The following is a 56,703-nucleotide window of genomic DNA, read 5'->3' as shown; positions in this document are numbered from 1 at the left end:
GATTGCCGCTATCCACGGCGCCTGCCTTGGCGGCGGTCTGGAGCTGGCGCTGGCCTGTCATGGCCGTATCTGTAGCGATGACGAAAAAACCCGACTCGGCTTGCCGGAGGTACAGCTTGGCCTGCTGCCGGGTTCCGGCGGGACGCAGCGTTTACCGCGGCTGATCGGGGTCAGCACCGCGCTGGATATGATGCTCACCGGCAAGCAGCTGCGGCCGCGGCAGGCGCTGAAGGCCGGTCTGGTGGACGAGGTGGTGCCGCAGGCGATTTTACTGCAGGCGGCGGTGGAGTTGGCGCTGAAGGGACGACCGACCAGCCGGGAGGTGCCTGTTCGTGAACGCGTACTGGCAGGGCCCCTGGGGCGCCATCTGTTATTCCAGTTTGTCGGTAAACAAACGCAGCGCAAAACGCAGGGAAATTACCCGGCGGTGAAGCGAATCTTGCAGGTCGTCGAGAATGGTCTGGCCCATGGCTGCAGCAGCGGATACGCTGAAGAGGCGCGCGCATTTGGCGAACTGGCGATGAGCCCGCAGTCGCAGGCGCTGCGATCGATCTTCTTTGCCAGTACCGATCTGAAAAAAGACCCTGGCGCCGAGGCGGGCCCCGGTCCGCTGAGAAGCGTTGCAGTACTGGGCGGTGGCTTGATGGGCGGGGGGATCGCCTATGTGACCGCCTGTAAGGGTGGGCTGCCGGTGCGGATTAAAGATATCCAGCCGCGTGGCATCAACCACGCCTTAAAGTACAGCTGGGATCTGCTGAATAAACAGGTTCGTCAGCGTCGACTGCGCCCAGTGGAGCGCGATCGTCAGATGGCGCTGATCTCCGGCACTACCGACTATCAGGGCTTTGCTCATCGCGATGTGGTGATCGAGGCGGTATTTGAAGACCTGGCTCTCAAACAGCGGATGGTCAGCGAAGTGGAACAATACGGCGGGCCGCAGACCATCTTTGCGTCGAATACCTCATCGTTGCCAATCGGCGATATTGCCGCTCACGCCAGCCGCCCGGGGCAGGTAATCGGCCTGCATTTTTTCAGTCCGGTGGAAAAAATGCCGCTGGTTGAGGTGATCCCGCACAAGGGAACCGACCCGCAGACTATCGCCACCGTGGTGCAGCTGGCTAAACGGCAGGGGAAAACGCCGATTGTTGTCGCAGATAAAGCGGGGTTCTATGTGAACCGTATCCTCGCGCCGTATATCAATGAAGCGATGCGCCTGCTGGTGGAAGGCGAACCGATTGAAGTCATTGATAACGCGTTGGTTAAATTCGGTTTCCCGGTGGGGCCAATTCAACTGCTGGATGAGGTGGGTATCGATACCGGCACCAAAATTATCCCCGTGCTGGAGGGCGCGTTTGGAGAACGTTTTAGCCCGCCTGCAAACATCATTGACGCGATTTTGAAGGACGATCGCAAAGGCAGAAAAAATAATCGTGGTTTCTATCTTTATGAGACAAAAGGGCGTAAAAGCAAAAAACGGCCCGACCCGGCAGTCTATCCGCTGCTCGGCATCGGCCGCCCGCAGTCGCGGCTTTCCGCGCAGCAGGTGGCGGAGCGCTGTGTGATGATGATGCTTAACGAAGCGGCGCGCTGCTTTGATGAGCAGATTATCCGGAGCGCGCGCGATGGCGATATCGGCGCCGTCTTTGGTATAGGGTTTCCGCCATTTCTTGGCGGCCCGTTCCGGTATATGGATACTATCGGCGCGGGTGAAGTTGCCGCGATCCTGCAGCGCCTGGCCGCCCAGTTCGGCCCACGTTTTACACCCTGTGACACTTTATTACGCATGGCTGAACAGGGGACCACCTTTTGGCCAGCGGATGAACGGCTGACCTAAGTTGTGGTCAAAGAAGGTAAATCCGGCTGCGGACGACGCTGTTGATTGGCTGTTTTGTAAACAATGATTGACTATACTTACGCCATTGAGGTAAAAAACAGCGTTTCATTCGTGGAATGGATCAGGCACAATGCCCGGCCACCGGGTCACCTGCGTATTGTCTTCGCAGGCCAAACTACGGTGCTTCTGGTTAACAAAAGCGGTGCAATATGCAAGTTTTTATTATGCGTCACGGCGACGCTGCCCTCGATGCAGCCAGTGACTCGGTTCGTCCATTAACCGTATGCGGTTGTGATGAGTCTCGTCAGATGGCAACCTGGCTGAAAGGTCAAAAAGTGGATATTGAGCGCGTTCTTGTCAGTCCCTATCTGCGTGCGGAACAGACGCTGGATATTGTTGGGGAGTGCATGAACCTGCCGAAACATGTCGACGTGATGCCGGAGCTCACGCCGTGCGGTGATGTGGGAATGGTGAGCGCCTATCTGCAGGCGCTGGCGAATGAAGGCGTGGCGACGGCGCTGGTTGTCTCCCACCTGCCGCTGGTGGGGTATCTGGTCTCAGAGCTGTGTCCGGGGGAAACGCCCCCGATGTTCACCACCTCGGCTATCGCCTGCGTGACGCTGGATGCCGACGGCAAAGGTGAGTTCCTCTGGCAAAAAAGCCCCTGCAACCTCAAGATGGCCAACGCCATCTGACGGCCCCCCGGAGCCCGCCGTTACGGCAGCTCCGGCGGTTGCCACTCCTCGACCTCAATCAATATCAGCAGTGCGGCGTCACCGCCGTACTCTTTTGGTGCCTGGTGAAACGCCATAATATGCGGATGTTGCGCCAGCCACAGCGGGGTTTGCTGTTTGAGGATGTGTTTCCCGTGCCCGTGCATCACGCAGGCGCAAAACACATGCTCGCGGCGGCAGGCGGCAATTAGCGCGCCCAGTTCCTGTTTGGCCTGCTGCTGGGTAAGCCCATGCAGATCGAGGAACAGCTCCGGCGAATAATCTCCACGGCGCAGCTTTTTCAGCTCGAAATGGCTGACGTCGGGGCGGACATATTTCGTCGAGCCTTCGGTATTCAGTAGCGGTTGAAACTCATCGGAAAAATAGTGGCTGTTATCGACCTGTTCCTGCAGCAAACGCTTAGGAGCAACCTCGGTAATTTTCTTGCGCTGCGGGCGGTGAACAATAGTGTCCTGTTTGATCTTCCGCGTGCCGGTCATCAGCTGACGGAACAGCGCCTGATCCTCCTCGCTAAGCGATGTCTTCTTTTTCATTGTCCGCTCTCATTCATACTTTGCGCTAGTTTACCCGACTCAATATCCCTTCGGGCAAGGAAAACCTGTTTTTTCCCCCGCCCCTTATCGCAAGAATGCTGATTTATCGCCGTCTTCATGGCACACTAGCCGCCGAATTTATAGCAGAGTGTGCCCTGGAGGATGTCGTGGATAAAATTTTTGTTGATGAGGCAGTCAATGAGCTGCATACCATTCAGGACATGCTGCGCTGGGCGGTAAGCCGTTTCAGCGCTGCTAATATCTGGTACGGTCACGGGACTGATAACCCGTGGGACGAGGCGGTACAGCTGGTGCTGCCTTCACTGTATCTGCCGCTGGATATCCCGGAAGACATGCGCACTGCGCGCCTGACCTCCAGCGAGAAACACCGCATTGTAGAGCGGGTGATTCGCCGCGTGAACGAGCGTATTCCCGTCGCCTATCTGACCAACAAAGCGTGGTTCTGCGGGCATGAGTTTTACGTTGATGAGCGGGTGCTGGTGCCGCGCTCCCCGATTGGCGAACTGATCAATAACCAGTTTGCCGGACTGATTAACCATAAGCCGCAGCACATTCTTGATATGTGCACCGGTAGCGGCTGCATCGCCATCGCCTGCGCCTATGCCTTCCCGGAGGCGGAAGTCGATGCGGTAGATATCTCCCCGGACGCGCTGGCCGTCGCCGAGCACAACGTTGAGTCCCATGGCCTGATCCATCACGTTACGCCGATCCGTTCCGACCTGTTCCGCGATCTGCCGAAGCTGCAGTACGATCTGATCGTCACCAATCCGCCGTATGTCGATGAAGAGGACATGGCCGATCTGCCGGAAGAGTATGAGCATGAGCCGGTGCTGGGGCTGGCCTCCGGAAGCGACGGCCTGAAGCTAACGCGCCGTATCCTTGGCAACGCGCCGGATTATCTCAGCGACGACGGGATTCTGATTTGTGAAGTCGGTAACAGCATGGTACATCTGATGGAGCAGTATCCGGATGTGCCGTTTACCTGGCTTGAGTTTGATAACGGCGGCGACGGGGTCTTTATGCTGACCAAACAGCAGCTGATTGACGCCCGTGCGCACTTCGGTATTTATAAAGACTAAAAAAACAACACGCCAACATAACGAAAAAGATTGGAGCCGTGATGTCAGGAAATACAATTGGACAACTCTTTCGCGTCACTACCTTCGGCGAATCGCACGGTCTGGCGCTGGGCTGCATCGTTGACGGCGTGCCGCCGGGCATCCCGCTGACCGAAGCCGACCTGCAGCACGACCTCGATCGTCGTCGCCCGGGTACCTCGCGTTACACCACGCAGCGTCGCGAGCCGGATCAGGTCAAAATCCTCTCCGGCGTCTTCGAAGGCGTTACCACCGGGACCAGTATCGGTCTGCTGATTGAGAACACCGATCAGCGTTCGCAGGATTACGGCGCGATCAAAGATCTGTTCCGTCCGGGACACGCCGATTACACCTACGAGCAAAAGTATGGTCTGCGCGACTATCGCGGCGGCGGTCGTTCTTCTGCGCGCGAAACCGCGATGCGCGTAGCGGCCGGGGCGATTGCCAAAAAATACCTTGCCGCGAAGTTCGGCATCGTCATTCGCGGCTGCCTGACGCAGATGGGCGATATTCCGCTGGCCATCAAAGATTGGGATCAGGTTGAGCAGAACCCCTTCTTCTGTCCGGACCCGGATAAAATCGACGCCCTGGATGAACTGATGCGCGGCCTGAAAAAAGAGGGCGACTCCATTGGCGCGAAAGTGACGGTGGTGGCTGACGGCGTACCGCCAGGCCTCGGCGAGCCGGTCTTCGACCGCCTGGATGCCGATATCGCCCACGCGCTGATGAGCATCAACGCCGTGAAAGGGGTGGAAATTGGCGACGGCTTCGAGGTGGTGAAGCTGCGCGGCAGCGAAAACCGCGATGAGATCACTAAAGCCGGGTTCCAGAGCAACCACGCCGGCGGCATTCTTGGCGGCATCAGCAGCGGCCAGCAGATCGTTGCCAACATCGCGCTGAAGCCTACCTCCAGTATTACCGTTCCCGGTCATACGATTAACCGCTTTGGCGAAGAAGTGGAGATGATCACCAAAGGGCGTCACGATCCGTGCGTCGGCATCCGCGCCGTACCGATCGCTGAGGCGATGCTGGCGATCGTTCTGATGGATCACTTTATGCGTCAGCGCGCGCAGAATGGCGACGTGACGACGACAATTCCACGCTGGTAACCATGAAAAACACCGTTATCGCACTGCTTGCGCTGTTGGCCAGCGCCGGTAGCCTGGCCGCCACGCCATGGCAGAAAATAACCCAACCGATCGGCGGCAGCGCCCAGTCAATCGGCGCGTTTTCCAATGGCTGTATCGTTGGCGCCGAGGCGCTCCCCCTGAGTGCCCCCGGCTATCAGGTGATGCGTACCGATCAGCGTCGCTACTTCGGTCATCCGGATCTGGTTCAGTTTATTCAGCGCCTGAGTAATCAGGTGCACAATAAAGGTATGGGAACCGTGCTGATTGGCGACATGGGGATGCCGGCGGGCGGGCGCTTTAACGGCGGGCACGCCAGCCACCAGACGGGCCTCGATGTCGATATCTTCCTTCAGCTGCCGCAAACGCGCTGGACATCGTCCCAGCTGTTGAAGCCGCAGGCGCTGGACCTGGTCGCCAGCGATGGCAAGCATGTGGTGCCGTCGCTATGGAGCCCGCAAATCAGCCAGCTTATCAAGCTGGCGGCGGAAGATAGCGAAGTTACCCGCATCTTCGTCAACCCGGCGATTAAACAGCAGCTGTGCCTGGACGCGGGCAGCGACCGCCAGTGGCTGCGTAAAGTCCGTCCCTGGTTCCAGCATCGCGCTCATATGCACGTCCGACTGCGTTGCCCGGCGGGAAGTCTGGAGTGCGAGGATCAGGCGCCGCCGCCGCCCGGCGATGGCTGCGGAGCGGAGCTGCAGAGCTGGTTCGAACCACCTAAACCCGGGTCTACCCCCCCTGTGAAGAAGACGCCGCCGCCGCTGCCGCCTTCCTGCCAGGCGCTACTGGATGAGCATGTGCTGTAATGGATAGTTTTATCGAGTTGTTTGCCGTATCGCCGCTGGTGCTGGTGGTACTCTTCTTTGTCGCCATCCTGGCCGGTTTTATTGACTCACTGGCGGGAGGTGGGGGCTTATTGACTGTCCCTGCGCTGATGGCGGCCGGCATGCCGCCAGCCCAGGCGCTGGCGACCAATAAGCTGCAGGCCTGCGGCGGGTCGCTATCGGCGACCCTCTATTTTGTCCGCCGCAAGGTGGTTAATCTGGCCGATCAGAAGCTGAATATTCTGATGACCTTTATCGGCTCAACCGCCGGAGCGCTGCTGGTGCAGCACGTACAATCCGATATTCTGAAGCAGATCCTGCCGTTGCTGGTGATTGGCATCGGCCTTTATTTCCTGCTGATGCCGAAACTGGGCGAAGCCGACCGGCAGCGTCGGCTTTACGGTCTGCCGTTTGCGCTGGTCGCCGGCGGTAGCGTAGGGTTTTACGATGGCTTTTTCGGCCCCGGCGCCGGTTCGTTTTACGCCCTGGCTTTTGTCACTCTGGCCGGGTTTAACCTTGCCAAGTCGACGGCCCATGCCAAGCTGCTGAACGCCACCTCAAACGTCGGCGGCCTGCTGCTGTTTATCATCGGTGGAAAGGTTATCTGGGCCACCGGCTTTGTGATGATGGCCGGCCAGTTTATTGGCGCCCGCGCCGGGTCCCGGCTGGTGCTGAGTAAAGGGCAGTCGCTGATCCGGCCGATGATCGTTATCGTCTCGGCGGTGATGAGCGCGAAACTTCTTTATGACAGCCACGGGGCTGAGATTTTGCAGTGGTTGGGAATTCATTAATGCAACAGCAACACCATTATCAGCAGCTGATAGACCTTTTCGACAGCTGCTTTGCCGAAGAATTTAATACCCGCCTGATTAAAGGCGACGATGAGCCGATCTACCTTCCGGCTGACGATGAAACGCCCTATCACCGTATCGTGTTTGCGCACGGATTTTTTGCCAGCGCCCTGCACGAGATCTCTCACTGGTGTGTCGCCGGCAAGGCGCGTCGCGAACAAGTAGATTTTGGCTACTGGTACTGCCCGGACGGCCGCGATGCGATGACCCAAAGCCAGTTTGAGGATGTCGAGGTGAAACCGCAGGCCTTTGAGTGGCTGTTCTGCGTGGCGGCGGGATTTCCGTTTAACGTCAGCTGTGACAATCTGGAAGGGGACGTTGAGCCCGATCGCATCGCCTTCCAGCGCCGGGTGCATGCTCGGGTGATGACTTTACTTGAACAAGGGATCCCCGAACGTCCGGCGCGCTTTATTCGCGCGTTACAACACTATTATCAAACGCCGCCATTGACGGCGGAACACTTTCCGTGGCCGGAAGACCTGCACTAAGGCCGCACATTACATGACAAGAGGTAAGATGATGATCGCGGAGTTTGAATCACGCATTCTGGCGCTGATTGACAACATGGTAGACCACGCCAGTGATGATGAACTGTTTGCCGGCGGTTATCTGCGCGGCCACCTGACGCTGGCGGTGGCTGAGCTGGAAGGTGAGGGCGAGCATTCTGCTGACGCGGTACACAGCAGAGTTAGCCAGAGCCTGGAGAAAGCCATCAGCGCTGGCGAACTGTCGCCGCCGGACCAAATTCTGGTGCAGGGGATGTGGCATAACCTGTATCAACAGGCGAAAAATCAGGCCTGAGCCATGTTGTAGCCCGGGTCAGGCGTCAGCCGTACCCGGGAAATTGCCTGCCCTCATGGTTTTATTTCACCGCTTTTCCCTTCAGCAGTTTTCTCACCCACAGCCGATTCGGATTCAGCGCCGCCAGGGTGTCGCTATCCAGCGGCAGCGGTTCCGCGCTCATTTGCGCCGCCAGCAGCTCAGCGCTTAACGGCGCGGTGCAAAGTCCGCGCGACCCGAGCGCGCCAAGCATAAACAGGTTACGACAGACCGGCGCGCTATCGGCGATATCCGGTTGTTCGTGGAGGCTGGCGTATTGCGTCAATGTTGCCGCGTAGTCCGGCACGTTGCCGACCATCGGTAGATGATCGCGGGTGGCGCAGCGCACGCCGCAGCGAGCGTCGTTGGCGCTGATATCCACGTCCTGCGGCCACTCCGCGCCCGGGAAGCAGTCGATCAGCCGTTGCCGGTTGTGCTGCTGATCTTCTTCGCTGAAGTTGGTGTCGGTTTTCCCGCGGTGGTAGCTGGCGCCAATGCAGTGCTGCTGATTTTGCGGATTCTGTGGCGTCAGGTAGCCGTCGTAGCACAGCACCTGGCGCAGGGCGGCAAGCCGCGGGGTGGTGGGAATATGGCTGACCTGGCCGCCAACCGGGTAGACCGGCAGTTGGGCTGTTTGCGCAAAATCAGTGATGCGGTGGCCGTTCGCCAGAACCACCGCCTGATGATAGCGCTGCTGATTGAGCAGCCAGCCATCGCCCTCCGCGCTGAGTGTTTCGACGGGATAACCATAGTGCACGTGCAGTCCGCGCGTGGCCGCCAGCGCCAGCAGCTCGGCGGTGAGCTGCTGCGGGCACAGCCAGCCGCCGGCCGGATAGGTGATGCCGCCGCAGCCGGTATCGACGCCGGTCAGCCCGGCAACCTGTTCCGCCGTCACCGCGCAGGCGATGTCCGGGGGTAAATTCAGCGCCAGCATCTGGGCGATTTTATGCGTGCTTTTCTCATCCCAGCCGAGCTGGGTAACACCGCACCATTGGTGATCGAACATCACCGGCAGCGCGTCATACATTCGGCGGGCGAAGGTAAAGGCGGCCGGAAAAAAGCGCGCCAGCGCCGGATCGTGCTGACTTAACAGCGGATACAGCGCGCCCTGGCGATTGCCGGAGGCGCCCTGCGCTGGAGCCTCATCGGCGCAGTAAAGGGTCACCTGCCAACCGCGGCGCAGCAGCGCCAGGGAGAGCAGGGCGCTGGCGATCCCGCCGCCGATGATGGCCGCCTCGCGGGCATCGCTGCTACTGCGAGCGAACCAGGGGGCGCGCGCAGGAAAGCTCAGCGTTTGCGCCATCTCGCCGGTCAGCATCTCCCGCTTGCGGCCGAAGCCTTTGCTTTTAAGCATGGTAAAGCCGGCCTCCTGCAGGCCACGGCGGACAAAACCGGCGGAGGTAAAGGTGGCCAGCGTCCCGCCGGGCCGCGCCAGGCGCGCCATGGCGCTGAACAGCTCCTGAGTCCACATGTCGGGATTTTTCGCCGGGGCAAAGCCGTCAAGAAACCAGGCGTCCACCTGCTGGTTCAGCGAATCATCCAGCTCCCTGGTCAGCTCATTGATATCGCCAAACCACAGATCGAGCGTCACCCGCCCGCCGTCGAGCAGCAGACGATGGCACCCGCCGAAGGCCGACGGCCATTGCGCCTGCAGCTGCTGCGCCCACGGAGACAGCTCTGGCCAGCGCTGGTGCGCCAGGCGGAGATCCTCAGCCTTCAGCGGATATTTTTCAAAACTGATGAAATGTAACCTTTGCAAGGTAACGTCCGGGTTATCACGAACAAAAACGTCAAACGCCTGCCAGAGGGTGAGGAAATTGAGCCCGGTGCCGAAGCCGCTCTCCGCGACGATCATCAGCGGGCGAGGGTGGCTGGGGAAGCGCTCCGGCAGGCGATTTCCGCCGAGAAAAACGTAGCGAGTCTCTTCCAGACCGTTGTCATTGGAAAAGTAAACATCGTCGAAATCTCGGGAAACAGGTGTACCCTCAGCGTTGAATTCCAGGTTGGCGGGTTGTATGGCGTTTTGTTTCACGTAAGTTACTCGAATCACAAGGCGTAGCACGATCTTAACGATGTGTGCCTGAGGGCGCAAATTTATACACAAAATGTCTGATCGGACTTGTTCGGCGTACAAGTGTACGCTATTGTGCGACACGAAACTTAAAATAGTGCGACTTACAGAGGTATTTAATGAAACGTGCAGTGATTACTGGCTTGGGCATCGTTTCCAGCATCGGTAATAACCAGCAGGAAGTCCTGGCATCTCTGCGTGAAGGACGTTCAGGGATCACTTTCTCTCAGGAGCTTAAAGATTCAGGGATGCGCAGCCACGTATGGGGCAACGTCAAACTGGATACCACTGGCCTCATTGACCGCAAAGTAGTGCGCTTTATGAGCGACGCCTCCATCTATGCTTACCTGTCCATGGAACAGGCTGTTGCCGACGCAGGTCTGGCGCCTGAAGCATATCAGAATAACCCGCGTGTCGGCCTGATCGCAGGCTCCGGCGGCGGTTCCCCGAAATTCCAGGTCTTCGGCGCCGATGCCATGCGTAGCCCGCGTGGTCTGAAAGCCGTGGGCCCGTATGTGGTCACCAAAGCGATGGCTTCCGGCGTTTCCGCCTGCCTCGCTACGCCGTTCAAAATTCACGGCGTTAACTACTCCATCAGCTCGGCCTGCGCCACTTCCGCCCACTGTATTGGTAACGCGGTAGAGCAGATCCAGCTGGGCAAACAGGACATCGTCTTTGCCGGCGGCGGCGAAGAGCTGTGCTGGGAAATGGCCTGCGAATTCGACGCCATGGGCGCGCTGTCCACTAAATACAACGACACCCCGGAAAAAGCGTCCCGTACCTATGATGCTAACCGTGACGGCTTCGTTATCGCCGGCGGCGGCGGTATGGTCGTGGTGGAAGAGCTGGAACACGCCCTGGCGCGTGGCGCGCACATCTATGCCGAAATCGTCGGCTATGGCGCGACCTCCGATGGCGCGGACATGGTCGCCCCGTCTGGTGAAGGCGCAGTGCGCTGCATGCAGATGGCGATGCATGGCGTTGATACGCCGATCGACTATCTGAACTCCCACGGTACCTCCACTCCGGTCGGCGACGTGAAAGAGCTGGGCGCCATCCGCGAAGTATTCGGCGACAACAGCCCGGCTATTTCGGCAACTAAAGCGATGACCGGCCACTCGCTGGGCGCGGCGGGCGTACAGGAAGCCATCTACTCCCTGCTGATGCTGGAGCACGGCTTTATCGCGCCGAGCATCAACGTTGAAGAGCTCGACGAGCAGGCTGCCGGCCTGAACATCGTCACCAAACCGACGGACGCTAAGCTGACCACCGTAATGTCCAACAGCTTCGGCTTCGGCGGCACCAACGCCACGCTGGTGATGCGTAAATACAACGCCTAATCAGCATGTGATGCGCAAAGGGGAGCCACCGGCTCCCCTTTTTTGTCATCTTGACAGGGTAAGAGCCCGCAGGCACACTGCTCGCGGATCCATTAGTCTCTCCACTAATGCGTAAGCGTTTAACGTCAACCAACGCGCCTTAACCCTGATAATCAGGTGGAGGGGGCGTGTCGCTTTGCTCGCCTTACTCTGCGAATCTGGAGTAATGCATGTCCGCAGTTACTGAAACAACATCCAATTCTTCGGCGAATTTTTCGCTTTTCCGTATTACGTTTGCCGTCTTTTTGACCTATATGACCGTTGGTTTGCCGCTGCCGGTGATCCCGCTCTTTGTCCATCAGGAGCTGGGATTTGGCAACACCGTGGTTGGCGTGGCGGTAGGGATCCAGTTCCTCGCCACCGTTCTGACCCGGGGGTACGCCGGACGTCTGGCAGACCAGTACGGCGCTAAACGTTCCGTCCTGCAGGGGATGCTGGCCTGCGCCCTGGCGGGCGCGGCATGGCTGGCCGCTGCGCTGCTGCCGCTGCCGGTGCTCGCCAGGCTCGGCCTGCTGCTGCTGGGCCGCTTGATCCTCGGGTTTGGCGAAAGCCAGCTGCTGACCGGAAACCTGAGCTGGGGGATGGGCCTGGTGGGACCGGCCCGTTCCGGCAAAGTGATGTCATGGAACGGCATGGCGATGTACGGCTCGCTGGCGGTGGGCGCCCCGCTGGGATTATTGATCTATAGCCATTTTGGCGTGGCGGTGCTGGCCTGTGTCACCATGGGACTACCGCTCGTCGCCTGGCTTATTAACGGTACCGTGCGCAAAGTGGCGGCCCACGGAGGCGAGCGGCCTTCACTCTGGAGCGTCATCGGCATGATCTGGCGGCCGGGCATTGGCCTGGGCCTGCAGGGTGTCGGCTTTGCGGTGATCGGCACCTTCGTCTCCCTCTATTTCGCCAGCCATAGCTGGCCAATGGCCGGCTTTACCCTGACGGCGTTTGGTGGCGCCTTTGTGCTGATGCGAGTGCTGTTCGGCTGGATGCCGGATCGGTTTGGCGGCGTTAAGGTGGCGATGGTCTCGCTGCTGATAGAGGCGGTTGGTCTGACGCTGCTGGGACTGGCGCCGAATGCCTGGCTGGCGCTGGCCGGTGCGGCGCTGACCGGGTGCGGCTGTTCGCTTATTTTCCCCTCACTTGGCGTGGAAGTAGTGAAGCGCGTCCCGGCGCAGGTGCGCGGCACCGCGCTCGGCGGCTATGCGGCCTTTCAGGACATCTCCTATGGCCTGACCGGGCCGCTGACCGGCCTGCTGGCGACCTCGCTGGGCTACTCGTCGGTGTTCCTTGCCGGCGCCCTCTGCGCGGCGCTGGGGATCCTCGTCACCCTTATCTCATTTCGCCGCTAGGTTATTGTCCGGCCTGAAAACGCTGTAGGAAACACCGCGGCGTTTGGCATGAAGGGGAGCCGTAAACGCCGCCGGTGGCTGCTGGGCTACAGCAGGAGCCACAGCACAAGGAGCAGGACAACCGCGCCCAGCGCCAGCTGCCACGGCTTAGCGCTCCACGTCCGCCTGGTGACAGGCTCCTCCTGCGGGATGGCCAGCGTCTCCTGGGCGCGGGCCACCCGCAGCACAAACACCTTGTTCAGCAGCGCCAGGATCTGCGCCGGGCTCAGCGTGGTCCGCGGCGTGACCTGCCAGCTGCGACGGGCAAAGTCGACAATTGTCTGCCACTCCGCGGCCTCCAGCGGCTGCTTGAGCGCTCCCTGCAGCGAGGTGAGCGTCGGCGCGCTTTGCGCACTCAGCGTTTGCCGCGCCTGCAGCCAGTACGAAAGCGGCAGGAAGTGCGTCGCCGGGATCAGCTCCCCGGACTTGACGCCGCAAAGCTCCAGCATGGATTGCCAAATCAGCTTGCTTGGTTCGCCGGTGGCGGCCGCCAGCTTAGTCACCAGCTGATTGAGCGTATTATGCTCGGCTGGCAACAGCGGGCGCAGGGTCGGCGGGCGCTGCTGCGGCTGCGGGATCGACAGCTGGCCATGCTGCAGCAGATGCAGAATGGTCTCCAGCTGCGTCTGGCTAAGGGCATGCAGCGCCGTTTGCCCATAATGCTGACGAATATAATCGCTCACCGCCTGGCGGTTATTGCCCTGACCGAGCAGATCGCTGAGCTGCGCTAAGGTCTGGCGATGATGATGATTATCCTGAGCGGCGGCTAAGCGCTGGTTGAGACTGGCCTCCGCGGCGTTGAAATGGCAGGCCAGCAGGGGCGAGTCGCCTTTCAGTCCGAGGTCATGTTTGACGCAGGCCCACACTTCCGCGTTCTGCTGCGAGGTCAGCGCCACCAGGCGCGTGATCAGTCGCTCCAGAACGGTGCGTTGCTGCATGGAAAGCGAAGGTTCGCCGGTGGCGGCAGTGCCTGATGGGCCTCGCCCTGGAGGACGGTCTGGCATATCAGCAAGGGGGTGCGTCATGATTCATCCTTTCGATATCGCGGTGCTGGAACCAGGTGATGAGTATGCCTGGCGGCCAGATTATGGCACACTTCCCCAGTTAACTCTCGTTCTCAGACAGGTACTGAACTGTGAAAATCCTCGTTGATGAAAATATGCCCTATGCCCGTGAGCTTTTTAGCCGTTTAGGCGACGTGCAGGCGATCCCAGGCCGTCCGGTCCCGGCCGATGCCCTGACCGATGCGGATGCCCTAATGGTGCGCTCGGTCACCCGGGTCAATGAAGCATTGCTCGCCGGCAAGGCCATTAAGTTCGTCGGCACCGCTACCGCCGGCACCGATCACGTCGATCAGGAGTGGCTGCAGCAGGCGGGGATTGGTTTCTCTGCGGCGCCCGGCTGTAACGCCATTGCGGTGGTAGAGTACGTCTTTTCATCGCTGCTGATGCTGGCTGAACGCGACGGCTTTGCGCTGCGCGATCGCACCGTCGGGATCGTCGGCGTCGGTAACGTTGGCGGGCGACTGCAAAAGCGCCTGGAAGCGTTGGGGATCAAAACTCTGCTCTGCGACCCACCGCGCGCCCATCGCGGCGACGAAGGTGACTTCCGCTCCCTCGAGGCGCTGGTCCAGGAAGCCGATGTCATCACCTTCCATACGCCGCTGTATAAAGAAGGGCAATATAAAACCCTGCATCTGGCGGATGAGGCGCTGATAAGCCGCCTGAAGCCTGGAACGATTTTGATCAACGCCTGCCGCGGGCCGGTGGTCGATAACGCCGCACTGCTAAAGCGGCTGGAAGCTGGTCAGCCGCTGAGTGTGGTATTGGACGTCTGGGAGCCGGAGCCGGATCTAAACGTTGAGCTTCTCAAGCTAGTGGATATCGGTACCGCGCATATCGCCGGCTACACCCTCGAAGGGAAAGCGCGCGGGACGACGCAGGTTTTTGAAGCCTACAGCGCCTTTATCGGCCATCCGCAGCAGGTAGCGCTGGACACTCTGCTGCCGGCGCCGGAATTTGGCCGCATTACCCTGCATGGACCGCTCGATCAGCCGACGCTGAAAAGACTGGTCCACTTGGTGTATGATGTGCGCCGCGATGATGCGCCGCTGCGGAAGGTGGCCGGCGTCGCCGGTGAATTCGACAAGCTGCGTAAAAATTATCAGGAACGTCGCGAATGGTCTTCGCTGTATGTGCAGTGCAGCGATGAGCAGGCGGCGACGCTGTTGCGCCAGCTCGGTTTTAACGCCGTGCATCATCCTGTTCGTTAATGTCTTCTTAATGCCCCTGCCGGATACTCCGGCGGGGCCGCTTTATTTCTGGAGTTAACCACCATGTCTGAAGGCTGGAATATTGCCGTACTGGGCGCAACGGGCGCCGTAGGCGAAGCCCTGCTCGAAACTCTTGCTGAACGCCAGTTCCCGGTAGGAGAGATTTTTGCTCTGGCGCGCAACGACAGCGCGGGCGAACATCTGCGTTTTGGTGGCAAGTCGGTGATCGTCAAAGACGCCGCCGAATTTGACTGGACCCAGGCCCAGCTGGCTTTCTTCGCCGCCGGCGTCGAAGCCAGTGCAGCGTATGTCGAAGAAGCGACCAACGCCGGGTGTCTGGTTATCGATCTCAGCGGCCTGTTTGCGCTGGAGCCGGACGTACCGCTGGTGGTGCCGGACGTGAACCCGTTCGTATTAGGCGATTACCGCAACCGCAACCTGATTGCGGTGCCTAATAGCCTGACCAGTCAGCTGTTGACGGCGCTCAAACCGCTGATCGATCAGGGCGGGTTGTCGCGCATTAGCGTCACGAACCTGCTCTCCGCCTCGGGGCAGGGGAAAAAAGCGGTGGATGCGCTGGCGGGGCAGAGCGCTAAGCTGCTGAACGGCATCCCTATCGATGAAGACGATTTCTTTGGTCGCCAGCTGGCGTTCAACATGCTGCCGCTGCTGCCGGATCGTGAAGGTAGCGTGCGCGAAGAGCGCCGGATCGTCGATGAAGCGCGCAAAATTCTTCAGGATGACGGGCTGATGATCTCCGCCAGCGTCGTTCAGTCGCCGGTCTTCTACGGCCATGCGCAGATGGTGAGCTTCGAAGCGATGCGCCCGCTGGCGGCGGAGGAGGCGCGCGACGCTTTTACCCGCGGCGAGGATATCGAACTTTCTGAAGAGGGCGAATTCCCGACTCAGGTTGGCGATGCCTCAGGCAATGCCCGCCTCTCCATCGGCTGCGTGCATAACGATTACGGTATGCCGGAGCAGATACAGTTCTGGTCGGTAGCGGATAATGTGCGCTTCGGCGGCGCGCTGATGGCGGTGAAGATCGCCGAGAAGCTGATTGAGGAGTACCTGTACTGATGTCTGAGATGGAGCAACAGCCGATCTGTAAAATCGCGCTGGGCATCGAGTACGACGGCAGCAAATATTACGGCTGGCAGCGGCAAAACGAAGTGCGCAGCGTGCAGGAGAAGCTGGAAAAGGCGCTCTCGCAGGTGGCGAACGAACCGATTACCGTCTTTTGCGCCGGCCGCACCGACGCCGGCGTCCATGGCACCGGCCAGGTGGTGCATTTCGAAACCCGGGCGCAGCGGAAAGATGCCGCCTGGACGCTGGGGGTAAATGCGAATTTACCTGGTGACATCGCGGTGCGTTGGGTCAAACATGTACCGGCGGATTTTCACGCCCGGTTCAGCGCCACGGCGCGCCGCTATCGCTACGTCATCTATAATCATCGCCTGCGTCCGGCGGTGTTAAGTCATGGCGTGACGCATTTTCACCAGCCGCTCGACGCCGAGCGTATGCAGCGCGCCGCGCAGTGTCTGCTGGGAGAGAATGACTTTACCTCGTTTCGCGCGGTACAGTGCCAGTCGCGTACCCCGTGGCGCAACGTGATGCATATTAACGTTACCCGCTACGGCGCGTATGTGGTGGTGGATATCAAAGCGAATGCCTTTGTACATCATATGGTCAGGAATATTGTAGGCAGCCTGATGGAGGTCGGGGCCGGAAACCAGCCGGAGAGCTGGATGGCAGAACTGCTGGCAGCAAAAGACAGGACGCTCGCTGCGGCAACGGCAAAAGCGGAAGGGTTGTATCTGGTGTCGGTGGATTACCCGGCCCACTATGATTTACCGGTGCTGCCAATGGGCCCGCTGTTTCTGGCGGACTAATAGGGTCATTAAGGGTAAAGACAAACATGGACTTGATTCACTTTTTAATTGATTTCATCCTGCATATTGATGTGCACCTTGCCGAACTGGTTGCCCAGTATGGCGTCTGGGTTTATGCCATTCTGTTTTTGATTCTGTTCTGCGAAACCGGGCTGGTGGTGACGCCATTCCTGCCGGGCGATTCCCTGCTGTTCGTCGCGGGCGCGCTCTCGGCCTTGCCAACCAACGATCTCAATGTCCACCTGATGGTACTGCTGATGGTCATCGCGGCCATCGTCGGCGATGCGGTCAACTACACCATTGGCCGGCTGTTCGGCGAAAAGCTGTTCAGCAATCCGAACTCAAAGATATTCCGTCGCAGCTATCTGGATAAAACCCACAGCTTTTACGAACGTCACGGCGGGAAAACCATTATCCTGGCGCGCTTTGTGCCGATAGTCCGAACCTTCGCGCCGTTTGTGGCGGGAATGGGGCATATGTCCTATCGTCATTTTGCAGCCTATAACGTGGTTGGGGCGCTGCTGTGGGTGCTGCTGTTCACCTATGCCGGCTATCTGTTTGGCGATTTGCCGGTGGTGCAGGAGAACCTGAAGCTGCTGATCGTGGCGATCATCGTGCTTTCCGTCCTGCCGGGCGTGATTGAGATTATTCGCCACAAGCGGGCGGCGGCGAAGCAGGCGAAGTAGTTTAGCCTGTGTTGCGCGTGGCGGTGCAGAGCGTCACGCGCAGCGGTTTGACCACTTTTTTATCCCATGTTCCGGGATGATATGATTTAATGTGCAACATTCATGGTCTGTAAGAGGCAAAAATGGCATTATGCGCCCCTTACGACAAAACTGGCATCGACCAGGTTCAGGCAGAAAGGTTATCAATGAGCTGGATTGAACGAATTAAAAGCAACATCACTCCCACCCGCAAGGCGAGCATTCCTGAGGGTGTATGGACCAAGTGCGACAGCTGCGGTCAGGTACTCTACCGCGCCGAGCTGGAGCGCAACCTGGAGGTTTGTCCTAAGTGCGATCACCATATGCGCATGTCGGCGCGTAATCGCCTGCATAGCCTGTTGGATGAAGGTTCTCTGGTAGAACTGGGTAGCGAACTTGAGCCAAAAGATGTGCTGAAGTTCCGCGATTCAAAAAAATACAAAGACCGCCTGGCGTCCGCTCAGAAAGAGACGGGCGAGAAAGACGCGCTGGTGGTGATGAAAGGTACGCTCTACGCGATGCCGGTGGTTGCCGCCGCCTTTGAATTCTCCTTTATGGGGGGATCGATGGGTTCCGTCGTCGGCGCACGCTTTGTACGCGCGGTGGAGCAGGCGCTGGAAGATAACTGCCCGCTGATCTGCTTCTCCGCCTCCGGTGGCGCCCGTATGCAGGAAGCGCTGATGTCGCTGATGCAGATGGCGAAAACCTCCGCGGCGCTGGCGAAAATGCAGGAGCGCGGACTGCCGTACATCTCCGTGCTGACCGACCCGACCATGGGCGGCGTATCGGCGAGCTTTGCGATGCTGGGCGATCTGAACATTGCCGAGCCGAAAGCGCTGATCGGCTTTGCCGGTCCTCGCGTTATCGAGCAGACCGTACGCGAGAAGCTGCCGCCGGGATTCCAGCGCAGTGAGTTCCTGATTGAAAAAGGGGCGATCGATATGATCGTTCGCCGTCCGGAAATGCGTCTCAAGCTGGCCAGCATTCTGGCGAAGCTGATGAACCTGCCGGCGCCGGTTGCCGTTTCGGAAGCGCCTCATGAAGGCGTGGTGGTGCCGCCGGCACCGGATCAGGAACCTGAGGCCTGATAAAGCAGAGGGCAGGGCCTGGCGGCGCTGCCCTTTTTTATTCATACGCGTTAACCGTCAATTCTTACGGGCATCATGGAAAAAGATCCTATTCCTCAGGCCACGTCGCCCCTGGCTACGTGGCTTTCTTATCTGGAACATCTGCACAGTAAAACCATCGACCTTGGGCTGGCGCGCGTCAGCGAGGTCGCCGGGCAGATGGATATCGTTAAACCGGCGCCGTTCGTTTTTACCGTCGCGGGCACCAATGGCAAAGGCACCACCTGCCGCACGCTGGAAACCATCCTGATGGCGGCCGGTTATAAAGTGGGGGTCTACAGCTCTCCGCATCTGGTGCGCTACACCGAACGCGTGCGCATTCAGGGGGCTGAACTGCCGGAGGCGGCGCATACGGCTTCGTTTGCTGAAATCGAAGCGGCGCGGGGTGACATCTCGCTGACCTATTTTGAATACGGCACGCTCTCGGCGCTGTGGCTGTTTAAGCAGGCGCAGCTGGATGTGGTGATCCTTGAGGTCGGGCTCGGCGGGCGTCTCGACGCCACCAACATCGTTGATGCCGACGTCGCGGTGGTCACCAGCATCGCCCTCGATCATACCGACTGGCTGGGCCCGGATCGCGAAAGTATCGGCCGGGAAAAAGCGGGCATCTTTCGCGCCGGTAAACCGGCGGTGGTGGGGGAGCCGGATATGCCGCTCACCATCGCGGAAGTGGCTAGCGAGAAGGGCGCGCTGCTCCAGCGCCGCGGCGTCGACTGGCGCTATGAGGTGGAGGGCGAAACGTGGTCCTTCCGCGATACGGCAGGGGCGTTAAGCCACCTGCCTCTGCCTCAGGTGCCGTTGCCGAATGCGGCGACGGCCGTGGCGGCGCTGCGCGCCAGCGGGCTTGCCGTGGATGACGCTATCCTGCGCGCAGGGATCCGCGATGCGATGCTCCCGGGACGCTTTCAGATAATCAGCGACGCCCCGCGAGTGATCCTCGATGTGGCGCACAACCCGCACGCGGCGGCCTATCTCGCCGGGCGTCTCAAAACGTTAGCGAAAACGGGACGCGTGCTGGCGGTTATTGGTATGCTGCATGATAAGGACATCGCCGGCACGTTGGCCAATCTGGCTCCGGAAGTCGATGCCTGGTACTGCGCGCCGCTGGAAGGCCCGCGCGGCGCGACGGCAGAGCAGCTGGTGGAACATCTGCGCTGCGGTACAGTCTATAGCAGCGTGGCGCAGGCGTGGCGTGCGGCCATGGCTGACGCTAAAGTGGAAGATACCGTGCTGGTGTGTGGTTCGTTTCACACCGTAGCGCAGGTTATGGAAGAGATAGACGCGGGGAGAATCGGTGGCGAGTAAGTTTCAGAACCGTTTAGTCGGGACAATCGTGCTGGTGGCGCTGGGGGTGATTATCCTGCCAGGGCTGCTGGACGGGCAGAAAAAGCATTACCAGGATGAGTTTGCCGCGATCCCGCTGGTACCGAAACCAGGCGATCGCGATGAACCGGATATGTTGCCGGCGGCAACCCAGGCGTTGCCTTCGCAACCGCCGGAAGGGGCGGCGGAAGAGGTGCGGGCGGGCGATGCCGCCGCGCCATCGTTAGATCCATCGCGTATTCCGGTGAACAGCAACAGCTTCGATGACGTTCAGGAGCCGGTGGTGGCCGCGAAACCGCAGCCCAAGCCGCAGCCGAAACCGCAGCCGCAACAGCAGGCCGCGACGCCAACGCCGCCGCCGGCTAAGCCACAGCAGCAACAGCCACCGCAGCAGCAGGCGGCCCTGCCGGCGCCGACCGGCAAAGCCTATGTGGTTCAGCTGGGCGCGTTGAAGAACGCCGATAAGGTGAATGAGATTGTCGGTAAACTGCGGGCCTCGGGTTTCAAAGTCTATACGTCGCCTTCGACGCCGGTACAGGGTAAAATTACCCGCATCCTCGTCGGCCCGGATGCGTCAAAAGACAAGCTGAAAGGCCAGCTGGGCGATCTGCAGCAGATCTCCGGGCTTAGCGGGGTGGTGATGGGCTTCACCCCGAACTGATTGTTTTTTCCGCCATGCGGAGAGAACGTGGCGGGGAGAAACGCCCCGCAAACCCTGTCTCAGCCGCCCTGAAGAGGCGAAAGGCAGTCTGGCGTTGAATGTTTTTTCAGCGCCATTTTTATTTCTGTAGGGCATGGAAATCCCTACGCAAACGTTTTCTTTTTCTGTTAGAATGCGCCCCGAACTGGACGACAGGGCGTAAATCGTGGGACGTATATGGTCTGGATTGATTACGCCATTATGGCGGTGCTGGGTCTTTCTTGCCTGGTCAGCCTGATCCGCGGCTTTGTTCGCGAAGCTTTATCGTTAGTCACGTGGGGTTGCGCGTTTTATGTCGCCAGCCATTACTACGCTGACCTGTCTGTCTGGTTTACGGGCTTTGAGGATGAACGGGTTCGAAATGGGATTGCTATTGCGGCGCTGTTTATCGTGACGCTCATCGTTGGCGCTATCGTGAACTATGTGATAGGCCAGCTGGTGGAGAAGACCGGTTTGTCAGGAACCGACAGGGTATTGGGGATCTGCTTCGGCGCGCTACGTGGGGTGCTGATCATCGCCGCTATCCTGTTCTTCCTGGACACCTTTACCGGGATGGCGAAGAGCGATGACTGGCATCAGTCGCAGTTTATTCCCTATTTTACCCCCGTCATCAGATGGTTTTTTGAATACCTGCAAAGCTCGTCAAGTTTCTTGCCTAAAGTATAGACTTTAGGTCGTTGCTGAACGAGGAAAAGACGTATGTGCGGTATTGTCGGTATCGCCGGTGTTATGCCGGTTAACCAGTCGATTTATGATGCGCTAACGGTGCTCCAGCACCGTGGACAGGATGCCGCTGGCATCATCACCATTGATGCCAACAACTGCTTCCGGTTGCGTAAGGCTAACGGGCTGGTAAGCGACGTATTCGAGGCCCGCCACATGCAGCGTATGCAGGGCAATATGGGTATTGGCCACGTGCGTTATCCTACGGCGGGCAGCTCCAGCGCCTCCGAGGCGCAGCCGTTTTACGTTAACTCGCCGTATGGCATCACATTGGCGCATAACGGCAACCTGACCAATGCGCACGAGCTGCGTAAAAAGCTGTTTGAAGAAAAACGCCGCCATATCAATACCACCTCTGATTCCGAAATCCTCCTCAATATTTTCGCCAGTGAGCTGGATAACTTCCGTCACTACCCGCTGGAAGCGGACAACATCTTCGCGGCGATTGCGGCGACCAACCGCCTGATCCGCGGCGCGTACGCGTGCGTGGCGATGATCATCGGGCATGGCATGGTGGCCTTCCGCGACCCTAACGGCATTCGTCCGCTGGTGCTGGGTAAACGTGACGTTGGCGACGGTCGCACCGAGTATATGGTGGCCTCGGAGAGCGTGGCCCTTGATACGCTTGGTTTTGAATTCCTGCGCGATGTGGCGCCGGGCGAAGCGGTCTATATTACCGAGAAGGGCCAGCTCTATACCCGTCAGTGTGCCGATAATCCGGTCAGCAACCCGTGCCTGTTCGAGTACGTCTATTTTGCCCGTCCGGACTCGTTTATTGACAAAATTTCCGTCTACAGCGCCCGCGTCAACATGGGGACTAAGCTGGGCGAAAAGATTGCCCGCGAGTGGGAAGATCTGGATATTGACGTTGTTATTCCGATCCCGGAGACCTCCTGCGACATCGCGCTGGAAATCGCCCGCATTCTCGACAAACCTTATCGTCAGGGCTTCGTGAAGAACCGCTACGTCGGCCGGACGTTTATCATGCCCGGTCAGCAGCTGCGTCGTAAATCTGTTCGCCGTAAGCTCAACGCCAACCGTGCGGAATTCCGCGATAAGAACGTGCTGCTGGTCGATGATTCCATTGTACGCGGCACCACCTCGGAGCAGATCATTGAGATGGCGCGTGAAGCAGGGGCGAAAAAAGTGTATCTCGCCTCCGCTGCGCCGGAAATTCGTTTCCCGAACGTGTACGGTATCGATATGCCGACCGCCAACGAACTGATCGCCCATGGCCGCGAAGTGGATGAGATCCGCCAGATCATTGGCGCCGACGGCCTGATTTTCCAGGATCTCAACGATCTGATCGACGCGGTGCGCGCGGAGAACCCGGATATTCAGCAGTTTGAATGCTCGGTGTTCAACGGCGTATATGTGACCCGGGATGTCGACCAGCAGTACCTCGACTATCTTGACTCCCTGCGTAACGATGATGCCAAAGCGGTCCAGCTGCAGAACGAAGTCGAAAACCTCGAGATGCACAACGAGGGTTAAGCCGTTCACGCGTCGCGGGCCTGCCGTACCGAAAGGACGGCGGGCTTTTTTTCTCCCCTCAACTGTGCGTCAATAGTTGCGCCAGAGGCTATAATCCGGCAAAGTCTGCGGCACACGCGCAAGGGGTAACAGAACGTGAAACGACTGATTATTGGCATTTCCGGCGCCAGCGGCGCCATTTACGGCGTGCGGATGCTGCAGGTGCTAAGAGATGTGCCGGATATTGAAACTCATCTCATCCTCAGCCAGGCGGCGCGCCAGACGTTGGCCATGGAGACCGACTACTCCGTACGTGAGGTGCAGGCGCTAGCCGATGTGGTGCATGACGCCCGCGATATCGCCGCCAGTATCTCTTCCGGTTCGTTTAAAACCGCCGGGATGGTGATTTTACCCTGCTCAATGAAGACGCTCTCGGGCATTGTCCATAGCTATACGGATGGCCTGCTGACCCGGGCGGCGGATGTCGTGCTGAAAGAGCGTCGTCCGCTGGTGCTCTGCGTGCGGGAAACGCCGTTCCATTTGGGCCATCTGCGTCTGCTGGTTCAGGCCGCAGAGCTGGGGGCGGTGATAATGCCGCCTGTACCAGCTTTTTACCACCGGCCACAAAGCCTGGACGATGTCATCAACCAGACCGTCAATCGGGTACTCGATCAATTTGATATTAGTCTGGAGCACGACTTGTTTACCCGCTGGCAGGGGGCCTAGTGTCGCACTATAGTGGTGCATGAAATGTACGCTTGCGCTGCGGTGGTGCAAATTTGTTGCCGCGATCAAATCCTCGACATTTATTTCGTCTTTTTGCGCTCAGGCGCTGCGGTTTCGCCAGTAATGCTGGTATCTTCCCTTTTAAGACAATCCTGCAACTTTATTTTAACAAATTTAACCCTGTTCCCGGCACGCACCGGGAAGATGGCACAAAAACTGCAGGATTGATCGGCAATCACCATAACAAGCAACGCACCACATCACGACACTTAAGGGTACTGTATGAAGAAGACGATTCTGGCTCTCTCTTTACTCGTGGGAATGAGCAGCACGGCCAGCGTGTTTGCTGCTCTGCCGCAGAGCATTCGCATTGGCACCGACGCGACCTATGCGCCATTTTCGTCGAAAGACGCGAAAGGGGACTTTGTTGGTTTTGATATCGATTTAGGCAATGAGTTGTGCTCCCGAATTAAGGTGAAATGTACCTGGGTCGGCAGTGATTTTGACTCCCTGATCCCCTCCCTCAAAGCGAAGAAAATCGACGCCATCATCTCTTCCCTCTCTATTACCGAGAAGCGCCAGCAAGAGATCGCCTTCTCTGACAAGCTATATGCCGCTGACTCGCGTCTGATCGCCGCCAAAGGGTCGCCGATCCAGCCGACGCTGGAGGCGCTGAAAGGCAAGCACGTCGGCGTGCTGCAGGGTTCTACTCAGGAAGCCTATGCTAACGACCGCTGGCGCAGCCAGGGCGTTGACGTGGTGGCTTACCAGAACCAGGATCTGATCTATTCAGACCTCGCAGCTGGCCGTCTGGATGCGGCGCTGCAGGATGAAGTCGCCGCCAGCGAAGGCTTCCTGAAACAGCCTGCCGGGAAAGATTTCGCCTTCGCCGGCCCGTCCGTTAAAGACAAAAAGTACTTTGGCGACGGCACCGGTATCGGCCTGCGTAAGGACGACGCCGAGCTGAAAGCCGCGTTTGATAAAGCGCTGGGCGAGATGCGTAAAGACGGCACCTACGACAAAATGGCGAAGAAATACTTCGATTTTAACGTGTACGGCGACTAAGACTGCTGCAGGCCCGCACAATGGGGTGGGCCTGCCGCCAGGTTCGTATCCATGTCCCAAAAGGGTGCATCTAAACGCGCTGTGGATCATTTCAGTGCAAAAGCAGCCAGTTTTTTGGCTAAAAAATGCATAGTTAAGCGTTTCTGATGCAAAAAATCGGCCTTTCTGGTGCATAAATCTTTGCCCTTAAGGGGCGAATAATGGCACGATAACTGGCGTAAATAGTTCTAATAAACCCGTTAGAATGACAGTCTGTCGAGGATAGTTATGAAAAAACTGGCGTTGTCTCTCTCTTTAGCGCTGGCCCTTTCCAGCGTTTCCACGGTCTTTGCCGCCATCCCGCAAAAAATTCGTATCGGTACCGATCCGACTTATGCTCCCTTCGAATCGAAGAATGCGCAGGGAGAATTGGTCGGTTTTGATATCGATCTGGCAAAAGAGCTGTGTAAGCGTATTAATACGCAATGTACCTTTGTTGAAAACCCGCTGGATGCGCTGATCCCCTCCTTAAAAGCGAAGAAAATCGACGCGATTATGTCTTCGCTGTCGATTACTGAAAAGCGCCAGCAGGAAATTGCCTTCACTGACAAGCTGTATGCGGCAGATTCGCGTCTGGTGGTGAAAAAGGGCAGCCCGGTAACGCCGGATCTCGCCACCCTCAAGGGTAAGCGCGTGGGCGTGCTGCAGGGGACGACTCAGGAAACCTATGGCAATGAGCACTGGGCGCCGAAAGGTATCGAAATTGTCTCCTATCAGGGGCAGGACAATATCTATTCCGACCTGACCGCCGGCCGGATCGACGCCGCGTTCCAGGATGAGGTCGCGGCCAGCGAAGGGTTCCTGAAACAGCCTATTGGTAAAGATTACCAGTTTGGTGGCCCGTCAATCAAAGACGAGAAACTGTTTGGTGTTGGCACCGGTATGGGGCTGCGTAAGGAAGACAACGAACTGCGTGAAGCGCTGAACAAGGCGTTTGCAGAGATGCGTAAGGACGGCACCTACGACAAGCTGGCGAAAAAATATTTCGATTTTAACGTATACGGCGAATAATTCTCACGCCTCGCCATTGCGCGCGTTTCGCGCGCAATGGTGAATGACAGACAGGGTAGGCAGCATGCTGTATGGGTTTTCACAGGTTATTTTGCAGGGTGCGCTCGTCACCCTGGAGCTTGCGCTCAGCTCGGTCGTTCTCGCCGTCCTGATAGGGCTGGCGGGCGCTGGCGCAAAGTTATCGAGCAATCGTCCACTGGCGCTGGTGTTTGAAGGCTATACCACTCTGATCCGCGGCGTGCCCGATCTGGTGCTGATGCTGCTGATTTTCTACGGCCTGCAGATTGCGCTAAACAGCGTTACCGACGCGCTGGGCATGGCCCAGTTTGATATCGATCCGATGATCGCCGGGATTATTACCCTTGGCTTTATCTATGGCGCCTATTTTACGGAAACCTTCCGCGGCGCCTACCTGGCGGTGCCGAAGGGGCATATCGAAGCGGCTACCGCCTTTGGCTTTAGCGGCGGGCAGACGTTCCGGCGTATTCTCTTCCCGGCGATGATGCGCTACGCGCTGCCGGGGATAGGCAACAACTGGCAGGTTATCCTCAAGGCGACGGCGCTGGTCTCGTTGCTGGGGCTGGAGGATGTGGTCAAAGCCACGCAGCTGGCCGGGAAAAGCACCTGGCAGCCGTTCTACTTCGCCATCGTCTGCGGCCTGATTTATCTGGTGTTTACCACCGTTTCTAATGGCGTACTGCTGCTGCTCGAACGCCGCTATACCGTTGGCGTGAAGAGGGCTGACCTGTGATTGAAATTATTCAGGAGTACTGGAAATCACTACTGTGGACCGACGGCTATCGCTTTACCGGCGTGGCGATTACCTTATGGTTGCTGATCTCTTCAGTGGTAATGGGGGGCATCCTGGCGGTGTTTCTGGCCATCGGCCGCGTCTCGAGCAATAAGTTTATCCAGTTCCCCATCTGGCTGTTCACTTACATATTTCGCGGCACGCCGCTGTATGTGCAACTGCTGGTTTTTTACTCCGGCATGTATACCCTGGAAATCGTCAAAGGCACGGAGCTGTTGAACGCTTTTTTCCGCAGCGGGCTAAACTGCACGGTACTGGCGTTAACCCTGAATACCTGCGCCTATACCACTGAAATTTTCGCCGGCGCGATCCGCTCAGTACCCGCCGGAGAAATTGAAGCGGCGCGGGCCTACGGCTTCTCTTCGGTCAAACTGTATCGCTGCATTATTCTGCCTTCCGCGCTGCGGATTGCACTGCCGGCCTACAGTAACGAAGTGATCCTCATGCTGCACTCTACCGCGCTGGCGTTTACCGCTACGGTACCGGATCTGCTGAAAATCGCCCGCGATATCAACTCGGCCACCTATCAGCCGTTCACCGCGTTTGGCATCGCCGCGGTGCTCTATTTAATTATCTCGTATGTGCTGATTAGCTTGTTCCGTAAAGCGGAAAAGCGCTGGTTGCAGCATATCAAACCTTCTTCGACGCATTGAGAACGCCATGTCCGACAATAAATTAAACGTTATCGATCTGCATAAACGCTATGGGGAACACGAGGTGCTGAAGGGCGTCTCGCTGCAGGCGAAAGCCGGGGACGTTATCAGCATCATCGGTTCATCGGGTTCCGGAAAAAGTACCTTTTTGCGCTGTATTAACTTCCTTGAAAAACCGAGCGAAGGCACGATCGTCGTCAGCGGCCAAAATATTGGTCTGGTACGGGATAAAGACGGCCAGCTGAAGGTGGCCGATAAGAACCAGTTGCGCCTGCTGCGCACCCGGTTGACCATGGTGTTTCAGCATTTCAATCTGTGGAGCCACATGACGGTGCTGGAGAACGTCATGGAAGCACCGATTCAGGTGCTGGGCTTAAGCAAACAGGAAGCGCGCGAACGGGCGGTAAAATATCTGGCCAAGGTCGGGATAGACGAACGTCAGCAGGCGAAGTATCCGGTGCATCTTTCCGGTGGCCAGCAGCAGCGTGTCTCTATTGCCCGCGCACTGGCGATGGAACCGGAAGTGCTGCTGTTTGATGAGCCGACCTCCGCGCTGGATCCGGAACTGGTGGGCGAAGTGTTACGCATTATGCAGCAGCTGGCGGAAGAGGGAAAAACCATGGTGGTGGTGACCCATGAAATGGGCTTTGCCCGCCACGTCTCTTCACATGTCATTTTTCTGCATCAGGGTAAAATTGAAGAAGAAGGGCATCCGGATGCGCTGTTTGGCGCGCCGAAAAGCCCGCGCCTGCAGCAGTTTCTGAAAGGTTCGCTGAAATAATCGGCTCATCCGGCGTCTGCGGACGCCGGATGAGCTTCCCGCTCCAGCCGATAGATCCAGTCATCGTAATCGACGCCGTTCAGATGATAGGCTTTCTCCAGCACCTGGGTGCGCACAAAGCCTTGCTTCTCCAGCAGGCGCGATGAGCCACGGTTTTCACCCAGCACCCAGGCATTGATGGCCTGCACCCCCAGGGTGGTGAAACCATACTCGCAGACCGCCCGCAGCGCTTCGCTGGCATAGCCTTTTCCCTGAGCCTGAGGCAGCAGCGCGTAGCCGACGTCAGCTTCGTGCGGATTTTTCGGACTGATGCGGAGCCCAATATCGCCCAGCGCCTCGCCGAATTTATCGCGCAATACAAACACCCCGGGATCGGCACAGCGACTGACGAAGACGCTGCGCAGCGCCTCCTCGCTTAACACCTCCCCCATAAAACGCATCACCTGCGGATCCTGGCGCAGGCGCAGAAAAAAGGGCCAGTCATCGGTAACAAAGCGGGTAAGCGAAAGGCGTGGTGTGGTGATGGTCGTCATAAAGCAGTCAATACGCAGAAAGAAAAGCCTACCTTAGCACTTTGCTTTGCCAGGTAACACCGGCGAACCGGCCGGCTGGCGGTGAATTCAGGCGATTAAGGGCGCTGGTTGTCCTGAATATGGCGATGCTGCAGCGCCAGGGTGAGGCCATCCAGGCGTGGAGCATGAGCCAGCAGAATGGAATCAGAGGAGCCAATGCTCCCCTGTGTCAGCCATTAACTCAGCACATCCTTTAGCGCTTCGTCCAGATCGTACCAGCGGAAGGCAAAGCCGGCGGCCTCCAGACGCTTTGGCAGCGCGCGCTGGCCGCCAAGCACCAGGACGGCGGATTCCCCCATCAACAGGCGGATAGCGGCGGCGGGAACGCGGAAAATCGCCGGTCGATGGAGCGCATGACCCAGCGCATGGGCGAACTGCTCGTTATGCACCGGGTAGGGAGAAACCATATTGAACGGACCGCGCAGATCGTTATCCAGCAGCCACAGAATGCCGTTAACCATATCGTCGATATGGATCCAGGCCAGGTACTGTCTGCCGTTGCCGATAGGCCCGCCGAGGCCGAGCTTAAAGGCGGGTGTCATTTTGCCGAGAATACCGCCCCGCGGAGCCAGTACCACGCCGGTGCGCAGCAGGCAGACGCGGGTGCGCTCGCTTTGCGCTTCGCAGGCAATTTGTTCCCAGCGGGCGCACAGCTTATGGGTAAACTCATTGTGCGGTGGCTCTTCTTCGGTCACCACCACCTCGCCGAGGTCGCCATAGTAGCCGATGGCAGACCCGCTGATCAGCACGGAGGGAGGGGTGTCGCTGGCGTGGATCAGGCCCACCAGCCGCTGCGTGAGATCCCAGCGGCTATGGCACAAGCGTTGTTTCTGCTCGGCCGTCCAGCGTTTATCAGCGATGGGTTCACCCGCCAGATTGATGACGGCATCAATATCATTGAGGTGGTGATGGCCCTCGAAATCGCGCCACAGGGTGACGCGCGGATCGAGACGGGCGCGGGCGGTATCCGGATGTCGCGTGGAGACCGTGACGCTATGCCCGAGCTCCAGCAATCTGGGTATCAGATGTCGGCCAATCAGGCCGGTACCACCAGTAAGCAGGATCTTCATACCACCTCCCTGACATGGTTAGCGACACCAGCTCATGGTCATGGACACCGAGTCGGCATAGCGCAGCGCATGAAGTTTATCAATCTCCACTTCAGCATATGTGACCCAGTGATGTTCGCATGCGATATTCAGCACATCCTGAGTTAATTTTTCCAGCAGCGAAAAACGGCCATTCTCAAGATGGCTGATTATGCGCTTGGTAATGGTGCGATAGTTCAGCGCATCATTGATGTCCTCGCTGTCGCGCGCTTTATCGGCAGGGTAGTGAATGGCTACATTCACTACCACGTCCTGGCGGTTGGCGATCTCTTCCTCTTTAATACCAATAAAAGTCCGCAGGCGCAGGTTCTTAATACGAATAATGGCGTCTGGTTGAGACATTGCAGGCTTCCTCCGTGGTGTAAGTCCTGCAATCATACAACAAAGCGCGACGGGCGAGCAGGGGGTTAATAAAGCTGAATTTTTAACATCGCTTCCGCCGTTGCCGGCCGCTGCTTAATGCGCTCATACCAGTTGTGCACCGCCGGATAGTTCGCCAGATCGATACGCTGTCGGACATGGCAGTTCACCCAGGGCCAGGCGGCGATGTCGGCGATACTGTAGTGGTCGCCGCCAAGCCACGGGCTGCATCCCAGACGCTGATTTAGCACCCCATACAGTCGTTGGGTTTCCACCTGAAAACGTTCAATAGCGTAGGGCACGGTTTGCGGCGCGGAGTGGGAAAAATGTTGATTTTGCCCCAGCATCGGCCCCAGCCCGCCGACCTGCCAGAACAGCCACTGCAGCGTGACGTAGCGTTCCCGCAGCTCGCCGCTCAGCAGCTTACCGCTTTTTTCCGCCAGATAGAGCAGGATGGCGCCGGACTCGAAAACGCTCAATGGCGCCCCGCCGTCAGCAGGCATGTGGTCGACGATAGCCGGAACTTTATTATTCGGCGAAATCGCCAGAAACTGCGGATGAAATTGTTCCCCTTTGCCGATATCGACCCGAATTAGCCGATAGGCTAGCTCCGCCTCTTCGAGGAACAGGGTGATTTTGTGGCCGTTTGGGGTGGGTGCATAGTAAAGATCGATCATAATATTTCCCGCCGTCGTGGGTCGCAAACTGTTCGAGTATAGGTGAAGCTGCGCCACCCGGGAGAAATTCCGCAAGCGACCCGGCAGCCAGGCGACGAGTCGTCCGCGTTCGAGCAGTGACATCGCCTGTAAGACAGGCTATGTTGGCTTATTGTCCTGTCTACCACCCTTGAGGAAGCTATGAGCCAGCCTGTCATTACCCTGTGGTCCGATGCCGATTTTTTCTCACCGTACGTGATGTCTGTCTATGTCGCTCTGCAGGAAAAAAGCCTGCCTTTTACCCTTAAAACCGTCGACCTGAACCGCGGCGAACATCTGCAGGCGGGCTGGACAGGCTATGCCGCCACCCGTCGCGTACCGCTGCTGGAGGTTGATGATTTCGCGCTAAGTGAGTCTTCGGCGATTACCGAGTATCTGGATGAGCGTTTTGCGCCGCCGGAGTGGGAGCGCATCTACCCGCATGATCTGCAAAAACGAGCCCGCGCCCGGCAGATCCAGGCCTGGCTGCGCAGCGATCTGATGCCAATTCGTGAAGAGCGATCCACCGCTGTGGTGTTTGACGGGGCGAAAATGCCGGACCTCAGCGAGGCCGGCAGGCAATCTGCGGAAAAGCTGTTTGCCACCGCCACCACGCTACTGGCCCACGGCGGGCAAAATTTATTTGGCGAATGGTCTATTGCCGACGCAGACCTGGCGCTGATGCTCAATCGCCTGGTTCTCAATGGCGATAAGGTACCGGAGGCGCTGGCTGATTATGCGTCTTTCCAGTGGCAGCGGGCCTCAATCCAGCGTTACGTGGCGCTTTCCGCCAAACGCTGAGGCTGATAACCCGCCGCGCTTCCGCTATCATAGAGGCATCGTAACCAGTGGAGATGGAACCTATGAAGCTGATGTTTGCCTCCGATATTCATGGTTCGCTGCCCGCCACGGAACGCGTGCTTGAACGGTTCGCGCAAAGCGGCGCCAGGTGGCTGATCATACTCGGCGATGTGCTCAATCACGGTCCGCGCAACGCGCTGCCTGAGGGGTATGCGCCGGGTGAGGTGGCGGAGCGGTTGAACAGCGTGGCGGAACGCATTGTTGCCGTTCGCGGCAACTGCGACAGCGAAGTGGATCAGATGCTGCTTCGTTTTCCAATGACCGCGCCCTGGCAGCAGGTGCTTAGCGAACGCTATCGCCTGTTTCTGACCCACGGGCATCTCTATAGTCCGGATAATCTGCCGCCGCTGGCCGCTGGCGATGTCCTGGCATATGGCCATACTCATATACCGGTCGCGGAAAAACGCGGCGCAATTTACCTCTTTAATCCCGGCTCAGTGAGTATCCCGAAAGGGGGATATTCCGCCAGCTATGGGCTGCTGGATCAGGGGCGGCTGCAGGTTTTAGCACTCAATGATAATCAGGTTATTGCAGAGGTTGCAATTTACCCGTAATTTAGCCCTCAATCATAAAGACGCGCCGCGAGAGCGCATTTAAAGTAAGGTTTCCTGATGGCGGAACAGAATCATTTGGCAAGCACAGAATGGGTCGATATTGTTAATGAAAACAATGAGGTGATAGCACAGTCCAGCCGCGAGCAAATGCGCGCGCAGTGCCTGCGCCACCGGGCGACCTATATCGTCGTTCATGACGGAATGGGGAAAATTCTGGTGCAGCGACGCACCGAGACAAAAGACTTTCATCCGGGCATGCTGGATGCCACCGCTGGCGGCGTCGTGCAGGCTGATGAGCAGCTGCTGGAATCGGCCCGTCGCGAGGCGGAAGAGGAGTTAGGCATCGCCGGGGTGCCGTTTGCCGATCACGGCCAGTTTTATTACGAAGACAAATTCTGCCGCGTCTGGGGAAGTCTGTTTAGCTGCGTCTCCCACGGGCCGTTCGCCCTGCAGGAAGAAGAGGTCAGCGAGGTGTGCTGGTTAACGCCGGAAGAGATCACCGCCCGCTGCGATGAGTTCACGCCGGACTCCCTGAAAGCGCTGGCGCTGTGGATGACCCGCAACGCCGGTAATGAGTATGATGATGCGGAAGAGAGCGAGCGCGAATAAAGATCGCAAACGCGCGACAGCAATCGTCGCTCGCCTCCTGACGACAAAAAGGCAGCCATTCGGCTGCCTTTTGCTTTGACCACAGCGGCAGATTACTTCTGCTGCTGAGCCGATTGGATCGCGGTCAGTGCGATGGTATAGACGATATCGTCTACCAGCGCGCCACGGGACAGGTCGTTGACCGGCTTGCGCATACCCTGCAGCATCGGCCCGATGGAGATCAGGTCGGCAGAGCGCTGTACCGCTTTGTACGTGGTGTTACCGGTGTTCAGATCCGGGAAGATGAACACGGTCGCGCGGCCAGCTACCGGTGAGTTCGGCGCTTTGGACTTCGCTACGTCAGCCATCACCGCGGCGTCATACTGCAGCGGGCCGTCGATCATCAGGTCAGGACGTTTTTCCTGCGCCAGACGGGTCGCTTCGCGGACTTTCTCGACATCGCTACCCGCGCCGGAGGTACCGGTGGAGTAGGAGAGCATCGCTACGCGCGGTTCGATGCCGAAGGCAATCGCGGATTCAGCGGACTGAATAGCGATTTCCGCCAGCTGCTCGGCGGTCGGGTCCGGGTTGATCGCGCAGTCGCCGTAAACGTAAACCTGTTCCGGCAGCAGCATGAAGAACACGGAGGAGACCAGCGAGCTGCCCGGCGCGGTTTTGATCAGCTGCAGCGGCGGACGAATGGTGTTGGCAGTGGTGTGAACCGCGCCGGATACCAGACCGTCGACTTCGTCCTGTTCCAGCATCAGGGTGCCGAGAACCACGTTGTCTTCCAGCTGCTCACGCGCGACCGCTTCGGTCATGCCTTTGTTCTTACGCAGTTCGACCAGGCGACCCACATAGCTTTCGCGAACCACTTCCGGATCGACGATTTCAATGCCGGCGCCAAGCTCAACGCCCTGGGCCGCGGCTACGCGGTTGATCTCATCCGGGTTACCCAGCAGGACGCAGGTGGCGATCCCGCGTTCGGCGCAAATCGCCGCCGCTTTCACGGTACGTGGTTCGTCGCCTTCCGGCAGAACGACACGTTTGCCGGCTTTGCGCGCCAGCTCGGTCAGCTGGTAGCGGAAGGCTGGCGGAGAGAGACGGCGGCTGCGCTCGGAGGTCGCGGTCAGCGATTCGATCCAGTCGGCGTTGATGTAGTTGGCCACGTATTCCTGAACTTTCTCGATACGCTCGTGATCGTCAACCGGTACTTCGAGGTTAAAGCTCTGCAGGCTCAGGGAGGTCTGCCAGGTGTTGGTGTTGACCATGAATACCGGCAGGCCGGTCGCGAAAGCGCGTTCACACAGCTTGCTGATGCGCGCGTCCATTTCATAGCCGCCGGTCAGCAGAATGGCGCCGATTTCCACGCCGTTCATTGCCGCCAGGCAGGCCGCAACCAGCACGTCAGGACGGTCTGCGGAGGTAACCAGCAGAGAACCAGGGCGGAAGTGTTCCAGCATGTGCGGGATGCTGCGCGCGCAGAAAGTCACGGATTTCACGCGGCGGGTATTGATATCGCCTTCGTTGATGATGGTCGCATTCAGATGGTGCGCCATGTCGATCGCGCGGGTCGCGATCAGATCGAAGCTCCATGGCACTGCGCCCAGCACCGGCAGCGTGCTGCCTTTCTGCAGCTGAGCCGGGTCAATCTTCACGATTTTTGCTTTCGACGAGTCGTCGAAAATTTCCGACAGGTCAGGACGGGTACGGCCCTGATCGTCGACAGGGGCATTCAGTTTGTTGACGATAACGCCGGTGATGCTGGTATTTTTGGCGCCGCCAAAGCTGTTACGGGTCAGTTCGATACGCTCGTTCAGCTGTTCTGGCGTGTCGGTGCCCTGAGACATCACGAAGACGATTTCAGCGTTCAGCGTTTTGGCGATTTCAAAGTTCAGCGCCTGGGCGAACTGATGCTTACGGGTCGGTACCAGGCCTTCCACCAGCACCACTTCCGCGTCCTGAGTATTCGCGTGGTAGTTGGCAATGATCTCTTCCATCAGCACATCTTTCTGATTGCTGGAGAGCAGAGACTCAACATGGCTCATCTTCAGCGGTTCAGCGGCGGTGGTGGTGGAGGAGCTGGCGCGAACGATGGTGGTGGTCTGGTCTGGGGCATCGCCACCGGAACGCGGCTGGGCGATAGGTTTAAAGACGCTCAGACGAACGCCTTTGCGTTCCATAGCGCGGATCACACCGAGGCTGACGCTGGTCAGACCTACGCTGGTACCGGTAGGAATTAACATGATAGTACGGGACACGGTATATCCTCTTTCGTTACCGCCAGTATCAGGCGGGATACAAAACAGCACCGCCAGCTATCCGTCATATTTCAAGTTGCACGTGCGTTGGCTCTACTTGCTCACCCCGGTGGCGTACGCGCTGTACGCGGCCGGGGTTTTGCTGTTTCGCCGCCTTCCTGCAGCTCGAATTATTGCGGGTCAGGGCTGGCGATGTGGAATTATGCGGTCAGACGGCTGGCGTCTTGCGCGATGACCAGCTCTTCGTTGGTCGGGATAACCACGGCAGGACGGGTGCCTTCTTTGTTGATGAAGCCAGACTTGCCGAAGCGGGCAGCAAGGTTACGCTCATGGTCAACTTCAAAGCCCAGTACGCCCAGTTTGCCCAGCGACAGCTCACGCACCATCGCGGCGTTTTCACCGATACCACCGGTGAAAATAACGGCGTCAAGACGGCCGTCCATCAGCGCGGTGTAGGAACCGATGTATTTCGCCAGGCGGTGGCAGTAAACGTCCATCGCGCGTTTAGCGTCGGCTTTTTCCTGATAGTTGTCTTCCACGTAGCGGCAGTCGCTGGTGACTTCGGTCAGACCCAGCAGGCCGGACTCTTTGGTCAGCATTTTGTTGATCGCGTCAACGCTCATGCCCAGGGTGTCGTGCAGATGGAAGATGATGGCCGGATCGATGTCACCGGAGCGGGTACCCATCACCAGGCCTTCCAGCGGGGTCAGACCCATGGAGGTGTCAACGCATTTACCGTTACGGATAGCGGAAACAGAACCACCGTTGCCGAGGTGGCAGGTGATGATGTTCAGCTCTTCCACCGGCTTGTTCAGGATCTTAGCGGCTTCCTGAGTCACGTAGAAGTGGCTGGTGCCGTGCGCGCCGTAACGACGAACGCCGTGCTCTTTGTACAGGCTGTACGGCAGGGCGTAGAGATAGGATTCTTCCGGCATGGTCTGATGGAACGCCGTATCGAATACAGCCACGTTTTTGTCTTTCAGGTGCGGGAAGGATTTCAGCGCTTCAGCGATGCCGATCAGGTGTGCCGGGTTGTGCAGCGGTGCGAAAGACGCGGCGTCTTTAATACCCTGAATTACGGACTCGTCGATCACCACGGAGCTGGTGTATTTTTCACCGCCGTGTACGATACGGTGGCCGATTGCGGTCAGCTGAGCAGACAGTTCTGGTTTTTGTGCCAGAATAGTGTTAACGATAAAGTTCAGCGCTTCACTGTGCGCGGCGCCCGCGCCTAACTCGGCTTCTTGTTTGCTGCCGTCCATTTTCCATTTGATACGGGCTTCCGGCAGGTGGAAGCATTCCGCTAAACCGGACAGATATTCGTCGCCGTTCACGGCGTCAAGGATAGCAAATTTCAGAGAGGAGCTACCGCAGTTCAGAACCAGTACTAACTTACTCGACATGGAAGTACCTTTTTATGATACGTGGCTAAAAAAACGTCAGTGTGTCATTAGCGTAGCGCAGGATGACCTCGACATTTATGATTAACATCATGCCTTGTTCTGTTTTCGGGCACGATGAGAGAAGTACATTTGATTTTATGCCATTTTGCATAATTTTCAGCCAATGGCAGAATATGCGATAATTTGACTAGCCTGGCAAAGAGTCTAACCGCCCTTTCAGGCGGGCACAGGATACCTGATTGCGGCATCCTTTGCCAAAATCTTTTGAACGATGTCATGCATAGTTGGTGTTTTGCACGAATTTTTTAAGTTTTATATGTAAAGTTGAGGTAAAGCCATGTCGACCCCTGAGAAACGCCCCGTTAGCTTCTTTAGCTTGTTCAACCGCGGGCAGCATTACGCAAAGACCTGGCCTCTCGACAAGCGCCTCGCACCGGTGTTTATTGAAAACCGCATTATTCGTGCCACCCGCTATGCCATCCGCATCATGCCGCCAATCGCCATTTTTACCCTCTGCTGGCAGATAGCTCTTGGCGGCCAGCTGGGCCCCGCCGTCGCTACCGCGCTGTTTGCGCTGAGCCTGCCGATGCAGGGACTCTGGTGGTTGGGTAAGCGTTCGGTGACGCCGCTGCCGCCCTCCATTCTTAACTGGTTCTATGAAGTGCGCGGTAAACTGCAGGAGGCGGGGCAGGCGCTGGCACCGGTCGAAGGCAAGCCCGATTATCAGGCGCTGGCTGACACGCTTAAGCGCGCCTTCAAACAACTGGATAAAACTTTCCTTGATGATTTGTAATTCACTACGGAAAACGCATATAAAAGAAGGCGCATGATTTATGCGCCTTCTTTATTTCACGCCCTACCGTGCTACAGGAGTCACAACATGGAAATGACCAATGCGCAGCGTCTGATTTTATCCAATCAGTACAAAATGATGACGATGCTCGACCCGGATAATGCGGAACGCTACCGTCGTCTGCAAACCATCATAGAGCGTGGGTATGGGCTACAGATGCGTGAACTGGACCGCGAGTTCGGCCAGCTGACGGAAGAAACCTGCCGTACCGTTATTGATATCATGGAGATGTACCACGCGCTGCACGTCTCCTGGACCAACCTGAAAGACGCGGCGGGTATCGATGAACGCCGGGTCACCTTCCTCGGGTTTGATGCCGCCACCGAAGCGCGTTATCTCGGCTATGTGCGTTTTATGGTCAACGTTGAAGGCCGCTACAGCCATTTTGACGCCGGTACCCATGGCTTTAACTCGCAGACCCCGATGTGGGAGAAATATCAGCGGATGCTGAGCGTCTGGCACGCTTGCCCGCGCCAGTATCATCTGAGCAGTAATGAAATTAATCAAATTATCAACGCCTGAGGGAGGTGCCCGTGCAGTGTAAAGGTTTCCTGTTCGATTTAGACGGGACGCTGGTGGATTCCTTGCCGGTGGTGGAGCGTTCATGGTGCAAGTGGGGGGATCGTTTCGCCATTGACCATGATGAAATTCTCAGTTTTATTCACGGCAAGCAGGCCATTACCTCCATTCGCTATTTTATGCCGGGGCGCAGCGAGGAGGATATCCAGGCCGAATTTCGCTACCTCGAGCAGATAGAAGCCACTGATATTGAGGGTATCGTCGCGCTGCCGGGGGCATTAGCCCTGTTGAATACGCTCAATGAGGCCGGGATCCCGTGGGCGATTGTCACCTCCGGCTCGATTCCGGTTGCCCACGCGCGTCACCGCGCGGCGGGCCTGCCGATGCCTGAGGTGTTCGTCACCGCCGAGCAGGTGAAACACGGCAAACCGGCGCCGGACGCCTATCTGCTGGGCGCCGAGCGGCTGGGTCTGCCTGCCGGGGAGTGCGCGGTGGTGGAAGATGCGCCGGCGGGGCTCCTCTCCGGACTGGCGGCCGGCTGTCGCACTATCGCGGTCAACGTGCCCGCCGATGCCCCTCGCCTGGGTGAAGCCGACCTCGTGCTGAGCAGCCTGGAAGATCTGGTGGTTGAACGCCAGACTGACGGCGTGGTAAATGTGCGTCTTAAAGCGTAAACCCATGATTTCGCCCCGCGTCGTCGGGGCTTTTTTATGCCACTATGTCGACTCCCACTTGTGACAAGGAAACGTTGTGAACGGTGAATTGATTTGGGTTTTATCCCTCCTGGCCATCGCGGTTGTGCTGTTTGCTACCGGCAAGGTGCGCATGGATGCTATCGCCCTGATGGTCATTGTCGCCTTTGTCCTCAGCGGAACGCTGACGTTAAATGAAGCTTTTTCCGGATTCAGCGATCCTAACGTGATCCTGATTGCCGCCCTGTTTATTATCGGCGATGGCCTGGTGCGCACCGGAGTCGCCACCAAAATGGGGGCATGGCTGGTGAGCGTGGCGGGGAACAGCGAAACCAAAATGCTGATCTACCTGATGCTCACCGTCGCCGGTCTGGGCGCGTTTATGAGCTCCACCGGGGTGGTCGCCATTTTCATCCCGGTGGTACTTAGCGTCTCGGCGCGGATGAATACCTCGCCATCGCGGCTGATGATGCCGCTGAGCTTCGCCGGGCTTATCAGCGGGATGATGACCCTGGTGGCGACGCCGCCCAACCTGGTGGTCAACAGTGAATTGCTGCGCGAGGGACTGCACGGCTTCAGCTTTTTCAGCGTCACGCCGATTGGCCTGGTGGTGCTGATCCTGGGCATCGTCTATATGCTGGCGGTGCGCTTTATGCTGAAGACGGATAATGGCGACTCCGCACGCGATGGGCGAAAAAGAAGCACCTTCCGCGATTTGATCCGCGAATATCACCTCACCGGCCGCGCTCGCCGGCTGGCCATCCGCCCGGGTTCGCCGATGATCGGTCAGCGGCTGGATGATTTAAAGCTGCGTGAGCGCTACTGCGCCAACGTGATCGGCGTTGAACGCTGGCGGCGGTTCCGCCGGGTAATTGTCAACGTCAACGGGGTATCGGAATTTCGCGCCCGCGACGTCCTGCTGATCGATATGTCCGCCTCCGATGTCGATTTACGCCAGTTCTGCGGCGAGCAAATGCTTGAGCCGATGGTATTGCGCGGCGAGTATTTTGCCGATCAGGCGCTGGATGTGGGGATGGCGGAGGTGGCGCTGATCCCGGATTCAGAGATGATGGGCAAAACGGTGCGTGAGATAGCCTTCCGCACCCGGTTTGGTCTCAATATCGTCGGCATGAAGCGCGATGGCAAAGCGATGGATGGTTCGGTGGTCGACGAGCCGCTGCAGCTCGGCGATATCCTGCTGGTGGTCGGCAACTGGCGGCAAATTGCCCTGCTGGCGAAGCGCGGCCGGGATTTCGTGGTGCTCAATATGCCGGTTGAGGTCGATGACGCTTCGCCGGCCCACAGCCAGGCTCCGCATGCGATTTTCTGCCTGGTGCTGATGGTAGCCCTGATGCTCACCGATGAAATTCCCAACCCGATTGCCGCGATTATCGCCTGTCTGCTGATGGGCAAATTCCGCTGCATCAATGCCGAAAGCGCCTACAAGGCGATCCACTGGCCGAGCATTATTTTGATTGTTGGGATGATGCCGTTTGCCCTGGCGCTGCAAAAAACCGGCGGGGTGGATCTGGTGGTGAAGGGACTGATGGATGTCGCCGGAGGCGAGGGGCCTTATCTGATGCTCGGCTGCCTGTTCGTGATGTGCGCGGCGATTGGGCTGTTTATCTCAAACACCGCCACGGCGGTGCTGATGGCGCCTATTGCCTTAGCGGCGGCGAAGTCAATGGGCGTCTCACCCTATCCTTTTGCCATGGTGGTGGCGATGGCGGCTTCGGCGGCGTTTATGACCCCGGTCTCCTCGCCGGTTAATACCCTGGTGCTTGGCCCGGGCAAGTACTCATTTAGCGATTTTGTCAAAATAGGCGTGCCCTTTACCATACTGGTGATGGTGGTCTGCGTCCTGCTAATCCCGGTACTGTTTCCGTTTTAAGATATTCTGGCCGGGTAGAGCACAACCGCCGCCCGGCCAGAACCTTACAGCGGCGAATCTTGGCTAATTTCGTCCAGCGACAGCTGGAAGCTTGGGACGAACACTTGCATAAAGTAATCCATCTCCGCGCTGCGCCGCGATGCCAGGGTCTTTTCCAGCCGACCTTTGGCCAGCAGAAATTCGTTATTGCCTGCAGACAGCTCTTCGAGGCACTTCAGGTAAGCGCAGAGGGCGTCAGCCTGTTTAACGATCGACTGCTCTTCCTCACTGTAGTGATGCTCATCAATCAGCGGCTCGAAAATATCGCGCAGCTCGTCAGGGACCATATCCACCAGCTTTTGCTGAGCAATTTTTTCAATTGCCTTATATTCCTGGGCAATCTGGGAGTTGAAATATTTCACCGGAGTAGGGAGATCGCCAGTTAGTACTTCCGAGGCGTCATGGTACATCGCCAGCAGGGCGATACGCTCGGCGTTGACCTGGCCGCCAAATTTGCGGTTTTTAATCGCCGCCAGCGCGTGGGCGACCATCGCCACCTGCAGGCTGTGTTCGGAGACATTTTCGGTGCGCACGTTGCGCATCAGCGGCCAGCGGTTAATCAGTTTCAGGCGGGAGAGGTGGGCAAAGAAATGACTCTGACTCATAGGGACCCTTAATCAGTGACAACATCGGGTTCCATTGTGCGCAGGGATCGCCGCCGGATGCAAATGCCGGCGGCGGCGCGATTAAAGCTGATGGTAGCCGGAGAGGAAGCGGCCAAAGCGGGAGATAGCCATCTCCAGGTCGTCTTCGCGCGGCAGGGTCACGATGCGTACGTGATCCGGCCACGGCCAGTTAAAGGCGGTGCCTTGCACCAGCAGGACTTTCTCCTGCAGCAGGAAGTCGAGCACCATTTTCTGGTCGTCATGAATATTGAAGCGTTTGGCGTCGATTTTCGGGAACATATACAGCGCGCCTTTTGGCTTCACGCAGGAGACGCCCGGAATATCGTTGATAAGCTCCCAGGCGCGGTTGCGTTGTTCATACAGGCGTCCGCCGGGGATGATGAATTCGCTGATGCTCTGATAGCCGCCCAGCGCCGTCTGGATAGCATGCTGGGCCGGCACGTTGGCGCAAAGACGCATTGAAGCCAGCATCTCCAGCCCTTCGATATAGCCCTTCGCGTGTTTTTTCGGGCCATTCAGCACCATCCAGCCTTGACGGAAGCCGGCAACGCGGTAGGTTTTCGACAATCCGTTAAAGGTCACCGTCAGCAGGTCCGGCGCCAGGGCGGCAATAGAGTGATGCTGGGCTTCGTCGTAGAGGATCTTGTCGTAAATTTCATCGGCGAAAATGATCAGATTATGCTGACGAGCGATCTCCACGATCTCTTGCAGCAATTCTTTGGAATAGACCGCGCCGGTGGGGTTGTTAGGGTTAATGATCACGATCCCGCGGGTGCGCGGTGTGATTTTTGCGCGGATGTCGTCCAGATCCGGGAACCAGTCAGAGGATTCGTCACACAGATAGTGCACCGCTTTGCCGCTGGAAAGCGACACCGCCGCCGTCCACAGCGGGTAGTCCGGGGCGGGAACCAGCATCTCATCGCCGCTGTTTAACAGCGCCTGCATCGCCTGCACAATCAGTTCGGACACGCCGTTGCCGATATAGATGTCTTCCACCGTGACATCGCGCATACCCCGGGCCTGGTAATGCTGCATGATAGCTTTACGCGCCGAGTACAATCCTTTCGAATCGCAGTAACCCTGGGCGGTAGGCAAATTGCGGATGACGTCGACGAGGATCTCGTCAGGGGCCTCGAAGCCGAATGGCGCCGGGTTGCCGATGTTCAGTTTCAGAACCTTATTGCCTTCTTCTTCAAGACGTTTGGCTTCTTTCAGAACCGGGCCGCGGATGTCATAACAGACGTTCTCTAACTTGCTGGATTTTTCGATGGGGGACATGAATCTTGACCTTTTAGCTGTTATCGCCACTCCCTGCCGTGGAAGTCAGCACGGAACAATGTACTCCCCCTCCCCGCTGTTTTGAAGGCTTTGCAGGAGAAGATTTTGCTGACGCCGGATTTTAAGCGCAATTGATTTATCTACCGATTGCGGATTTGGTCTGTGGCTTATGCCTTTTTATGTCGATTTTTTGGTCGTAAATATAGATTTAGTAGCGATTTTGCCATCATTTATCTCGTTTGTTTGCCCGGTAATATGGGGAGGGAGGAGGGGGAGTCGCTAAAAAACGCTATCCTGCATACAAGCGCGATTGGCTTGTAATTTTGATGTTAAATAATTTTAATAAAAAACAGCGTGCGACCACATTATTATTATTTTTAGCGGGTAATAATCTGAGGTTTGTTAATTAATATAAAATGTTGAAAAAAATTTAAAATTGTCTCAGTTAATCCTTATTAAGGCTTATAAAAAGGAGGGGGATAGGTTAGAATATCACCGTTAATATCCGTGTTAACCGCCAAGAACTGCGGTTGCATTGAGATTTAATATATTGTTATTACAGGATTTTATTGTTCCTTTTCTGCCGGAAAGTTACGCCAGAAGAGCGATTTTCTCAGCATCACTGACCGGGTTCCCGCGGCGACGTATGGCGCCTGGCTGGTCGTGGTAATAAATAATAATGAGAAATACGAACAATATATTACTCCGCAGTTCTGCGCATTTGCCCAGACGAGTACTTTGGCATGTAATAACGTTCGTCCAGTTGTTTATCCGCCGTCAGACGGTGAGCACGAGACTCAGGGAATAGCCGGAAACCTGGCGTAAAGCATCAACAAGGCAGGTCAGCGTTAGCCACCTGTAAGTGAAGAAAGATGATTAATACAACACGTCCCATACTCAACCTCGATCTCGATCTGCTGCGTACCTTTGTCGCGGTCGCTGATTTGAACACTTTTGCCGCCGCCGCCGCCGCAGTGTGTCGCACTCAGTCCGCGGTCAGTCAGCAAATGCAACGCCTGGAACAGCTGGTGGGCAAAGAGCTTTTCGCCCGCCACGGCCGCAATAAGCTGCTGACCGAGCAGGGGATCCAGCTGCTGGGCTATGCCCGCAAAATTCTCCGTTTTAACGATGAAGCCTGTATGTCGCTGATGTATGGCAGCCTGCAGGGGGCTCTGAGCATCGGCGCGTCAGAAGAAACGGCTGACACCATCCTGCCGTTTTTGTTAAACCGCATCGGCTGTTTCTATCCCAGAATGACGTTGGAGATCAAAGTTCACCCCCATGCCGCCATCATGGAGATGTTGGCCGAGGGGCTGGTCGATCTGGCGTTGACCACCCATCAGCCTCCCGGCTTTACCTCTTTTACCCTGAGAACATCACCTACTCTCTGGTATTGTGCAGCGGAATATGTGCTGGCGAAGGGGGAATCTATCCCCCTGATCCTGCTCGAAGAGCCAAGCCCATTCCGCCAGGATATTATCGCCGCGCTGGAAACTGCTCGCGTCAGTTGGCATCTGGCCCACGGAGCTTCCTCGCTATCGGGCGTGAAAGCGGCGGTGAAGGCCGGGCTGGGCGTGACGGCGCGCCCGGTCGAAATGATGAGCCCGGATCTACGCGTGGCTGGCATCAGTGAGGGGTTACCGGCGTTGCCGGACACCCGGTACGTCGTCAGCTGCAATCCGCGGACGGTGAGCGAACTGCCGCAGGCGATTTTTCAGTCTCTGAGCCAGGAGATCCATCCCTGGGAAACGGGCACAGCACTTACTCCGGAAGAGGGAGGAAATGCCTTGGTTTTGTAAGGGTATTCTTGCTAACAAAGATCACAAAAACTGGTAACAGAATGTAAGTGCCCAAAAAGAGCCTCAGGAGTTGGTTTCCCGCCTGGCGGCTCTTTTTTTTGCACTCTTATTGATGTTTTGAATCTTTTTTGTATTTCTTTGCAGAAAAATCAGCGTATTGGCGTGACAAGGCGCTCAGCTTGTCGACTTTTCCCTGCACTTTCAACACTTCCTGCTAATGTTAAAAAACCGGATGGATTGTTGCCGATTTCCTGGGGTAATTAACAAAACCGTGTCGCAGATCAAGAAAATACCCCTCTTTGGGGGGAGGAATCGAGGCTAAATCCTGTCAAAATAGAAGGGATTTTTGATTTACGACGGAAACGGACACGATTCAACAACACTAAAACCGAACAGTATGCAAGGTTATTTCGCAGAAAAGGGCATTTAATGTTAATGAAAAGATTCCAATGTAAATTAATGTTATGAAAACTTTTGTTAAAGTTGACAAAAGGTTAAAGAAAGGGGTAAAAAGCCACGGCATCTGGGCTTCTCACATCGACCAGGGACGCTTTTTTGCACGGTTATTTTTTATTCCTCCCGTGAAACGCTGTGGCGTTCATCTGCCAGTAAGAGCAGAGGGTTTTGGCGCTACACTTTTTTGGTTAAGCAATGCGTATGTCAACATCCACTGAAGTCATCGCTCATCATTGGGCATTCGCTATATTTCTCATCATCGCTATCGGCCTGTGCTGCCTCATGCTCGTCGGCGGCTGGTACCTTGGCGGTCGCGCGCGCGCGCGTAGTAAAAACACGCCGTTTGAATCGGGGATCGACTCCGTCGGTTCGGCCCGCTTACGTCTTTCTGCGAAGTTTTATCTGGTTGCCATGTTCTTCGTTATCTTCGACGTGGAAGCCCTGTATCTCTACGCATGGTCGACCTCTATCCGCGAGAGCGGCTGGGTCGGCTTTGTGGAAGCCGCAATTTTCATTTTAGTGCTACTGGCTGGTCTGGTTTATCTCGTTCGCATCGGCGCACTGGACTGGACGCCTGCGCGTTCCCGTCGCACGCTGGTTAACCCGGAAACAGACAGTCCCACTAACCGTCATATGCAGTAAAAGCGAGGCAATAAGATGGATTATACGCTCACCCGCATAGATCCTAACGGTGAGAACGACCGTTACCCCCTGCAGAAACAGGAGATCGTTACCGATCCTCTGGAGCAGGAAGTCAATAAAAGCGTGTATATGGGGAAACTCGAACACGCGCTGCATGACATGGTGAACTGGGGCCGTAAGAACTCAATTTGGCCGTACAACTTCGGCCTTTCTTGCTGTTATGTGGAAATGGTGACGTCATTCACTGCGGTGCATGACGTTGCGCGTTTTGGGGCAGAAGTTCTGCGCGCCTCTCCGCGTCAGGCGGACCTGATGGTGGTCGCGGGAACCTGCTTTACCAAAATGGCGCCGGTTATTCAGCGTCTCTACGATCAGATGCTGGAGCCGAAGTGGGTGATCTCCATGGGCGCCTGCGCCAACTCAGGCGGGATGTACGACATCTATTCCGTCGTCCAGGGCGTGGATAAATTCATTCCGGTCGATGTGTACATCCCGGGCTGCCCGCCGCGTCCGGAGGCCTATATGCAGGCGCTGATGCTGCTGCAGGAGTCCATTGGTAAAGAACGTCGTCCGCTCTCATGGGTGGTTGGCGATCAGGGCGTTTATCGCGCCAATATGCAGTCGGAACGCGAGCGTAAACGCGGCGAACGTATTGCAGTGACCAATCTGCGGACGCCGGACGAGATTTAATTTGCGCCTGCGGGCGGGAGAACCACTTCGCAAATCAATCTACAACAGCGCGAAGTCTCGCCGGCAGTCACCACGGACCTTTTGCAATGGTGAACAATATGACCGATTTAACCGCGCATGACGCCGCACCAGCCTGGCAAACCCGCGATCACCTTGATGACCCGGTGATTGGCGAACTGCGCAACCGCTTTGGGCCGGATGCCTTTACCGTTCAGCCAACCCGTACCGGCGTACCGGTGGTATGGGTGAAGCGTGAACAGCTGCTGGAGGTGGGTGATTTCCTGAAGAAATTGCCGAAGCCTTACGTGATGCTGTTTGACCTGCACGGCATGGACGAACGTCTGCGCACGCACCGCGATGGCCTGCCCGCCGCGGATTTTTCCGTTTTCTATCACCTGATCTCCATCGATCGCAACCGCGACATCATGCTCAAGGTGGCGCTGTCGGAAAACGATCTGCATCTGCCGACCTTCACCAAACTGTTCCCCAACGCCAACTGGTATGAGCGTGAAACCTGGGAAATGTTTGGCATTACCTTCGATGGTCACCCGAACCTGCGTCGCATCATGATGCCGCCGACCTGGGAAGGTCACCCGCTGCGTAAAGATTATCCGGCGCGTGCCACCGAGTTCGACCCGTTTGAGCTGACCAAAGCCAAACAGGATCTGGAGATGGAGGCGCTGACCTTTAAACCGGAAGAGTGGGGCATGAAGCGCGGCACCGACAACGAGGACTTCATGTTCCTCAACCTCGGTCCGAACCATCCATCGGCGCATGGTGCGTTCCGCATTATTCTGCAACTGGACGGCGAAGAGATCGTCGACTGCGTACCGGATATCGGTTATCACCACCGCGGCGCCGAGAAGATGGGCGAGCGTCAGTCCTGGCACAGCTACATCCCGTATACCGACCGTATTGAATATCTCGGCGGCTGCGTCAACGAGATGCCGTACGTGCTGGCGGTGGAAAAACTGGCTGGGATCACCGTACCGGATCGCGTGAACGTGATCCGCGTGATGCTCTCCGAGCTGTTCCGCATCAACAGCCACCTGCTGTATATCTCGACCTTTATTCAGGACGTCGGCGCGATGACGCCGGTCTTCTTCGCCTTTACCGATCGGCAGAAAATTTACGATCTGGTGGAAGCGATTACCGGGTTCCGTATGCACCCGGCGTGGTTCCGCATCGGCGGCGTCGCGCACGATCTGCCGCGTGGCTGGGATCGCCTGCTGCGTGAGTTCCTCGAGTGGATGCCGAAGCGTCTGGACTCCTATGAGAAGGCCGCCCTGCGCAACACCATTCTGAAAGGCCGTTCCGTCGGCGTGGCAGCCTATACCGCCAAAGAGGCGCTGGAGTGGGGCACCACCGGCGCAGGCCTGCGCGCCACCGGTATCGACTTCGACGTGCGTAAATGGCGTCCTTACTCTGGCTATGAAAACTTCGACTTCGAAGTCCCGACCGGGGGGGGCGTCTCAGACTGCTACACCCGCGTGATGCTGAAAGTAGAAGAGCTGCGCCAGAGCCTGCGCATTCTTCAGCAGTGCCTCGATAACATGCCGGAAGGCCCGTTCAAAGCGGATCACCCGCTGACCACGCCGCCGCCGAAAGAGCGCACGCTGCAGCATATCGAAACCCTGATCACCCACTTCCTGCAGGTATCGTGGGGCCCGGTGATGCCGGCCAACGAATCTTTCCAGATGATTGAGGCGACCAAAGGGATCAACAGTTACTACCTGACCAGCGACGGCAGCACCATGAGCTACCGCACCCGCGTCCGTACGCCGAGCTTTGCGCACCTGCAGCAGATCCCGTCGGCGATCCGCGGCAGCCTGGTATCCGACCTGATCGTCTATCTGGGTAGTATCGATTTTGTTATGTCAGACGTGGACCGCTAATTATGCACGAGAATCAACAACCACAAACCGAGGCTTTTGAGCTGAGTGCGGCAGAGCGTGAGGCTATTGAGCACGAGAAGCACCACTACGAAGACCCGCGTGCGGCGTCCATCGAAGCGCTGAAAATCGTTCAGAAACAGCGCGGCTGGGTGCCGGATGGCGCGATCTACGCCATCGCCGATGTGCTGGGGATCCCGGCCAGCGACGTGGAAGGCGTGGCGACGTTCTACAGCCAGATTTTCCGCCAGCCGGTTGGCCGTCACGTGATCCGCTACTGCGACAGCGTGGTATGCCACATCACCGGCTATCAGGGTATTCAGGCCGCCATTGAGAAGAAACTGAATATCAAGCCGGGGCAGACCACCTTTGATGGCCGCTTTACCCTGCTGCCGACCTGCTGCCTGGGTAACTGCGACAAGGGACCGACCATGATGATTGATGAGGATACTCACAGCCATCTGACGCCGGAGGCAATTCCTGACCTGCTGGAGCAGTACAAATGAAAACCGTAATTCGTACTGCGGAAACGCATCCGCTCACCTGGCGCCTGCGCGACGACAAGCAGCCGGTGTGGCTGGACGAGTATCGCAGTAAAAATGGCTATGAAGGGGCGCGTAAAGCCCTGACCGGGATGGCCCCGGATGAGATTGTCACGGCGGTAAAAGACGCTGGCCTGAAAGGGCGCGGCGGCGCGGGCTTCTCCACTGGTCTGAAGTGGAGCCTGATGCCGAAAGACGAATCCATGAACATCCGTTACCTGCTGTGTAACGCCGATGAAATGGAGCCGGGCACCTATAAAGACCGCCTGCTGATGGAGCAGCTGCCGCACCTGCTGGTGGAAGGCATGCTGATCTCCGCGTTTGCGCTGAAAGCGTACCGCGGCTACATCTTCCTGCGCGGAGAATATATTGAAGCGGCCCAGCATCTGCGTCGCGCGATTGCCGAAGCCACCGAAGCGGGTCTGTTGGGGAAAAACATCCTCGGCACCGGGTTTGACTTCGAGCTGTTCGTGCACACCGGGGCAGGGCGCTATATCTGCGGCGAAGAGACGGCGCTGATCAACTCCCTGGAAGGCCGCCGCGCCAACCCGCGATCCAAGCCGCCGTTCCCGGCGAGCTCCGGCGTCTGGGGCAAGCCGACCTGCGTCAACAACGTAGAAACCCTGTGCAACGTGCCAGCGATCCTCGCCAACGGCGTCGAGTGGTACCAGAACATTTCCACCAGCAAAGATGCTGGCACCAAGCTGATGGGCTTCTCCGGCCGGGTGAAGAATCCGGGCGTCTGGGAGCTGCCGTTCGGCACCACTGCCCGCGAGATCCTCGAAGATTACGCCGGCGGTATGCGCGATGGCCTGAAGTTTAAAGCCTGGCAACCGGGCGGAGCAGGGACCGACTTCCTCACCGAAGCGCACCTCGATCTGCCGATGGAATTCGAAAGCATTGGTAAAGCGGGCAGCCGTCTGGGCACCTCGCTGGCGATGGCCGTTGACCACGAGATCAACATGGTCTCGCTGGTGCGTAACCTTGAAGAGTTCTTTGCCCGCGAGTCCTGCGGCTGGTGTACGCCGTGCCGCGATGGTCTGCCGTGGAGCGTGAAGATCCTGCGCGCCCTGGAGCGCGGCGAAGGCCAGCCTGGCGATATCGAAACCCTTGAGCAACTGTGTCGATTCCTGGGCCCGGGTAAAACCTTCTGCGCGCACGCGCCGGGCGCGGTCGAGCCGCTACAGAGCGCGATTAAATATTTCCGCGAAGAATTCGAGGCTGGCATTAAGCAGCAGTTCAGCAATACCCATGCAATCAACGGGATTCAGCCGAACCTGCTTAAGACGCGCTGGTAATCTAAAGGTTTTTTATTTTTGGAAGCACGCAAATGGCTACGATTCATGTAGACGGCAAAGAATACGAGGTCAACGGGGCGGACAACCTGCTAGAGGCTTGTCTCTCTCTTGGTCTTGATATTCCCTACTTTTGCTGGCACCCGGCGCTAGGGAGCGTCGGTGCTTGCCGCCAGTGTGCGGTGAAGCAATATCAGAACGCGGAAGACACGCGTGGTCGCCTGGTGATGTCCTGTATGACTCCGGCATCCGACGGCACCTTTATTTCTATCGACGACAGCGAAGCGAAGCAGTTCCGCGAAAGCGTGGTGGAGTGGTTGATGACTAACCACCCGCACGACTGCCCGGTCTGCGAAGAGGGCGGCAACTGCCACCTGCAGGATATGACGGTGATGACCGGTCATAGCTTCCGCCGCTATCGTTTCACCAAGCGTACCCACCGCAATCAGGATCTGGGGCCGTTTATTTCGCACGAAATGAACCGCTGCATCGCCTGCTACCGCTGCGTGCGCTACTACAAAGATTATGCCGACGGCACCGATCTGGGCGTCTATGGCGCGCACGACAACGTCTACTTCGGCCGCCCGGAAGATGGCACCCTGGAGAGCGAGTTCTCCGGCAACCTGGTGGAAGTCTGCCCGACCGGCGTTTTCACCGACAAAACCCACTCCGAGCGCTATAACCGTAAGTGGGACATGCAGTTTGCGCCGAGCATCTGCCAGCAGTGTTCCATCGGCTGTAACATCAGCCCGGGCGAACGCTATGGCGAGTTGCGTCGTATCGAAAACCGCTATAACGGTACCGTGAACCGCTACTTCCTCTGCGACCGCGGTCGTTTCGGCTATGGCTACGTGAACCTGAAAGACCGTCCGCGTCAGCCGGTACAGCGCCGCGGCGACGATCTGATCACCCTTAACGCCGAGCAGGCGATGCAGGGGGCGGCGGATATCCTGCGCCAGTCGAAGAAAGTGATCGGCATCGGCTCCCCGCGCGCCAGCATTGAAAGCAACTTCGCGCTGCGCGAGCTGGTGGGCGCCGACAACTTCTATACCGGCATCGCCAAAGGCGAACAAGCGCGCCTGCAGATGATGCTGAAAGTGCTGCGCGAGGGCGGGATCCACACGCCAAGCCTGCGCGATATCGAATCCTACGATGCGGTACTGGTGCTGGGCGAAGACATTACCCAGACCGGCGCGCGCGTGGCCCTGGCGGTACGCCAGGCAGTGAAAGGGAAAGCACGCGAAATGGCGGCGGCGCAGAAAGTGGCCGACTGGCAGATCGCCGCGATCCTCAACATCGGCCAGCGCGCCAAGCACCCGCTATTCGTCACCAACGTCGATGACACCCGCCTGGATGACATCGCGGCGTGGACCTACCGCGCGCCGGTAGAAGATCAGGCGCGTCTCGGCTTTGCTATTGCCCATGCGCTGGACGACAGCGCGCCGGCGGTTGACGGCCTGAGCCAGGACCTGCAGGGTAAAGTCGACGTTATCGTTCAGGCGCTGGCCGGGGCGAAAAAACCGCTGATCATCTCCGGGACCAACGCCGGCAGCATGGAGATCATCCAGGCCGCCGCTAACGTGGCGAAAGCTCTGAAAGGCCGCGGCGCCGATGTCGGGGTGACCATGGTCGCCCGGGCGGTTAACAGCGTCGGACTGGGCATGATCGGCGGCGGCTCGCTTGAAGAGGCGCTGGACGAACTGGAAAGCGGCGCCGCAGACGCGGTTATCGTGCTGGAAAACGACCTTCACCGTCATGCTTCCGCCGCGCGCGTTGACGCTGCGCTGGCGAAAGCGCCGCTGGTGATGGTGGTGGATCATCAGCGCACCGCGATTATGGACAAAGCGCACCTGGTGCTCTCCGCGGCAAGCTTTGCGGAAAGCGACGGTACCGTGGTGAACAACGAAGGCCGCGCCCAACGTTTCTTCCAGGTTTACGATCCGGCTTACTACGACGCGAAAACCGTAATGCTGGAAAGCTGGCGCTGGCTGCATTCGCTGCACAGCACCGTCAACAACCGTCAGGTTGACTGGACTCAGCTGGACCACGTCATTGATGCGGCGATTGCCGCGCTGCCGCAGCTGGCGGGCATTAAAGACGCCGCGCCGGATGCGACCTTCCGCATTCGCGGCCAGAAGCTGGCGCGTGAACCGCACCGCTACAGCGGCCGCACGGCGATGCGCGCTAACATCAGCGTGCACGAGCCGCGTCAGCCGCAGGATAAAGACACGATGTTCGCCTTCTCCATGGAAGGGAACAACCAGCCGTCCGCCCCGCGTTCGCAGATCCCGTTCGCCTGGGCGCCGGGCTGGAACTCCCCGCAGGCATGGAACAAGTTCCAGGATGAAGTGGGCGGGAAACTGCGCCACGGCGATCCGGGCGTTCGTCTGTTTGAAGCGTCCGCCAGCGGACTGGAGTACTTCACGGCGGTGCCGGCCAGCTTCCAGGCGGAAGAGGGCAAATGGCGAATTGCGCCGTACTACCATCTGTTCGGCAGCGATGAGCTGTCTCAGCGCGCGCCGGTGTTCCAGAGCCGGATGCCTGAGCCGTACATCAAGCTGAACCCGGCGGATGCCGCGAAGCTTGGCGTCAACCCAGGGGCAATGCTCTCCTTTAGCGTGGAAGGCCAGACCCTGCGTCTGCCGCTGGTTATCTCTGAAGGCCTGACCGCGGGACAGGTTGGCTTACCGATGGGCATGCCGGGCATTGCGCCGGTGCTGACCGGATCGCGTATTGATTCACTGCAGGAGGCGAAAGCATGAGCTGGTTAACGCCGGATCTTATCGACATTCTGTTAAGCATCCTGAAGGCCGTGGTCATTCTGCTGGTGGTTGTCACCTGCGGCGCGTTCATGAGCTTCGGCGAGCGTCGTCTGCTCGGCTTGTTCCAGAACCGCTACGGACCTAACCGCGTCGGCTGGGGCGGTTCGCTGCAGCTGGTCGCCGACATGATCAAGATGTTCTTTAAAGAGGACTGGATCCCGCGCTTCTCCGATCGCGTGATCTTTACTCTGGCGCCGGTTATCGCCTTTACCTCGCTGCTGCTGGCCTTCGCTATCGTGCCGGTTAGCCCGACGTGGGTGGTGGCCGACCTGAACATCGGCATCCTCTTCTTCCTGATGATGGCAGGCCTGGCGGTCTACGCGGTGCTGTTCGCCGGTTGGTCGAGCAATAACAAATACTCGCTGCTGGGGGCGATGCGTGCTTCCGCGCAGACCCTGAGCTACGAAGTGTTTCTCGGTCTCTCCCTGATGGGCGTGGTGGCGCAGGCGGGGTCATTCAATATGACCGATATCGTTAACAACCAGGCGCATCTGTGGAACGTTATCCCGCAGTTCTTCGGCTTCGTGACTTTCGCCATCGCCGGCGTGGCGGTGTGTCACCGTCACCCGTTCGACCAGCCGGAAGCGGAGCAGGAACTGGCCGATGGTTACCACATTGAATATTCCGGCATGAAATTCGGTCTGTTCTTCGTCGGGGAATACATCGGTATCGTCACCGTTTCAGCGCTGATCGTCACGCTGTTCTTCGGCGGCTGGAATGGCCCGTGGTTACCTCCTTTCATCTGGTTCGCGCTGAAAACCGCGTTCTTCATGATGATGTTCATTTTGATCCGCGCATCATTACCGCGTCCGCGCTATGACCAGGTAATGTCCTTTGGCTGGAAAGTATGCCTGCCGTTAACGCTGGTCAACTTGTTGGTAACGGCGGCTGTCATTCTCTGGCAGGCGCAATAAGGGGTGAATTGAACATGACCTTAAAAGAATTATTGGTGGGGTTCGGCACCCAGGTCCGTAGTATCTGGATGATTGGCCTGCATGCCTTCGCCAAACGTGAAACCCGGATGTATCCGGAAGAGCCGGTCTACCTGCCGCCGCGCTATCGCGGCCGCATCGTGCTGACCCGCGATCCGGACGGTGCAGAGCGCTGCGTCGCCTGTAACCTGTGTGCGGTAGCCTGCCCGGTGGGCTGTATCTCGCTGCAGAAAGCAGAGACGGTAGACGGCCGCTGGTATCCGGAGTTCTTCCGCATCAACTTCTCACGTTGCATCTTCTGCGGCCTGTGCGAAGAAGCGTGCCCGACCACGGCGATCCAGTTGACCCCGGACTTCGAGCTGGGTGAATACAAGCGTCAGGATCTGGTGTACGAAAAAGAGGATCTGCTGATTTCCGGTCCGGGCAAATACCCGGAATATAACTTCTACCGGATGGCGGGTATGGCAATCGACGGCAAAGATAAGGGCGAAGCGGAAAATGAAGCTAAGCCAATCGACGTCAAGAGCCTGTTACCGTAAGGAGAGGGGCAATGGAATTCGCTTTTTATATCTGTGGCCTGATAGCCATCCTCGCAACCTTGCGGGTCGTCACCCACACCAATCCGGTGCATGCGCTGCTGTACCTGATTATTTCGCTGCTGGCGATTGCCGGGGTGTTCTTCTCGCTGGGCGCGTACTTCGCCGGAGCGCTGGAAATCATCGTCTACGCCGGGGCCATTATGGTGCTGTTCGTCTTCGTGGTGATGATGCTCAACCTGGGCGGCACCGAGATCGAACAGGAGCGCAAGTGGCTGCAGCCGGGGATCTGGATTGGCCCGGCCATCCTCTCCGCGGTGCTGCTGGTGGTTATCGTTTACGCCATCCTGGGCATTAACGACCAGGGTATCGACGGTGCGGCGATTAACGCCAAAGAAGTGGGCATTGCGCTGTTTGGGCCGTACGTCCTGGCGGTGGAGCTGGCCTCCATGCTGCTGCTGGCGGGCCTGGTGGTTGCCTTCCACATTGGCCGCGAAGAGCGCGCCGGCGAGGTGCTGAGCAACCGTCTGAACGACAGCGACAAACGAAAAACGGAGGAACACGCATGATCCCCTTAACACATGGACTGATCCTCGCGGCCATCCTGTTTGTGCTTGGTCTGACGGGGCTGGTGATCCGCCGCAATCTGCTGTTTATGTTGATTAGCCTGGAAATCATGATTAACGCCGCCGCGCTGGCCTTTGTGGTGGCGGGTAGCTACTGGGGTCAGGCAGATGGTCAGATAATGTATATCCTCGCCATCAGCCTCGCGGCTGCGGAAGCGAGTATCGGCCTGGCGCTGCTGCTGCAGCTCCATCGTCGCCGCCAGAACCTGAACATCGATTCAGTAAGTGAGTTGCGTGGATGAACATGCTTGCCTTAACCATTCTTTTGCCATTGATTGGCTTTGTGCTGCTGGCCTTCTCCCGCGGGCGCTGGTCGGAAAATCTTTCCGCCACCGTTGGCATGGGCTCGGTAGGCCTGGCGGCGCTGGTCACCGCGTACGTTGGCGTCGACTTTTTCGCTAACGGCAAACAGGCGGTCAGCGTGCCGCTGTGGACCTGGATGTCGGTCGGTGATTTCAACATCGGCTTCAACCTGGTGTTGGACGGCCTGTCGCTGACCATGCTCTCCGTAGTTACCGGCGTCGGCTTCCTGATCCACATGTTCGCCTCCTGGTACATGCGCGGTGAAGAGGGATATTCCCGCTTCTTCGCCTATACCAACCTGTTTATCGCCAGCATGGTGGTTCTGGTACTAGCCGATAACCTGCTGCTGATGTACCTCGGTTGGGAAGGCGTGGGCCTCTGTTCTTACCTGCTGATCGGTTTCTACTACACCGATCCGAAGAACGGCGCCGCAGCGATGAAAGCGTTTGTGGTGACCCGCGTCGGCGACGTGTTCCTCGCCTTCGCGCTGTTCATTCTTTATAACGAACTGGGCACCCTGAACTTCCGCGAAATGGTGGAGCTGGCGCCGCAGCACTTCGCTAACGGCAGCACCACGCTGCAGTGGGCGACGCTGATGCTGCTTGGCGGCGCGGTCGGTAAATCCGCCCAGCTGCCGCTGCAAACGTGGCTTGCCGATGCGATGGCGGGTCCGACGCCGGTCTCTGCGCTGATCCACGCCGCGACCATGGTCACCGCGGGCGTCTATCTGATCGCCCGTACCCACGGCCTGTTCCTGATGACGCCGGAAGTGCTGCATCTGGTCGGTATCGTCGGGGCGGTCACCCTGGTGTTGGCGGGCTTCGCCGCGCTGGTGCAGACCGATATCAAACGCGTTCTCGCCTACTCTACCATGAGCCAGATTGGCTACATGTTCCTCGCGCTGGGCGTGCAGGCATGGGACGCGGCGATTTTCCACCTGATGACTCACGCGTTCTTTAAAGCGCTGCTGTTCCTGTCGTCTGGTTCGGTCATTCTGGCCTGCCATCACGAACAGAACATCTTCAAGATGGGCGGCCTGCGCAAATCGATTCCGCTGGTATACGTCTGCTTCCTGGTGGGGGGCGCGGCGCTGTCCGCACTGCCGCTTATCACCGCAGGCTTCTTCAGTAAGGATGAGATTCTGGCAGGCGCGATGGCCAATGGCCATATCAATCTGATGGTGGCAGGCCTGGTCGGCGCCTTTATGACCTCGCTGTACACCTTCCGGATGATTTTCATCGTATTCCACGGTAAAGAGCAAATTCACGCGCACGCAGGGAAGGGGATTACCCATCATCTGCCGCTGATTGTGCTGCTGGTACTATCCACCTTCGTTGGCGCGCTGATTGTGCCGCCGCTGGAAGGCGTACTGCCGCAGACCACTGAGCTCGCCCACGGTAGCGTGATGACGCTGGAGATTGCCTCCGGGATCATCGCCATTGCCGGGATTCTGATCGCTGCATGGCTGTGGCTGGGCAAACGCACGCTGGTGACCTCCATCGCCAACAGTGCGCCTGGCCGCTTCTTCGGTACCTGGTGGTTCCATGCCTGGGGCTTCGACTGGTTATACGACAAGGTGTTCGTAAAACCATTCCTCGGTATTGCCTGGCTGCTGAAACGCGATCCGCTGAACTCGTTGATGAATATCTCGGCGATCCTTTCCCGCTTCGCAGGCAAAGGCCTGCTGGTGAGCGAGAACGGTTATCTGCGCTGGTATGTGGCTTCAATGAGCATCGGCGCGGTGGTGGTGCTGGCGCTGCTGATGGTATTGCGTTGATTTGATCGCGCGGTTTTGCCCGGTGGGGGGGTGCTGTTCGTGGAAACACAAAAACAAGAAGGGGGGAGGAAGAGACACACCACAAAAAAAAAAAAAACAACCAACAGAAAGCGGG

General features: G+C 57.9%; 57 protein-coding genes (1 of these 57 cut by a window edge). 45 read left to right on the top strand and 12 right to left on the bottom strand.

Annotation, left to right across the window (positions count from 1 at the left end; all coding sequences use genetic code 11):
* Together fadJ and sixA are read left to right on the top strand one after the other, a co-directional pair.
* Positions 1-1,834, top strand: partial view of a fatty acid oxidation complex subunit alpha FadJ gene (fadJ, locus tag RRF55_RS06985; RefSeq protein WP_004174952.1) — the 3' portion only. Its footprint begins 311 nt before the window's first position; 1,834 of the gene's 2,145 nt are visible here — the last part of the coding sequence; its start codon lies beyond the left edge, outside the window; it ends in the stop codon at positions 1,832-1,834.
* 209 nt (positions 1,835-2,043) lie between these two features.
* Positions 2,044-2,529, top strand: a complete 486-nt coding sequence (sixA, locus tag RRF55_RS06980; protein WP_002913355.1) for a phosphohistidine phosphatase SixA — start codon at positions 2,044-2,046, stop codon at positions 2,527-2,529.
* Positions 2,530-2,549: 20 nt separating this feature from the next.
* On the opposite strand, the gene smrB is transcribed toward sixA, so the two are convergent.
* Positions 2,550-3,101: an endonuclease SmrB gene (smrB, locus tag RRF55_RS06975; protein WP_002913348.1), complete on the bottom strand. Its 552-nt coding sequence runs from the start codon at positions 3,099-3,101 to the stop codon at positions 2,550-2,552.
* Between the two features lie 167 nt (positions 3,102-3,268).
* Between smrB and prmB the strand changes: the two genes are divergently transcribed.
* Genes prmB through RRF55_RS06945 form a run of 6 tightly spaced genes read left to right on the top strand, consistent with a single transcriptional unit; the run spans position 3,269 to position 7,825 of the window.
* Complete coding sequence (gene prmB, locus RRF55_RS06970) at positions 3,269-4,201, top strand: 50S ribosomal protein L3 N(5)-glutamine methyltransferase (RefSeq protein ID WP_002913346.1); 933 nt, start codon at positions 3,269-3,271, stop codon at positions 4,199-4,201.
* Between the two features lie 41 nt (positions 4,202-4,242).
* Positions 4,243-5,328: a chorismate synthase gene (gene aroC / locus RRF55_RS06965; protein ID WP_130974826.1), complete on the top strand. Its 1,086-nt coding sequence runs from the start codon at positions 4,243-4,245 to the stop codon at positions 5,326-5,328.
* Between the two features lie 2 nt (positions 5,329-5,330).
* Positions 5,331-6,155: a penicillin-insensitive murein endopeptidase gene (gene mepA, locus RRF55_RS06960; protein ID WP_004174960.1), complete on the top strand. Its 825-nt coding sequence runs from the start codon at positions 5,331-5,333 to the stop codon at positions 6,153-6,155.
* Positions 6,155-6,964, top strand: a complete 810-nt coding sequence (locus RRF55_RS06955) for a sulfite exporter TauE/SafE family protein (protein ID WP_002913340.1) — start codon at positions 6,155-6,157, stop codon at positions 6,962-6,964. The genes mepA and RRF55_RS06955 overlap by 1 nt, the downstream gene beginning before the upstream one ends.
* Positions 6,964-7,512, top strand: a complete 549-nt coding sequence (locus RRF55_RS06950; protein ID WP_004185005.1) for an elongation factor P hydroxylase — start codon at positions 6,964-6,966, stop codon at positions 7,510-7,512. The genes RRF55_RS06955 and RRF55_RS06950 overlap by 1 nt, the downstream gene beginning before the upstream one ends.
* Before the next feature lie 31 nt (positions 7,513-7,543).
* Positions 7,544-7,825: a YfcL family protein gene (locus RRF55_RS06945; protein WP_002913338.1), complete on the top strand. Its 282-nt coding sequence runs from the start codon at positions 7,544-7,546 to the stop codon at positions 7,823-7,825.
* Between the two features lie 61 nt (positions 7,826-7,886).
* Here the strand turns inward: RRF55_RS06945 and mnmC are convergent, their stop codons facing one another.
* The gene (mnmC, locus tag RRF55_RS06940; RefSeq protein ID WP_032438778.1) at positions 7,887-9,875 is read right to left on the bottom strand and encodes a bifunctional tRNA (5-methylaminomethyl-2-thiouridine)(34)-methyltransferase MnmD/FAD-dependent 5-carboxymethylaminomethyl-2-thiouridine(34) oxidoreductase MnmC; all 1,989 of its coding nucleotides are present in this window, start codon (positions 9,873-9,875) and stop codon (positions 7,887-7,889) included.
* Between the two features lie 158 nt (positions 9,876-10,033).
* Here mnmC and fabB point away from each other — a divergent pair, with 158 nt between their 5' ends.
* Together fabB and RRF55_RS06930 are read left to right on the top strand one after the other, a co-directional pair.
* Positions 10,034-11,254 (top strand): beta-ketoacyl-ACP synthase I, encoded by a 1,221-nt coding sequence (gene fabB / locus RRF55_RS06935; RefSeq protein WP_002913291.1) that lies wholly within the window; start codon positions 10,034-10,036, stop codon positions 11,252-11,254.
* A 209-nt stretch (positions 11,255-11,463) separates the two neighbouring features.
* Positions 11,464-12,639: an MFS transporter gene (locus RRF55_RS06930; protein WP_004149211.1), complete on the top strand. Its 1,176-nt coding sequence runs from the start codon at positions 11,464-11,466 to the stop codon at positions 12,637-12,639.
* Between the two features lie 86 nt (positions 12,640-12,725).
* On the opposite strand, the gene flk is transcribed toward RRF55_RS06930, so the two are convergent.
* The gene (flk, locus tag RRF55_RS06925) at positions 12,726-13,703 is read right to left on the bottom strand and encodes a flagella biosynthesis regulator Flk (protein WP_064153441.1); all 978 of its coding nucleotides are present in this window, start codon (positions 13,701-13,703) and stop codon (positions 12,726-12,728) included.
* A 110-nt stretch (positions 13,704-13,813) separates the two neighbouring features.
* Here flk and pdxB point away from each other — a divergent pair, with 110 nt between their 5' ends.
* The 10 genes from pdxB (at position 13,814) to RRF55_RS06875 (ending at position 23,615) form a co-directional block, all read left to right on the top strand.
* The gene (gene pdxB / locus RRF55_RS06920) at positions 13,814-14,950 is read left to right on the top strand and encodes a 4-phosphoerythronate dehydrogenase PdxB (protein WP_032415276.1); all 1,137 of its coding nucleotides are present in this window, start codon (positions 13,814-13,816) and stop codon (positions 14,948-14,950) included.
* 63 nt (positions 14,951-15,013) lie between these two features.
* Complete coding sequence (locus RRF55_RS06915) at positions 15,014-16,027, top strand: aspartate-semialdehyde dehydrogenase (protein WP_002913227.1); 1,014 nt, start codon at positions 15,014-15,016, stop codon at positions 16,025-16,027.
* A complete protein-coding gene (gene truA, locus RRF55_RS06910; protein WP_002913226.1) occupies positions 16,027-16,839 on the top strand; it encodes a tRNA pseudouridine(38-40) synthase TruA in 813 nt (270 codons plus the stop codon). The genes RRF55_RS06915 and truA overlap by 1 nt, the downstream gene beginning before the upstream one ends.
* A gap of 26 nt (positions 16,840-16,865) precedes the next feature.
* A complete protein-coding gene (locus RRF55_RS06905) occupies positions 16,866-17,525 on the top strand; it encodes a DedA family protein (RefSeq protein ID WP_002913221.1) in 660 nt (219 codons plus the stop codon).
* Positions 17,526-17,710: 185 nt separating this feature from the next.
* Entirely contained in the window at positions 17,711-18,631 is a 921-nt protein-coding gene (gene accD, locus RRF55_RS06900) for an acetyl-CoA carboxylase, carboxyltransferase subunit beta (protein WP_002913220.1), read from the top strand.
* 75 nt (positions 18,632-18,706) lie between these two features.
* Positions 18,707-19,975, top strand: coding sequence for a bifunctional tetrahydrofolate synthase/dihydrofolate synthase (folC, locus tag RRF55_RS06895; protein WP_002913219.1), 1,269 nt, complete (start codon positions 18,707-18,709; stop codon positions 19,973-19,975).
* On the top strand, positions 19,965-20,654 hold the full coding sequence (gene dedD, locus RRF55_RS06890; RefSeq protein WP_004214089.1) for a cell division protein DedD: 690 nt from the start codon (positions 19,965-19,967) through the stop codon (positions 20,652-20,654). The genes folC and dedD overlap by 11 nt, the downstream gene beginning before the upstream one ends.
* 216 nt (positions 20,655-20,870) lie before the next feature.
* The gene (cvpA, locus tag RRF55_RS06885; protein WP_002913214.1) at positions 20,871-21,359 is read left to right on the top strand and encodes a colicin V production protein; all 489 of its coding nucleotides are present in this window, start codon (positions 20,871-20,873) and stop codon (positions 21,357-21,359) included.
* 33 nt (positions 21,360-21,392) lie between these two features.
* Positions 21,393-22,910 (top strand): amidophosphoribosyltransferase, encoded by a 1,518-nt coding sequence (gene purF / locus RRF55_RS06880; protein WP_002913213.1) that lies wholly within the window; start codon positions 21,393-21,395, stop codon positions 22,908-22,910.
* A 135-nt stretch (positions 22,911-23,045) separates the two neighbouring features.
* Positions 23,046-23,615 carry a UbiX family flavin prenyltransferase gene (locus RRF55_RS06875; protein WP_002913212.1) on the top strand — a complete coding sequence of 190 codons (570 nt, stop codon included), beginning with the start codon at positions 23,046-23,048 and terminating at the stop codon, positions 23,613-23,615.
* Positions 23,616-23,695: 80 nt separating this feature from the next.
* On the opposite strand, the gene RRF55_RS06870 is transcribed toward RRF55_RS06875, so the two are convergent.
* The gene (locus RRF55_RS06870; RefSeq protein WP_004140952.1) at positions 23,696-23,857 is read right to left on the bottom strand and encodes a hypothetical protein; all 162 of its coding nucleotides are present in this window, start codon (positions 23,855-23,857) and stop codon (positions 23,696-23,698) included.
* A 40-nt stretch (positions 23,858-23,897) separates the two neighbouring features.
* Here RRF55_RS06870 and argT point away from each other — a divergent pair, with 40 nt between their 5' ends.
* The 5 genes from argT to hisP all read left to right on the top strand — a co-directional run bounded on the left by argT (position 23,898) and on the right by hisP (position 27,975).
* Positions 23,898-24,680, top strand: a complete 783-nt coding sequence (gene argT / locus RRF55_RS06865; protein ID WP_002913210.1) for a lysine/arginine/ornithine ABC transporter substrate-binding protein ArgT — start codon at positions 23,898-23,900, stop codon at positions 24,678-24,680.
* A gap of 267 nt (positions 24,681-24,947) precedes the next feature.
* Positions 24,948-25,730 carry a histidine ABC transporter substrate-binding protein HisJ gene (gene hisJ / locus RRF55_RS06860; RefSeq protein ID WP_002913209.1) on the top strand — a complete coding sequence of 261 codons (783 nt, stop codon included), beginning with the start codon at positions 24,948-24,950 and terminating at the stop codon, positions 25,728-25,730.
* A gap of 64 nt (positions 25,731-25,794) precedes the next feature.
* A complete protein-coding gene (locus RRF55_RS06855; protein ID WP_002913208.1) occupies positions 25,795-26,481 on the top strand; it encodes a histidine ABC transporter permease HisQ in 687 nt (228 codons plus the stop codon).
* Entirely contained in the window at positions 26,478-27,194 is a 717-nt protein-coding gene (hisM, locus tag RRF55_RS06850; RefSeq protein ID WP_002913207.1) for a histidine ABC transporter permease HisM, read from the top strand. The genes RRF55_RS06855 and hisM overlap by 4 nt, the downstream gene beginning before the upstream one ends.
* A 7-nt stretch (positions 27,195-27,201) precedes the next feature.
* Positions 27,202-27,975 (top strand): histidine ABC transporter ATP-binding protein HisP, encoded by a 774-nt coding sequence (hisP, locus tag RRF55_RS06845; protein WP_002913206.1) that lies wholly within the window; start codon positions 27,202-27,204, stop codon positions 27,973-27,975.
* A 5-nt stretch (positions 27,976-27,980) separates the two neighbouring features.
* On the opposite strand, the gene RRF55_RS06840 is transcribed toward hisP, so the two are convergent.
* A complete protein-coding gene (locus RRF55_RS06840; protein ID WP_004140943.1) occupies positions 27,981-28,508 on the bottom strand; it encodes a GNAT family N-acetyltransferase in 528 nt (175 codons plus the stop codon).
* Positions 28,509-28,627: 119 nt separating this feature from the next.
* On the opposite strand from RRF55_RS06840, the gene RRF55_RS06835 reads away from it, so the two are divergent.
* Positions 28,628-28,744, top strand: coding sequence for a hypothetical protein (locus RRF55_RS06835; RefSeq protein ID WP_004217247.1), 117 nt, complete (start codon positions 28,628-28,630; stop codon positions 28,742-28,744).
* Here the strand turns inward: RRF55_RS06835 and RRF55_RS06830 are convergent.
* The 3 genes from RRF55_RS06830 to yfcG form a co-directional block, all read right to left on the bottom strand.
* Positions 28,724-29,617, bottom strand: a complete 894-nt coding sequence (locus tag RRF55_RS06830; protein ID WP_002913203.1) for a TIGR01777 family oxidoreductase — start codon at positions 29,615-29,617, stop codon at positions 28,724-28,726. The genes RRF55_RS06835 and RRF55_RS06830 overlap by 21 nt on opposite strands.
* An 18-nt stretch (positions 29,618-29,635) precedes the next feature.
* Positions 29,636-29,998 (bottom strand): dihydroneopterin triphosphate 2'-epimerase, encoded by a 363-nt coding sequence (gene folX, locus RRF55_RS06825; RefSeq protein WP_439419107.1) that lies wholly within the window; start codon positions 29,996-29,998, stop codon positions 29,636-29,638.
* A gap of 65 nt (positions 29,999-30,063) precedes the next feature.
* Entirely contained in the window at positions 30,064-30,693 is a 630-nt protein-coding gene (gene yfcG, locus RRF55_RS06820; protein WP_004174988.1) for a GSH-dependent disulfide bond oxidoreductase, read from the bottom strand.
* Between the two features lie 180 nt (positions 30,694-30,873).
* Between yfcG and yfcF the strand changes: the two genes are divergently transcribed.
* From yfcF to yfcD, 3 genes are all read left to right on the top strand, one after another.
* Positions 30,874-31,512 (top strand): glutathione transferase, encoded by a 639-nt coding sequence (yfcF, locus tag RRF55_RS06815; protein WP_004180746.1) that lies wholly within the window; start codon positions 30,874-30,876, stop codon positions 31,510-31,512.
* Between the two features lie 62 nt (positions 31,513-31,574).
* Positions 31,575-32,126, top strand: coding sequence for a phosphodiesterase (gene yfcE / locus RRF55_RS06810; protein ID WP_004174991.1), 552 nt, complete (start codon positions 31,575-31,577; stop codon positions 32,124-32,126).
* A 57-nt stretch (positions 32,127-32,183) separates the two neighbouring features.
* Complete coding sequence (yfcD, locus tag RRF55_RS06805; protein ID WP_002913197.1) at positions 32,184-32,735, top strand: NUDIX hydrolase YfcD; 552 nt, start codon at positions 32,184-32,186, stop codon at positions 32,733-32,735.
* Positions 32,736-32,827: 92 nt separating this feature from the next.
* Here the strand turns inward: yfcD and pta are convergent, their stop codons facing one another.
* Both pta and ackA read right to left on the bottom strand, forming a co-directional pair.
* Positions 32,828-34,975 carry a phosphate acetyltransferase gene (pta, locus tag RRF55_RS06800; RefSeq protein ID WP_002913196.1) on the bottom strand — a complete coding sequence of 716 codons (2,148 nt, stop codon included), beginning with the start codon at positions 34,973-34,975 and terminating at the stop codon, positions 32,828-32,830.
* 200 nt (positions 34,976-35,175) lie between these two features.
* Positions 35,176-36,378 carry an acetate kinase gene (gene ackA, locus RRF55_RS06795; RefSeq protein ID WP_002913195.1) on the bottom strand — a complete coding sequence of 401 codons (1,203 nt, stop codon included), beginning with the start codon at positions 36,376-36,378 and terminating at the stop codon, positions 35,176-35,178.
* Between the two features lie 337 nt (positions 36,379-36,715).
* On the opposite strand from ackA, the gene yfbV reads away from it, so the two are divergent.
* The 4 genes from yfbV (at position 36,716) to RRF55_RS06775 (ending at position 40,333) form a co-directional block, all read left to right on the top strand.
* A complete protein-coding gene (yfbV, locus tag RRF55_RS06790) occupies positions 36,716-37,171 on the top strand; it encodes a terminus macrodomain insulation protein YfbV (protein WP_002913194.1) in 456 nt (151 codons plus the stop codon).
* Positions 37,172-37,258: 87 nt separating this feature from the next.
* On the top strand, positions 37,259-37,753 hold the full coding sequence (locus tag RRF55_RS06785) for a YfbU family protein (protein WP_002913193.1): 495 nt from the start codon (positions 37,259-37,261) through the stop codon (positions 37,751-37,753).
* An 11-nt stretch (positions 37,754-37,764) separates the two neighbouring features.
* Positions 37,765-38,424 (top strand): sugar phosphatase, encoded by a 660-nt coding sequence (locus RRF55_RS06780; protein WP_064153439.1) that lies wholly within the window; start codon positions 37,765-37,767, stop codon positions 38,422-38,424.
* Positions 38,425-38,500: 76 nt separating this feature from the next.
* Entirely contained in the window at positions 38,501-40,333 is a 1,833-nt protein-coding gene (locus RRF55_RS06775) for an SLC13 family permease (protein ID WP_009484760.1), read from the top strand.
* Between the two features lie 44 nt (positions 40,334-40,377).
* Here the strand turns inward: RRF55_RS06775 and yfbR are convergent, their stop codons facing one another.
* Together yfbR and alaA are read right to left on the bottom strand one after the other, a co-directional pair.
* The gene (gene yfbR, locus RRF55_RS06770) at positions 40,378-40,977 is read right to left on the bottom strand and encodes a 5'-deoxynucleotidase (RefSeq protein WP_002913188.1); all 600 of its coding nucleotides are present in this window, start codon (positions 40,975-40,977) and stop codon (positions 40,378-40,380) included.
* Between the two features lie 81 nt (positions 40,978-41,058).
* A complete protein-coding gene (gene alaA, locus RRF55_RS06765; RefSeq protein WP_002913185.1) occupies positions 41,059-42,276 on the bottom strand; it encodes an alanine transaminase AlaA in 1,218 nt (405 codons plus the stop codon).
* Positions 42,277-43,148: 872 nt separating this feature from the next.
* On the opposite strand from alaA, the gene RRF55_RS06760 reads away from it, so the two are divergent.
* The 12 genes from RRF55_RS06760 (at position 43,149) to nuoL (ending at position 56,588) form a co-directional block, all read left to right on the top strand.
* A complete protein-coding gene (locus RRF55_RS06760; protein WP_019705508.1) occupies positions 43,149-44,075 on the top strand; it encodes a LysR family transcriptional regulator in 927 nt (308 codons plus the stop codon).
* 651 nt (positions 44,076-44,726) lie between these two features.
* Entirely contained in the window at positions 44,727-45,173 is a 447-nt protein-coding gene (nuoA, locus tag RRF55_RS06755) for an NADH-quinone oxidoreductase subunit NuoA (protein WP_002913181.1), read from the top strand.
* Between the two features lie 15 nt (positions 45,174-45,188).
* A complete protein-coding gene (gene nuoB, locus RRF55_RS06750; protein WP_002913178.1) occupies positions 45,189-45,863 on the top strand; it encodes an NADH-quinone oxidoreductase subunit NuoB in 675 nt (224 codons plus the stop codon).
* 86 nt (positions 45,864-45,949) lie between these two features.
* On the top strand, positions 45,950-47,758 hold the full coding sequence (gene nuoC, locus RRF55_RS06745) for an NADH-quinone oxidoreductase subunit C/D (protein ID WP_002913162.1): 1,809 nt from the start codon (positions 45,950-45,952) through the stop codon (positions 47,756-47,758).
* A gap of 2 nt (positions 47,759-47,760) precedes the next feature.
* Positions 47,761-48,261, top strand: a complete 501-nt coding sequence (gene nuoE / locus RRF55_RS06740; RefSeq protein ID WP_002913160.1) for an NADH-quinone oxidoreductase subunit NuoE — start codon at positions 47,761-47,763, stop codon at positions 48,259-48,261.
* Positions 48,258-49,595 carry an NADH-quinone oxidoreductase subunit NuoF gene (gene nuoF, locus RRF55_RS06735; protein WP_002913158.1) on the top strand — a complete coding sequence of 446 codons (1,338 nt, stop codon included), beginning with the start codon at positions 48,258-48,260 and terminating at the stop codon, positions 49,593-49,595. Before nuoE ends, nuoF begins: the two co-directional genes overlap by 4 nt.
* 32 nt (positions 49,596-49,627) lie before the next feature.
* Positions 49,628-52,354, top strand: a complete 2,727-nt coding sequence (gene nuoG, locus RRF55_RS06730) for an NADH-quinone oxidoreductase subunit NuoG (protein ID WP_004149179.1) — start codon at positions 49,628-49,630, stop codon at positions 52,352-52,354.
* Positions 52,351-53,328, top strand: a complete 978-nt coding sequence (gene nuoH, locus RRF55_RS06725; protein WP_002913156.1) for an NADH-quinone oxidoreductase subunit NuoH — start codon at positions 52,351-52,353, stop codon at positions 53,326-53,328. Before nuoG ends, nuoH begins: the two co-directional genes overlap by 4 nt.
* A gap of 14 nt (positions 53,329-53,342) precedes the next feature.
* On the top strand, positions 53,343-53,885 hold the full coding sequence (gene nuoI, locus RRF55_RS06720) for an NADH-quinone oxidoreductase subunit NuoI (RefSeq protein WP_002913152.1): 543 nt from the start codon (positions 53,343-53,345) through the stop codon (positions 53,883-53,885).
* A gap of 11 nt (positions 53,886-53,896) precedes the next feature.
* Positions 53,897-54,451, top strand: coding sequence for an NADH-quinone oxidoreductase subunit J (gene nuoJ / locus RRF55_RS06715; RefSeq protein ID WP_002913150.1), 555 nt, complete (start codon positions 53,897-53,899; stop codon positions 54,449-54,451).
* Positions 54,448-54,750, top strand: a complete 303-nt coding sequence (nuoK, locus tag RRF55_RS06710) for an NADH-quinone oxidoreductase subunit NuoK (protein ID WP_002913148.1) — start codon at positions 54,448-54,450, stop codon at positions 54,748-54,750. Before nuoJ ends, nuoK begins: the two co-directional genes overlap by 4 nt.
* Positions 54,747-56,588, top strand: coding sequence for an NADH-quinone oxidoreductase subunit L (nuoL, locus tag RRF55_RS06705; protein ID WP_032415273.1), 1,842 nt, complete (start codon positions 54,747-54,749; stop codon positions 56,586-56,588). Before nuoK ends, nuoL begins: the two co-directional genes overlap by 4 nt.
* The last annotated feature ends 115 nt before the right edge of the window (positions 56,589-56,703 follow it).

It is taken from the genome of Klebsiella sp. K47, assembly GCF_051858335.1.
Classification (GTDB): domain Bacteria; phylum Pseudomonadota; class Gammaproteobacteria; order Enterobacterales; family Enterobacteriaceae; genus Klebsiella; species Klebsiella pneumoniae.
This window is presented reverse-complemented; position numbering and strand designations above follow the sequence as displayed.

Bases quoted from the DNA above. Each gene is read 5' to 3' on its own strand.
- sixA (WP_002913355.1), top strand. From the start codon at position 2,044: ATGCAAGTTTTTATTATGCGTCACGGCGACGCTGCCCTCGATGCAGCC.
- smrB (WP_002913348.1), bottom strand. From the start codon at position 3,101: ATGAAAAAGAAGACATCGCTTAGCGAGGAGGATCAGGCGCTGTTCCGT.
- aroC (WP_130974826.1), top strand. From the start codon at position 4,243: ATGTCAGGAAATACAATTGGACAACTCTTTCGCGTCACTACCTTCGGC.
- mepA (WP_004174960.1), top strand. From the start codon at position 5,331: ATGAAAAACACCGTTATCGCACTGCTTGCGCTGTTGGCCAGCGCCGGT.
- RRF55_RS06955 (WP_002913340.1), top strand. From the start codon at position 6,155: ATGGATAGTTTTATCGAGTTGTTTGCCGTATCGCCGCTGGTGCTGGTG.
- RRF55_RS06950 (WP_004185005.1), top strand. From the start codon at position 6,964: ATGCAACAGCAACACCATTATCAGCAGCTGATAGACCTTTTCGACAGC.
- RRF55_RS06945 (WP_002913338.1), top strand. From the start codon at position 7,544: ATGATCGCGGAGTTTGAATCACGCATTCTGGCGCTGATTGACAACATG.
- fabB (WP_002913291.1), top strand. From the start codon at position 10,034: ATGAAACGTGCAGTGATTACTGGCTTGGGCATCGTTTCCAGCATCGGT.
- RRF55_RS06930 (WP_004149211.1), top strand. From the start codon at position 11,464: ATGTCCGCAGTTACTGAAACAACATCCAATTCTTCGGCGAATTTTTCG.
- flk (WP_064153441.1), bottom strand. From the start codon at position 13,703: ATGACGCACCCCCTTGCTGATATGCCAGACCGTCCTCCAGGGCGAGGC.
- RRF55_RS06915 (WP_002913227.1), top strand. From the start codon at position 15,014: ATGTCTGAAGGCTGGAATATTGCCGTACTGGGCGCAACGGGCGCCGTA.
- truA (WP_002913226.1), top strand. From the start codon at position 16,027: ATGTCTGAGATGGAGCAACAGCCGATCTGTAAAATCGCGCTGGGCATC.
- RRF55_RS06905 (WP_002913221.1), top strand. From the start codon at position 16,866: ATGGACTTGATTCACTTTTTAATTGATTTCATCCTGCATATTGATGTG.
- accD (WP_002913220.1), top strand. From the start codon at position 17,711: ATGAGCTGGATTGAACGAATTAAAAGCAACATCACTCCCACCCGCAAG.
- folC (WP_002913219.1), top strand. From the start codon at position 18,707: ATGGAAAAAGATCCTATTCCTCAGGCCACGTCGCCCCTGGCTACGTGG.
- cvpA (WP_002913214.1), top strand. From the start codon at position 20,871: ATGGTCTGGATTGATTACGCCATTATGGCGGTGCTGGGTCTTTCTTGC.
- purF (WP_002913213.1), top strand. From the start codon at position 21,393: ATGTGCGGTATTGTCGGTATCGCCGGTGTTATGCCGGTTAACCAGTCG.
- RRF55_RS06870 (WP_004140952.1), bottom strand. From the start codon at position 23,857: ATGGTGATTGCCGATCAATCCTGCAGTTTTTGTGCCATCTTCCCGGTG.
- argT (WP_002913210.1), top strand. From the start codon at position 23,898: ATGAAGAAGACGATTCTGGCTCTCTCTTTACTCGTGGGAATGAGCAGC.
- hisJ (WP_002913209.1), top strand. From the start codon at position 24,948: ATGAAAAAACTGGCGTTGTCTCTCTCTTTAGCGCTGGCCCTTTCCAGC.
- RRF55_RS06855 (WP_002913208.1), top strand. From the start codon at position 25,795: ATGCTGTATGGGTTTTCACAGGTTATTTTGCAGGGTGCGCTCGTCACC.
- hisP (WP_002913206.1), top strand. From the start codon at position 27,202: ATGTCCGACAATAAATTAAACGTTATCGATCTGCATAAACGCTATGGG.
- RRF55_RS06840 (WP_004140943.1), bottom strand. From the start codon at position 28,508: ATGACGACCATCACCACACCACGCCTTTCGCTTACCCGCTTTGTTACC.
- RRF55_RS06835 (WP_004217247.1), top strand. From the start codon at position 28,628: ATGGCGATGCTGCAGCGCCAGGGTGAGGCCATCCAGGCGTGGAGCATG.
- RRF55_RS06830 (WP_002913203.1), bottom strand. From the start codon at position 29,617: ATGAAGATCCTGCTTACTGGTGGTACCGGCCTGATTGGCCGACATCTG.
- folX (WP_439419107.1), bottom strand. From the start codon at position 29,998: ATGTCTCAACCAGACGCCATTATTCGTATTAAGAACCTGCGCCTGCGG.
- yfcG (WP_004174988.1), bottom strand. From the start codon at position 30,693: ATGATCGATCTTTACTATGCACCCACCCCAAACGGCCACAAAATCACC.
- yfcF (WP_004180746.1), top strand. From the start codon at position 30,874: ATGAGCCAGCCTGTCATTACCCTGTGGTCCGATGCCGATTTTTTCTCA.
- yfcE (WP_004174991.1), top strand. From the start codon at position 31,575: ATGAAGCTGATGTTTGCCTCCGATATTCATGGTTCGCTGCCCGCCACG.
- yfcD (WP_002913197.1), top strand. From the start codon at position 32,184: ATGGCGGAACAGAATCATTTGGCAAGCACAGAATGGGTCGATATTGTT.
- ackA (WP_002913195.1), bottom strand. From the start codon at position 36,378: ATGTCGAGTAAGTTAGTACTGGTTCTGAACTGCGGTAGCTCCTCTCTG.
- yfbV (WP_002913194.1), top strand. From the start codon at position 36,716: ATGTCGACCCCTGAGAAACGCCCCGTTAGCTTCTTTAGCTTGTTCAAC.
- RRF55_RS06785 (WP_002913193.1), top strand. From the start codon at position 37,259: ATGGAAATGACCAATGCGCAGCGTCTGATTTTATCCAATCAGTACAAA.
- yfbR (WP_002913188.1), bottom strand. From the start codon at position 40,977: ATGAGTCAGAGTCATTTCTTTGCCCACCTCTCCCGCCTGAAACTGATT.
- alaA (WP_002913185.1), bottom strand. From the start codon at position 42,276: ATGTCCCCCATCGAAAAATCCAGCAAGTTAGAGAACGTCTGTTATGAC.
- RRF55_RS06760 (WP_019705508.1), top strand. From the start codon at position 43,149: ATGATTAATACAACACGTCCCATACTCAACCTCGATCTCGATCTGCTG.
- nuoA (WP_002913181.1), top strand. From the start codon at position 44,727: ATGCGTATGTCAACATCCACTGAAGTCATCGCTCATCATTGGGCATTC.
- nuoB (WP_002913178.1), top strand. From the start codon at position 45,189: ATGGATTATACGCTCACCCGCATAGATCCTAACGGTGAGAACGACCGT.
- nuoC (WP_002913162.1), top strand. From the start codon at position 45,950: ATGGTGAACAATATGACCGATTTAACCGCGCATGACGCCGCACCAGCC.
- nuoE (WP_002913160.1), top strand. From the start codon at position 47,761: ATGCACGAGAATCAACAACCACAAACCGAGGCTTTTGAGCTGAGTGCG.
- nuoF (WP_002913158.1), top strand. From the start codon at position 48,258: ATGAAAACCGTAATTCGTACTGCGGAAACGCATCCGCTCACCTGGCGC.
- nuoG (WP_004149179.1), top strand. From the start codon at position 49,628: ATGGCTACGATTCATGTAGACGGCAAAGAATACGAGGTCAACGGGGCG.
- nuoH (WP_002913156.1), top strand. From the start codon at position 52,351: ATGAGCTGGTTAACGCCGGATCTTATCGACATTCTGTTAAGCATCCTG.
- nuoI (WP_002913152.1), top strand. From the start codon at position 53,343: ATGACCTTAAAAGAATTATTGGTGGGGTTCGGCACCCAGGTCCGTAGT.
- nuoJ (WP_002913150.1), top strand. From the start codon at position 53,897: ATGGAATTCGCTTTTTATATCTGTGGCCTGATAGCCATCCTCGCAACC.
- nuoK (WP_002913148.1), top strand. From the start codon at position 54,448: ATGATCCCCTTAACACATGGACTGATCCTCGCGGCCATCCTGTTTGTG.
- nuoL (WP_032415273.1), top strand. From the start codon at position 54,747: ATGAACATGCTTGCCTTAACCATTCTTTTGCCATTGATTGGCTTTGTG.